Annotated in this window: 56 protein-coding genes (1 of these 56 only partly in view); 26 read left to right on the top strand and 30 right to left on the bottom strand. The window is 63.2% G+C overall.

Annotated features, from left to right (window positions below):
• Both ACIQC5_RS15195 and ACIQC5_RS15200 read left to right on the top strand, forming a co-directional pair.
• On the top strand, positions 1-768 hold a 768-nt coding region (locus ACIQC5_RS15195; protein ID WP_400283898.1), incomplete at its 5' end, for a cation:dicarboxylate symporter family transporter.
• 4 nt (positions 769-772) lie between these two features.
• The gene (locus ACIQC5_RS15200; protein WP_400283900.1) at positions 773-1,279 is read left to right on the top strand and encodes a universal stress protein; all 507 of its coding nucleotides are present in this window, start codon (positions 773-775) and stop codon (positions 1,277-1,279) included.
• A gap of 177 nt (positions 1,280-1,456) precedes the next feature.
• Here the strand turns inward: ACIQC5_RS15200 and ACIQC5_RS15205 are convergent, their stop codons facing one another.
• The 5 genes from ACIQC5_RS15205 to ACIQC5_RS15225 form a co-directional block, all read right to left on the bottom strand.
• Positions 1,457-2,131 carry a metal-dependent transcriptional regulator gene (locus tag ACIQC5_RS15205; RefSeq protein ID WP_400283903.1) on the bottom strand — a complete coding sequence of 225 codons (675 nt, stop codon included), beginning with the start codon at positions 2,129-2,131 and terminating at the stop codon, positions 1,457-1,459.
• 127 nt (positions 2,132-2,258) lie between these two features.
• Positions 2,259-3,650, bottom strand: a complete 1,392-nt coding sequence (locus tag ACIQC5_RS15210; RefSeq protein WP_400283904.1) for a GntP family permease — start codon at positions 3,648-3,650, stop codon at positions 2,259-2,261.
• Between the two features lie 17 nt (positions 3,651-3,667).
• Entirely contained in the window at positions 3,668-4,309 is a 642-nt protein-coding gene (locus ACIQC5_RS15215) for a bifunctional 4-hydroxy-2-oxoglutarate aldolase/2-dehydro-3-deoxy-phosphogluconate aldolase (RefSeq protein ID WP_400283907.1), read from the bottom strand.
• A gap of 7 nt (positions 4,310-4,316) precedes the next feature.
• Positions 4,317-5,957 (bottom strand): amidohydrolase family protein, encoded by a 1,641-nt coding sequence (locus tag ACIQC5_RS15220; protein ID WP_400283910.1) that lies wholly within the window; start codon positions 5,955-5,957, stop codon positions 4,317-4,319.
• A gap of 8 nt (positions 5,958-5,965) precedes the next feature.
• The gene (locus ACIQC5_RS15225) at positions 5,966-7,276 is read right to left on the bottom strand and encodes an amino acid deaminase (RefSeq protein ID WP_400283912.1); all 1,311 of its coding nucleotides are present in this window, start codon (positions 7,274-7,276) and stop codon (positions 5,966-5,968) included.
• A 245-nt stretch (positions 7,277-7,521) separates the two neighbouring features.
• On the opposite strand from ACIQC5_RS15225, the gene ACIQC5_RS15230 reads away from it, so the two are divergent.
• From ACIQC5_RS15230 to ACIQC5_RS15240, 3 genes are read left to right on the top strand one after another with little or no spacing between them, the layout of a single operon-like run.
• The gene (locus tag ACIQC5_RS15230; protein WP_400283915.1) at positions 7,522-8,529 is read left to right on the top strand and encodes a sugar kinase; all 1,008 of its coding nucleotides are present in this window, start codon (positions 7,522-7,524) and stop codon (positions 8,527-8,529) included.
• Positions 8,489-9,295 carry an IclR family transcriptional regulator gene (locus tag ACIQC5_RS15235; protein ID WP_400283918.1) on the top strand — a complete coding sequence of 269 codons (807 nt, stop codon included), beginning with the start codon at positions 8,489-8,491 and terminating at the stop codon, positions 9,293-9,295. The genes ACIQC5_RS15230 and ACIQC5_RS15235 overlap by 41 nt, the downstream gene beginning before the upstream one ends.
• Entirely contained in the window at positions 9,292-9,696 is a 405-nt protein-coding gene (locus ACIQC5_RS15240; protein WP_159707956.1) for a RidA family protein, read from the top strand. Before ACIQC5_RS15235 ends, ACIQC5_RS15240 begins: the two co-directional genes overlap by 4 nt.
• 439 nt (positions 9,697-10,135) lie before the next feature.
• On the opposite strand, the gene ACIQC5_RS15245 is transcribed toward ACIQC5_RS15240, so the two are convergent.
• Together ACIQC5_RS15245 and ACIQC5_RS15250 are read right to left on the bottom strand one after the other, a co-directional pair.
• On the bottom strand, positions 10,136-11,029 hold the full coding sequence (locus ACIQC5_RS15245; RefSeq protein WP_400283921.1) for an AEC family transporter: 894 nt from the start codon (positions 11,027-11,029) through the stop codon (positions 10,136-10,138).
• A gap of 197 nt (positions 11,030-11,226) precedes the next feature.
• A complete protein-coding gene (locus ACIQC5_RS15250) occupies positions 11,227-12,531 on the bottom strand; it encodes an LssY C-terminal domain-containing protein (RefSeq protein WP_400283924.1) in 1,305 nt (434 codons plus the stop codon).
• Positions 12,532-12,719: 188 nt separating this feature from the next.
• Between ACIQC5_RS15250 and ACIQC5_RS15255 the strand changes: the two genes are divergently transcribed.
• The 4 genes from ACIQC5_RS15255 to treS all read left to right on the top strand — a co-directional run bounded on the left by ACIQC5_RS15255 (position 12,720) and on the right by treS (position 19,009).
• The gene (locus tag ACIQC5_RS15255; RefSeq protein ID WP_400283926.1) at positions 12,720-13,322 is read left to right on the top strand and encodes a PadR family transcriptional regulator; all 603 of its coding nucleotides are present in this window, start codon (positions 12,720-12,722) and stop codon (positions 13,320-13,322) included.
• Positions 13,319-15,085: a sulfatase gene (locus ACIQC5_RS15260; protein ID WP_400283929.1), complete on the top strand. Its 1,767-nt coding sequence runs from the start codon at positions 13,319-13,321 to the stop codon at positions 15,083-15,085. The genes ACIQC5_RS15255 and ACIQC5_RS15260 overlap by 4 nt, the downstream gene beginning before the upstream one ends.
• Positions 15,086-15,143: 58 nt before the next feature.
• Positions 15,144-16,502, top strand: a complete 1,359-nt coding sequence (locus ACIQC5_RS15265) for an MFS transporter (protein ID WP_400283932.1) — start codon at positions 15,144-15,146, stop codon at positions 16,500-16,502.
• Between the two features lie 344 nt (positions 16,503-16,846).
• Positions 16,847-19,009, top strand: coding sequence for a maltose alpha-D-glucosyltransferase (treS, locus tag ACIQC5_RS15270; RefSeq protein ID WP_400284506.1), 2,163 nt, complete (start codon positions 16,847-16,849; stop codon positions 19,007-19,009).
• A gap of 149 nt (positions 19,010-19,158) precedes the next feature.
• Here treS and ACIQC5_RS15275 read toward each other — a convergent pair whose 3' ends face one another.
• Positions 19,159-20,169 carry a phosphotransferase enzyme family protein gene (locus ACIQC5_RS15275; RefSeq protein ID WP_400283935.1) on the bottom strand — a complete coding sequence of 337 codons (1,011 nt, stop codon included), beginning with the start codon at positions 20,167-20,169 and terminating at the stop codon, positions 19,159-19,161.
• Positions 20,170-20,324: 155 nt separating this feature from the next.
• Here ACIQC5_RS15275 and ACIQC5_RS15280 point away from each other — a divergent pair, with 155 nt between their 5' ends.
• Positions 20,325-21,641, top strand: a complete 1,317-nt coding sequence (locus ACIQC5_RS15280; RefSeq protein WP_400283938.1) for an aspartate aminotransferase family protein — start codon at positions 20,325-20,327, stop codon at positions 21,639-21,641.
• Between the two features lie 7 nt (positions 21,642-21,648).
• On the opposite strand, the gene ACIQC5_RS15285 is transcribed toward ACIQC5_RS15280, so the two are convergent.
• Positions 21,649-22,263 (bottom strand): TetR/AcrR family transcriptional regulator, encoded by a 615-nt coding sequence (locus ACIQC5_RS15285; RefSeq protein ID WP_400283941.1) that lies wholly within the window; start codon positions 22,261-22,263, stop codon positions 21,649-21,651.
• 182 nt (positions 22,264-22,445) lie between these two features.
• Complete coding sequence (locus ACIQC5_RS15290) at positions 22,446-23,789, bottom strand: aspartate aminotransferase family protein (RefSeq protein WP_400283944.1); 1,344 nt, start codon at positions 23,787-23,789, stop codon at positions 22,446-22,448.
• 128 nt (positions 23,790-23,917) lie between these two features.
• On the opposite strand from ACIQC5_RS15290, the gene ACIQC5_RS15295 reads away from it, so the two are divergent.
• Positions 23,918-25,531, top strand: coding sequence for a PucR family transcriptional regulator (locus tag ACIQC5_RS15295; RefSeq protein WP_400283947.1), 1,614 nt, complete (start codon positions 23,918-23,920; stop codon positions 25,529-25,531).
• Between the two features lie 162 nt (positions 25,532-25,693).
• Here the strand turns inward: ACIQC5_RS15295 and ACIQC5_RS15300 are convergent, their stop codons facing one another.
• Together ACIQC5_RS15300 and ACIQC5_RS15305 are read right to left on the bottom strand one after the other, a co-directional pair.
• The gene (locus ACIQC5_RS15300) at positions 25,694-27,199 is read right to left on the bottom strand and encodes a CoA-acylating methylmalonate-semialdehyde dehydrogenase (protein ID WP_400283950.1); all 1,506 of its coding nucleotides are present in this window, start codon (positions 27,197-27,199) and stop codon (positions 25,694-25,696) included.
• A gap of 215 nt (positions 27,200-27,414) precedes the next feature.
• Complete coding sequence (locus ACIQC5_RS15305) at positions 27,415-27,888, bottom strand: SgcJ/EcaC family oxidoreductase (RefSeq protein WP_400283953.1); 474 nt, start codon at positions 27,886-27,888, stop codon at positions 27,415-27,417.
• A 4-nt stretch (positions 27,889-27,892) separates the two neighbouring features.
• Between ACIQC5_RS15305 and ACIQC5_RS15310 the strand changes: the two genes are divergently transcribed.
• Entirely contained in the window at positions 27,893-28,027 is a 135-nt protein-coding gene (locus tag ACIQC5_RS15310; RefSeq protein WP_400283956.1) for a hypothetical protein, read from the top strand.
• Positions 28,028-28,110: 83 nt separating this feature from the next.
• Entirely contained in the window at positions 28,111-28,548 is a 438-nt protein-coding gene (locus ACIQC5_RS15315) for a VOC family protein (RefSeq protein ID WP_400283958.1), read from the top strand.
• On the opposite strand, the gene ACIQC5_RS15320 is transcribed toward ACIQC5_RS15315, so the two are convergent.
• The 7 genes from ACIQC5_RS15320 to ACIQC5_RS15350 are packed head-to-tail and all read right to left on the bottom strand — an operon-like array spanning position 28,545 to position 35,266.
• The gene (locus tag ACIQC5_RS15320; RefSeq protein WP_400283961.1) at positions 28,545-29,201 is read right to left on the bottom strand and encodes an alpha/beta fold hydrolase; all 657 of its coding nucleotides are present in this window, start codon (positions 29,199-29,201) and stop codon (positions 28,545-28,547) included. The two genes, ACIQC5_RS15315 and ACIQC5_RS15320, sit on opposite strands and share 4 nt — an antisense overlap.
• A gap of 19 nt (positions 29,202-29,220) precedes the next feature.
• Positions 29,221-29,616 carry a rhodanese-like domain-containing protein gene (locus tag ACIQC5_RS15325; protein WP_400283963.1) on the bottom strand — a complete coding sequence of 132 codons (396 nt, stop codon included), beginning with the start codon at positions 29,614-29,616 and terminating at the stop codon, positions 29,221-29,223.
• Positions 29,613-30,428: an IclR family transcriptional regulator gene (locus ACIQC5_RS15330; RefSeq protein WP_400283966.1), complete on the bottom strand. Its 816-nt coding sequence runs from the start codon at positions 30,426-30,428 to the stop codon at positions 29,613-29,615. Before ACIQC5_RS15330 ends, ACIQC5_RS15325 begins: the two co-directional genes overlap by 4 nt.
• The gene (locus ACIQC5_RS15335; protein WP_400283968.1) at positions 30,429-32,051 is read right to left on the bottom strand and encodes a beta-N-acetylhexosaminidase; all 1,623 of its coding nucleotides are present in this window, start codon (positions 32,049-32,051) and stop codon (positions 30,429-30,431) included.
• Complete coding sequence (locus tag ACIQC5_RS15340) at positions 32,048-32,959, bottom strand: carbohydrate ABC transporter permease (protein ID WP_400283970.1); 912 nt, start codon at positions 32,957-32,959, stop codon at positions 32,048-32,050. Before ACIQC5_RS15340 ends, ACIQC5_RS15335 begins: the two co-directional genes overlap by 4 nt.
• Positions 32,956-33,939, bottom strand: a complete 984-nt coding sequence (locus ACIQC5_RS15345; RefSeq protein WP_400283973.1) for a carbohydrate ABC transporter permease — start codon at positions 33,937-33,939, stop codon at positions 32,956-32,958. Before ACIQC5_RS15345 ends, ACIQC5_RS15340 begins: the two co-directional genes overlap by 4 nt.
• Positions 33,940-33,973: 34 nt before the next feature.
• Positions 33,974-35,266: an extracellular solute-binding protein gene (locus ACIQC5_RS15350; RefSeq protein WP_400283976.1), complete on the bottom strand. Its 1,293-nt coding sequence runs from the start codon at positions 35,264-35,266 to the stop codon at positions 33,974-33,976.
• A 304-nt stretch (positions 35,267-35,570) separates the two neighbouring features.
• Between ACIQC5_RS15350 and ACIQC5_RS15355 the strand changes: the two genes are divergently transcribed.
• The 3 genes from ACIQC5_RS15355 to ACIQC5_RS15365 are packed head-to-tail and all read left to right on the top strand — an operon-like array spanning position 35,571 to position 38,732.
• The gene (locus ACIQC5_RS15355) at positions 35,571-35,942 is read left to right on the top strand and encodes a metal-sensitive transcriptional regulator (RefSeq protein ID WP_400283978.1); all 372 of its coding nucleotides are present in this window, start codon (positions 35,571-35,573) and stop codon (positions 35,940-35,942) included.
• Between the two features lie 49 nt (positions 35,943-35,991).
• Complete coding sequence (locus ACIQC5_RS15360; protein WP_400283981.1) at positions 35,992-36,225, top strand: heavy-metal-associated domain-containing protein; 234 nt, start codon at positions 35,992-35,994, stop codon at positions 36,223-36,225.
• A gap of 8 nt (positions 36,226-36,233) precedes the next feature.
• Positions 36,234-38,732 (top strand): heavy metal translocating P-type ATPase, encoded by a 2,499-nt coding sequence (locus tag ACIQC5_RS15365; RefSeq protein WP_400283983.1) that lies wholly within the window; start codon positions 36,234-36,236, stop codon positions 38,730-38,732.
• Between the two features lie 84 nt (positions 38,733-38,816).
• Here ACIQC5_RS15365 and ACIQC5_RS15370 read toward each other — a convergent pair whose 3' ends face one another.
• On the bottom strand, positions 38,817-39,089 hold the full coding sequence (locus tag ACIQC5_RS15370; RefSeq protein ID WP_400283986.1) for a DUF2277 domain-containing protein: 273 nt from the start codon (positions 39,087-39,089) through the stop codon (positions 38,817-38,819).
• A gap of 158 nt (positions 39,090-39,247) precedes the next feature.
• Here ACIQC5_RS15370 and ACIQC5_RS15375 point away from each other — a divergent pair, with 158 nt between their 5' ends.
• Entirely contained in the window at positions 39,248-39,511 is a 264-nt protein-coding gene (locus ACIQC5_RS15375) for a WXG100 family type VII secretion target (protein WP_018779397.1), read from the top strand.
• A 68-nt stretch (positions 39,512-39,579) separates the two neighbouring features.
• Here the strand turns inward: ACIQC5_RS15375 and ACIQC5_RS15380 are convergent, their stop codons facing one another.
• Complete coding sequence (locus ACIQC5_RS15380; RefSeq protein ID WP_400283988.1) at positions 39,580-40,629, bottom strand: EamA family transporter; 1,050 nt, start codon at positions 40,627-40,629, stop codon at positions 39,580-39,582.
• A 71-nt stretch (positions 40,630-40,700) separates the two neighbouring features.
• On the opposite strand from ACIQC5_RS15380, the gene ACIQC5_RS15385 reads away from it, so the two are divergent.
• Entirely contained in the window at positions 40,701-41,249 is a 549-nt protein-coding gene (locus ACIQC5_RS15385) for a CGNR zinc finger domain-containing protein (protein ID WP_400283991.1), read from the top strand.
• A 109-nt stretch (positions 41,250-41,358) separates the two neighbouring features.
• Here ACIQC5_RS15385 and ACIQC5_RS15390 read toward each other — a convergent pair whose 3' ends face one another.
• The 4 genes from ACIQC5_RS15390 to ACIQC5_RS15405 all read right to left on the bottom strand — a co-directional run bounded on the left by ACIQC5_RS15390 (position 41,359) and on the right by ACIQC5_RS15405 (position 44,293).
• Positions 41,359-41,808, bottom strand: coding sequence for a hypothetical protein (locus tag ACIQC5_RS15390; RefSeq protein ID WP_400283994.1), 450 nt, complete (start codon positions 41,806-41,808; stop codon positions 41,359-41,361).
• Between the two features lie 117 nt (positions 41,809-41,925).
• Entirely contained in the window at positions 41,926-42,282 is a 357-nt protein-coding gene (locus ACIQC5_RS15395; RefSeq protein ID WP_400283996.1) for a hypothetical protein, read from the bottom strand.
• 76 nt (positions 42,283-42,358) lie between these two features.
• Positions 42,359-42,943 (bottom strand): hypothetical protein, encoded by a 585-nt coding sequence (locus ACIQC5_RS15400; protein WP_400283998.1) that lies wholly within the window; start codon positions 42,941-42,943, stop codon positions 42,359-42,361.
• Between the two features lie 9 nt (positions 42,944-42,952).
• Positions 42,953-44,293, bottom strand: a complete 1,341-nt coding sequence (locus ACIQC5_RS15405) for an MATE family efflux transporter (RefSeq protein WP_400284000.1) — start codon at positions 44,291-44,293, stop codon at positions 42,953-42,955.
• Between the two features lie 42 nt (positions 44,294-44,335).
• Here ACIQC5_RS15405 and ACIQC5_RS15410 point away from each other — a divergent pair, with 42 nt between their 5' ends.
• Positions 44,336-44,920, top strand: a complete 585-nt coding sequence (locus ACIQC5_RS15410) for an antibiotic biosynthesis monooxygenase (protein ID WP_400284003.1) — start codon at positions 44,336-44,338, stop codon at positions 44,918-44,920.
• Positions 44,921-44,960: 40 nt separating this feature from the next.
• A complete protein-coding gene (locus ACIQC5_RS15415) occupies positions 44,961-45,395 on the top strand; it encodes a DoxX family protein (protein WP_400284006.1) in 435 nt (144 codons plus the stop codon).
• Between the two features lie 150 nt (positions 45,396-45,545).
• On the opposite strand, the gene aztD is transcribed toward ACIQC5_RS15415, so the two are convergent.
• Positions 45,546-46,847, bottom strand: a complete 1,302-nt coding sequence (aztD, locus tag ACIQC5_RS15420) for a zinc metallochaperone AztD (protein ID WP_400284009.1) — start codon at positions 46,845-46,847, stop codon at positions 45,546-45,548.
• A gap of 194 nt (positions 46,848-47,041) precedes the next feature.
• Between aztD and ACIQC5_RS15425 the strand changes: the two genes are divergently transcribed.
• Positions 47,042-48,016: an acyl-CoA thioesterase gene (locus ACIQC5_RS15425; RefSeq protein ID WP_400284012.1), complete on the top strand. Its 975-nt coding sequence runs from the start codon at positions 47,042-47,044 to the stop codon at positions 48,014-48,016.
• Between the two features lie 94 nt (positions 48,017-48,110).
• Here the strand turns inward: ACIQC5_RS15425 and ACIQC5_RS15430 are convergent, their stop codons facing one another.
• The 4 genes from ACIQC5_RS15430 to ACIQC5_RS15445 form a co-directional block, all read right to left on the bottom strand.
• Positions 48,111-48,767 carry a GntR family transcriptional regulator gene (locus ACIQC5_RS15430; protein WP_400284015.1) on the bottom strand — a complete coding sequence of 219 codons (657 nt, stop codon included), beginning with the start codon at positions 48,765-48,767 and terminating at the stop codon, positions 48,111-48,113.
• Between the two features lie 121 nt (positions 48,768-48,888).
• Positions 48,889-49,914 carry a transketolase family protein gene (locus ACIQC5_RS15435; RefSeq protein WP_400284018.1) on the bottom strand — a complete coding sequence of 342 codons (1,026 nt, stop codon included), beginning with the start codon at positions 49,912-49,914 and terminating at the stop codon, positions 48,889-48,891.
• Positions 49,911-50,804 (bottom strand): transketolase, encoded by an 894-nt coding sequence (locus ACIQC5_RS15440; protein WP_400284020.1) that lies wholly within the window; start codon positions 50,802-50,804, stop codon positions 49,911-49,913. Before ACIQC5_RS15440 ends, ACIQC5_RS15435 begins: the two co-directional genes overlap by 4 nt.
• A 57-nt stretch (positions 50,805-50,861) precedes the next feature.
• Positions 50,862-52,199, bottom strand: coding sequence for an MFS transporter (locus ACIQC5_RS15445; protein WP_400284023.1), 1,338 nt, complete (start codon positions 52,197-52,199; stop codon positions 50,862-50,864).
• Between the two features lie 204 nt (positions 52,200-52,403).
• Here ACIQC5_RS15445 and ACIQC5_RS15450 point away from each other — a divergent pair, with 204 nt between their 5' ends.
• The 5 genes in view from ACIQC5_RS15450 to ACIQC5_RS15470 are tightly spaced (at most 45 nt apart) and all read left to right on the top strand, a layout consistent with a single transcriptional unit that may run on beyond the window.
• Entirely contained in the window at positions 52,404-53,246 is an 843-nt protein-coding gene (locus ACIQC5_RS15450; RefSeq protein WP_400284026.1) for a sugar phosphate isomerase/epimerase family protein, read from the top strand.
• A 32-nt stretch (positions 53,247-53,278) separates the two neighbouring features.
• Positions 53,279-54,052 (top strand): SDR family NAD(P)-dependent oxidoreductase, encoded by a 774-nt coding sequence (locus tag ACIQC5_RS15455; protein ID WP_400284029.1) that lies wholly within the window; start codon positions 53,279-53,281, stop codon positions 54,050-54,052.
• A 33-nt stretch (positions 54,053-54,085) separates the two neighbouring features.
• The gene (locus ACIQC5_RS15460) at positions 54,086-55,837 is read left to right on the top strand and encodes a dihydroxyacetone kinase family protein (RefSeq protein WP_400284032.1); all 1,752 of its coding nucleotides are present in this window, start codon (positions 54,086-54,088) and stop codon (positions 55,835-55,837) included.
• A gap of 9 nt (positions 55,838-55,846) precedes the next feature.
• Entirely contained in the window at positions 55,847-56,305 is a 459-nt protein-coding gene (locus ACIQC5_RS15465) for a ribose-5-phosphate isomerase (protein WP_400284035.1), read from the top strand.
• Between the two features lie 45 nt (positions 56,306-56,350).
• Positions 56,351-56,604, top strand: the beginning of a protein-coding gene (locus ACIQC5_RS15470) for a hypothetical protein (RefSeq protein ID WP_400284038.1). 565 nt of this gene lie beyond the right edge of the window; 254 of the gene's 819 nt are visible here — the first part of the coding sequence; its start codon is at positions 56,351-56,353; the stop codon falls past the right edge of the window.

Consider the following 56,604-nt stretch of genomic DNA (forward strand, 5'->3'; position numbering starts at 1 on the left):
CTAAGCACCTACGCCCTGCTGATCGCCGCCTGCTACGGCTCCGCCCTGATCTTCATCGGCCTGCTCTTCATCGTGGCCTGGGCCTACCCCCGGGTGCCGCTGTGGCAGTTCATCAAGTACTCCCGCGAAGAATTCCTCCTCGCCCTCGGCACCGCCTCCACCGAATCGGTCCTGCCCCGGATCATGACCAAACTGACCAACGCCGGATGCTCCCGGGCCACCACCGGCCTGGTGGTCCCCACCGGATACTCCTTCAATCTCGACGGCGCCGCACTCTACCTCTCCATCTCGCTGCTCTTCCTCGCCCAGGCCTTCGGACACAACCTTGACCTCGGCCAACAACTGGCCGCACTCGGCATCCTCATGCTGACCTCCAAGGGCATGGCCGGCGTCCCCGGCTCAGCATTCCTGGCACTCTCCGCCACCGCCGGCGCACTGGGCATCTTCCCCGTAGCAGGCGTGGCCCTGCTCCTCGGAGCAGACCGGCTCATGGACTCCATGCGCGTGGTAGTCAACCTGCTCGGCAACTGCGTTGCCACCTTCGTGGTCTCCAAATGGGAAGGCCAGTTCGACCGCGACACCATGCTCGCAGCATTCCGCGGCGACTCGCCGTCGGACAGCGAAGCCGCGGCAACCGAAACCCCAACAACCAAGTCCCCGAAATCCGAAGCCCCCTCCGAACGCGACCTGGTGCCCACCCCGCCCATCCAGGGGACGGGAGAAGCACCCAAACGGCCTGTTCAACGGCACTCCCCAGCGCAACAATAAGGGTATGGCTGCGGAAAGTTTCAGCGGACGAATTCCATTGGTTGTTGGCGTATTGCCAGACCAGCATGTGGAGGTCCTCCAGACCGCCCGAACCCTGGCTGAACAGCTCGGCGTGCCTTTGGTCTGCGCTTACGTCGACGAGGCCAGCTACTTGGTGGAGTGGGATCCTTCGCGCGAGACACACCGGATGTCGCTGCATCCCGAAAAGGACGACGCCGATGTCCAGGCCATTCGCGGCGACCTCGGCAAAGTCATCGCCGCAGCCATGGACGGCGGCAAGGCGGACTGGACCCTGCGGTTATTGGCGGGCGATCCCGCCCGCGCCCTGGGCCGGCTGGCCTCCGATATCAACGCGTCCATGATCATCGTTGGCACGCCGGAACCGGGCTTGGGACACCGCATCTCGGAGGTCTTGAACGGCTCGGTGGCGGCGTGGTTGAGCCACCATCAGCGCAGGCCAGTGCTGATTGTTCCCCAGAAAAAGCACCAGGAAAGCGCCGCGAGAAACTAAAGCGAAAGTACTTATTCGAGGTGGTGGCAATGCCGTGCAACGGCACGTAGAGTAATTACTGCAGGAAGCCGAAAGGCCCCTGCTCAAAGGCCGCTCCGGAGTGCGTATCCCCCAATAACGCACTCTGGAGCTCTTTGTTTAAGCGGTGGGTCACCGACCCGGCAACCCGCGGCGGACTTAGCCCGCCACAACCCAAATCGACGCCGCCGCCACAGACCCGAGATCGACGTCGTGCTCACTGCCCTCAGCCCGAACGGTGGTGGCGTCGGCGTAGGGCCGCTGTCCTCGAACGGTCAGCCGAACGTCGGGCGCGAGGCCAAGTTCGGTGAAGTAGCGGAGCATCTGGGGGTCATCGTCCGAGATTCGCGTGATGACCACCCGGCTGTCGGGCCTGGCTTCGGAGAGCAGGAAACCTTCCGGCGGGTGCGGCTCGCCGTGAGCGCTGGGAATGGGATCGCCGTGGGGGTCGCGGGTGGGATGACCCAGGTGCTGGTCGATCCTGGCAATCAGCGAATCCGAGACCGCGTGTTCCAGGATCTCGGCTTCGTCGTGGACCTCGTCCCAGCCGTAGCCGAGCACATCCACCAGGAACGTTTCCAGCAGCCGGTGCCTGCGTACCATGGCCACCGCGTGCGCCCGCCCCTCGGCAGTGAGTTCGATGCTGCCATACGGCGCGTGCGTCACAAGTCCTTGCGACGCGAGCTTCTTGATGCCGTCCGACACCGTGGACCGTCGCACACCAAGTTTCTCCGCCATCCCGCTGACAGTGATAGGCGTGGAGGACCACTCGGTGGCATTCCACATGAGCTTCAAATAGTCCTGGGCTGTGTGGCTAAGATCCGAGACTGGCATATCACCGATGATATCGGCCGGGTGTTCGTGGTGGCTAACAGCAAAGTTCGCGGCTCCCGACAAAAGTAGTTGGCACGTCACACCCATGTTCCCCGCAAACATGGGTGTGACGTGCCAACCCGGCGTACTACCTGACGAACGTGTACAGCAGCGCTGCCATACCGAAGCCCACAACCGAAAGCACCGTTTCCAGCACGGTCCAGGTCTTCAGGGTGTCCTTGACGGACATGTTGAAGTACTTGGAGATGATCCAGAATCCGCCATCGTTGACGTGGCTGGCAATGATGGAACCGGAGGAAATGGCCACCACAATCAGTGCGAGCTGCGGCTGGGTGTAGCCCGAGGCAAGGCTGGGTGCCAGGATGCCCCCGGTGGTCACGATTGCAACGGTCGCCGAGCCCTGGGCGATCCGCATACCGGCGCTGATCACGAAGGCGGAGAGGATGATCGGCAAGCCGGCCTGGGACAGCGAATCCGCTACGGCCTTGCCAACACCGGTGGCGGAAAGGACCGCGCCGAAGAACGCGCCCGCACCAACAACCAGCAGGATCATGCCCACGGGACGCAGCGAGGAGCCCGTGATTTCGCTGAGCTCGGCAGAGGTCATGCCGCGGCGGATGCCCAGGAGCCACATGGCGAGCAGCACGGCGACGGTCAACGCGATGGCGGGGTTACCGAAGAATTGGAGGATGTCGCGGAAAACGCCCGGAGGAGCGAAGATGTTGCCGAAGGTGCCGCCGAGGATGAGGATCATGGGCAAGCCGATAGCGAGCAGGACCAGCCCGATGGACGGCTCGTGGCCCTTGGCTTCCTCGGCTTCGGGGACAATCCGGTCCTCGGGAACATTGACCATGACGCGCTTGCCGATCCAGGTGCCCCACAAAATACCGGAGGCGAACCAGGCCGGGACGCCGCAGATGAGGCCCATGAGAATGATCCAGCCAAGGTCCACGTGGAACAGGCCGGCGGCAGCAACGGGTCCGGGGTGCGGCGGAAGGAAGGCGTGCGTCACGGAAAGGCCGGCCAGCAGCGGAAGTGCGTACAGGGCCAGGGACTTGCCGCCACGAATGGCCGCGACGTAGACCAACGGCGCCAGGACGAAGATGCCGATGTCGAAGAACACCGGGATACCCAGCACGAAGCCGGTGATACCCATGGCGAGTGGTGTGCCCTTTTCGCCGAAGATCTTCACGAGTCTTCCGAGCAGCACCTCCGCGCCGCCGGATCGCTCGAGAATGGCGCCAAGGACGGTACCGAGGCCGATGATCACGGTGATGTGGCCAAGAATGCCCGCGAAGCCCTTCTCTATGAGGGCGTCGCTGCTCTTGGTGGCGGAGCCCACCAAGGCCTCCACCGAGATCCCACCTACGAGGGCCACGATCACACCGGTTCCTACCAGCGCGATGAACGGCTCAAGCTTGACCTTGATGATCAGGAACAGCAGGAGGGCAATGCCCGCGCCCGCCAGGAGGAGCAAGCCGGCGGTATCGTGCCGCAGCCAGTCAAGAAATTCATTCATGGACGTATCTTTCTCGGTTAGTCCTGCTTGAGGGTGCTGGTGAAGGCGGCAGCACGCGCCGCAATGTCTGCCCAGTCGCCGGCAGCAACTGCTGCGGGCGGGACCACGCTGGTGCCGCAGCAGACTGCGGCAGCACCGGCGTCGAGGTAGCTCTTGGCGTTGGAGGCGTCGATGCCTCCGGAAGGCAGCAGGCGGATGCCCGGGTATGGGCCCTGCAGGTCCTTCAAATAGGCCGGGCCGAGCTGCCGGGCGGGGAAAATCTTGACGGCGGCGGAGCCCAGGTCCAGGGCCTGCGCCACCTCGGTGGGCGTCATGGCGCCGAGGCTGAACGGGATGCCCGCGGCGAGCGCGACGGCGGCAACCTCGGGCCTGAGGCCCGGCGTCACCAGGAACCGCGCACCGGCGTCGATCGCTGCGCGGGCCTGGTCAGCGGTCAGGACCGTGCCGATTCCGACAGCGGCACCATGCTCCGCTGCGGTTTCCGCCGCGCGCTTGACGTGCTTGAGCACATCCGGTGTGGTGAACGTCAGCTCGACGCTGCGGATGCCGCCGTCGGCCAATGCCCGGCAGAGATCCGCGGCGTCCGTGATGGACGGAGCGCGGACAACGGCAAGGGTTCGGTCGGCTTCCAACTGCTGGAGGAATTGTTCGGGAGTCATGGGTGGATTACTTTCCTTCTCGGGTGAGGCCGTCGCTGCTGCGACGCAGGGCACGGCCGGCGCGCGCGCCGGTGGGTTTGCCGCCGTCGATCGCCGCCGTTCCGTTGACGAAGACGTAGTGAATGCCGCTGGCGGCTTGGCGGGGATTCTCAAAAGTGGCTTCGTCGCGGATGGTTTCCGGGTCGAAGAGCACGACGTCGGCCGCGTAGCCCTCGCGGACCAGTCCCCTGTTGTGGAGCTTGAGTCGTGCGGCCGGACGGCCACTGAGGTGATGGACCGTTTCCTCAAGGCTCAAGAGGCCGAGGTCGCGCGAGTAGTGGCCGAGGTAGCGCGGGAACGTGCCCCAGGCGCGGGGGTGTGGCTTGGCACCTACCAGGAGTCCGTCGCTGCCGCCGGTGTGCGTGCGGTGTTTCATGATGGCCTGGACGTTTTCCTCGTGGCCGACGTGTTGCAGGATGCCGGTGCCGAGACGGTCTTCGGTGAGGATGTGGGCGAACACATCGAACGGCTCTTGGCTGGCCTCGGCGGCGATGTCCTCGATGGTCTTGCCCACATATCCTGCGAGCGCCGGGTTTTGGACGCCACTGATTTCCAAGGTGTCCCACTCGGCAACCACCCCGTGGCAACCGTCGGATCCGTAGATCTCCACGGCTTCCCGGATGCGTGCGCGGGTTTCGGGGTCTTTGAGGCGGGCAAGGGTCGTTTCCGTGCCGCCGGAGGATGCCCAGCTGGGGAGGATCGCCGAGAGGGTGGTGGCTCCCGGGAGGTACGGGTACGTGTCCAAGGTGATGTCCACGCCGTCATCAAGCGCGCTATCGATCAACTCCAGGAGTTCCCCGGCGCGGCCCTTGTTCTCCGCGAAGTTCATGGTTGCGTGGGAGAGGTGAAGGGCGCAGCCTGTGTCCCGGCTCAGACCGATCATCTCCGCGTACGCACCCAGCGCGCCCTTGCCATAGGAGCGGTGGTGCGGCGCATAAAAGCCACCCAGTTCGCCTACGGTCCGGCAGAGTGCGGCGAGTTCCTTGGTCTGCGCGTACATGCCCGGCGTGTAGGTCAAGCCGGAGGACATTCCCACGGCGCCTTCCTCCATCGCAGTGCGGATCACGTCCTGCATCTGCTGCTGTTGTTCAGGCGTGGGGTCCCCCTCGGCGAAGCCCATCACCATGGCCCGGACGGTTCCTTGGGGAACGAGGTACGCGGCGTTGGTTGCGATGCGGCCACCGTCTTCCGGCGCGTCCAACCGGTCGAGGTACTCCCCCACGGTCCGCCAGTTCCAGTCGAAATCGGCCGGATTGTCGTTCCAGCCCGCGATCTTCTCGCGGACGCCGGCGAGCGTGGCGTCGTCCACCGGCGCATATGACAGTCCGTCCTGGCCCAGCAGTTCCGTGGTGACGCCTTGGCTCAGCTTGGCGTAGTGCTCCCTATTAACAAGCAGTTGCAGGTCCGAATGCGCGTGCATGTCGATGAAGCCTGGACTCAGGACCAAGCCAGTGGCGTCGATCGTGCGGTCGGCCCCGGCTTCCGCTGCGGTGAGGGTTCCGGCGTCGACGACGGCGGCAATCACCGAACCGTCCAGCAGGACGTCCGCGGGGCGGCGGTCCGCTCCGGTTCCGTCCACCAGGGTGGCGTTGTTGATGAGGGTCTTCATGGTGGGTCCTAGAAGAAGGTATGGATGAGGTCGACGACGGTCTGGTCTGTAGCGGGGCCGCTGTTGGCGAGCACCGGGATGACGGACCACTTGTCGAAAGCTGTGCACGGGTGGGACAGGCCCAGCCGGATGACGTCGCCGGGGCGAACGGTGGTGGTGCTGGCGTCGTAGGTCATGAAGGAATGCTGATCGTTGACCGAGGTGATTTCGGCGCCAACCAAAGGCTCCATGGCTCCGCCGAGAACCGGTCCGATGAACTGCGGCTCGGGCAGGCCTTCGTCGAACGGGAGGTCCCGTTTGCCGGCGTCGAGGATGGCCAGGCCGGGCTCGGTCTGCGAGACAACCCGAGCCCAGCCGTGCATTCCGGCCGTGAAGGGCTGGTCACCGTCGCGGGAGAACGGCGAGATTCCGCGGTAGAAACCGTCGTCGTGGATGATATAGGCGCCGCTGCGGATCATGAGGTCAACGGCGGGGCCTCCTGTTTCAGTGCCGGTGCTGATGCATGGCGAGAGGACTGTCACCACGTCGTCGAAGTACGCACTTCCGCCGGCCGTGATGATCACCTGGCTGGAACCGTACAAGCCTGCGGCGAGCAACTGTTCGTGGAGCAGCCGCATCTGGGCGAGGTAGCCACGGACGGCGGCCAATCCGGCGTCGTCCGCTGTGTGCGCGAGTGAGCCTTCGTACCCGCTGACGCCCACCAGCCGCAGGTGCGTTGAATCCGAGATGACGCGGGCCAATTCCATCGCAGCCTCCACGCCGCGAGCCCCGGTCCGGCCACCATGCGCACCGAGTTCAACCAAGACGTCCAGCACGGCATCGCTGCCGGCCAGGGTGTTGTTGATGACGTCCACGGTTCCCACGGAATCAACCCAGGAAAGGATTTTGGTCCCCGCGGGCTGGTCGGCTACCCACTGAATCGCGTGCGGATCCGTGAGGCTGTTGGCGAGCTGCAGGTTCCGGACGCCGAACTCGCGGGCCACGCGAAGCTGAGCGAAATTGGCCAGCGTGATGCCCCAGGCGCCGCGGTTGAGCTGCTCGGTCCAGAGCTGGGGAGACATGGTGGTCTTGCCATGGGGTGCCAGCAGCACGCCGTGTTCCTTGCACCATGCGGCCAGGCGATCGGCGTTGGCCTGAAGCGCCGCTGCGTCAAGGGTCAGGAGCGGGGTCTGGAGGTCCGCGAGGGAGTGCTTCGCGGCGACGAACTCTGCGTGGGTGGTGCCGTTGGCGGTGGCCGGGATGGCCTTGTGCCGCCAGTCGAGCCGACGGTCTGCGAGGCCGGCCACGGCGGTTGCCGAAATGGCTTCGGAAGTGTTCACGCGGTGATTCCCTTCGCGGTGCTGCGTTCTTGAAGCTGCGTTGTGGGGTTGTGGTGTGTGAGGTTTTCGCTGTGTTGCGTATTTTGCAACGCTGGTTGCAAACCTGCTGGGGATATGTCTAACATGGTGGCGGATCGGGAGTCAAGGCCGCGGGATACCCGCAGAGCCCTCCGATCCGCCGCGGAACACTCCGTATCGCGGCATCCGAGTGCCGCTGAAAAGCGCAAGACCGAGTGCGGGAGAACATGCTTTCAGCTGTATGTGTTGGCGAAACGATGGCCATGCTTACCCCTGCCCAAGCCGTCCCCCTGCACTTGGCCACCGAACTCCACTTCGGGATCGGCGGTGCGGAGTCGAACGTCGCCATGGGCCTCGCCGCGATGGGCCTGGACACCCACTGGGTCAGCCGGGTTGGCCGGGACGGTTTTGGTACGCGGATCCTCCAGGACCTGCACGATCACGGCGTTGGTGTCTCGGGCGTCGAGGTTGACGACTCACTTCCCACGGGCCTTTACGTGAAGGTCCCCGCACAGGAAACAGACCCCGACGGCGGCAGCTCAGTTTTGTACTACCGGCAAGGATCCGCGGCGTCGGCCATGGGACGCGAGACGCTTTCCAACCCCGCGGTGTCGACCTTGCTGGAAAACGCGGCCCTCATCCATTTGAGCGGGATCACCGCGGCGCTCTCCCCCGAGTGCCTGTCACTCTTGGAAGCCATCCTCAGCGCACCTCGCAACGGCCGGATCATCAGCTTCGACGTCAATTGGCGTGAAGCCCTCTGGGCAGGCCAAGACCGCTCGGTCCTGCAGCGCCTGGCGAACCTGGCCGACGTCGTGCTTGTTGGAAAAGACGAGGCCGAGCACGCCTTCGGAACCACCGACGAAGCAGAACTCCGCCGGATGATGCCGGACCCCGGCGTGCTGGTCATCAAGAACGAGGCGATCAGCGCGATCTCTTTGGACCGGAGCGGCAGCCGGGAAGAGGTGCCCGCACTGTCCGTCGCCGTCGTCGAACCTGTTGGCGCAGGTGACTCATTCGCCGCCGGTTACCTCAGCGGCATGCTGTTCGGACTCGGCCAAAAGGAGAGCCTCCGGCGTGGGCATGTTGCAGCTGCATGCACGCTGACCGTCCACGGCGACCGCGGCCCGCTGCCCGAGGCCACCGCGTTGTCCGCCATCCTCGATTCTTCGGATGACGACTGGGCTGCTATCCATGTTGAAGACGGACATTTCAACACCAGAACCGGAGCGTGACACCTTGAGCCAGAGCCTCATGCGGGCCATCGACCTGCTTGCCGAACTTGCCGCGAAGCCAGCCACCTTGGACGAGCTCTCGTCCAAGGCGTCCGTGCACAAAACCACCGTGATGCGGCTCCTGCACGCCATGGAGGAGAAGCGCTTTGTGGTGCGCGACGACGATCAGCGGTTCATGCTCGGCTCCAAACTGTTCGAGCTGTCCTCCCTCGCGCTCGAACAGCGGGACATCCGCAAAGTCGCCCACCCGCACCTTGCCGAACTGAACGGTCGCACCGGGCACACGGTGCACCTCGCCGCATTTGAAGGCAATGAGGTGGTGTACATCGACAAGTTCGAGTCGCACCACCCCGTCCGCATGTATTCGCGCATCGGCCTGACTGCATCACTGCACTCAGCCGCTGTGTCGAAAGTCCTCCTCGCCGATATGCCGCGCAGCCGGCAGGAAAAGATCGCGGCGGGGCTGGACTACATCAAAGTTACCGAGAACACCCTGACCTCACCGGAGGCCCTGCTGGCCGAACTGGAGCAGGTCAGGATCCAGGGCTGGGCCCACGACAACGCCGAGCACGAAGCGTTCGTGCACTGCATCGCGGCCCCCATCCGCGATGCCAGCGGCGCCGTTGTTGCCGCAGCCTCTTGTTCGGTACCGGTAGTAATGCTCAGCTATGAAGGATTGCTGGGGCTGCTGCCCGACCTCAAAGCCAGCACCGAGGCCATCTCCAACGACCTCGGCTGGATCAGCCACGAAAGGAACTCAGCATGAGTGAAAAGACCGTAGTACTGACCGAAAACGCCCCCGCCCCGGCGCACGTATTCTCCCAGGGCATCAAGAAGGGCGGCATGTTCCAGGTGTCCGGCCAAGGCCCCATGGATCCCGCCACCAACCAGTACATCGGCGACGGCGACGTCCGCGTCCAGACCCGTCGCACGCTGGAGAACGTCAAGGCCATCCTCGAAGCCGGCGGCTCCTCCGTTGAAGACGTCCTCATGTTCCGCGTCTACCTCACCACCCGCGACGACTTCGCCGCCATGAACGAGGTCTACGGCGAATTCATCCGCGAGAACGTGCCCAGCGGTTTGCTGCCGAGCCGCACCACCGTTTTTGTTGATCTCCCGCACGAGGTCATGCTCGTTGAGATCGACGCCCTGGCCGTTACGGCGTAGCTCCCACCCCCTCTCACATCCCGACGGTTTTCGGGCGTCCCTCTCTCACATCCTGCTGCTTTCTGAGCGACGCTATCTCACATCCCGACGGTTTTCGGGCGGCCCTCTCTCACGTCCTGACGGTTTTCGACGGACGCTATCTCACATCCCGACGTGAACGTTCGACGTGAGGTCTCCTCATATTTGCTCTTCACCCCCGGACTTCACGGCCGACGCCATCACGCCCGGGGCCGAGGACGCCGTTCGGTGACGCTGGAGGCGTGGGGATGTGAGGGAGGGTTCCCCAAAACCGGTCGGGACGTGAAAGAGGGACGGGAGTACGTGGACGCTATCTCACGTCCTGCTGCTTTCTGAGGGACGCTATCTCACATCCCGACGTGAAGGTTCGACGGCGGCACTCGGGTGAGTGCCGCCGTCGAACCTTAAAGGGTGGCTGGCTTTAGCCGAACAGCCAGGCGGCACCCAGCAGCAGCGGGACCGCCAGGATGCTGGTGAATACGGCGGTCGATTGGGCGATGCCTTGGCCCGCGCCGTAGCGGACTGCGTAAAGGACCACGTTTTGGCCGGTCGGGAGGATCGCGCAGGCCGTGACCACGAAGGTGCTGAACGGGTCCAGATGGAAGACGAACGCGGCAAGAACCCACGCGAGCAAGGGCTGAACTGCCGACTTAAGAATGACGGCGATGGTGGTGGGCACACGGTCATCGATGCCGGGGCGGACCGACAACCCGTGGAGGGACATGCCAAAGATGATCAACATCAGCGGGACCGCCAATTGTGCCACCAAGGCCAGCGGATCCAGGATGATGCGCGGCACCTCAATCCCTGCGGCGCTGACAAGGACCCCAAGAATAGCCGCCACGGTGACCGGGTTGCGGAAGGGAATGGAGAGCACGCGCCAAACGGACACGTGCTTCCCGGCAGGATCCGTGAGGTCAAGAATCGTCAGGGCAATGGGGGTCACTATGGCCAGCTGGAACAGCATGATGGGAGTGACGAATGTGGCGCTTCCCAGGATGTAGAGTGATAGCGGAACGCCCAGGTTGGTGGAATTCACGATGCCAACGGACAGTGCACCGATGGTTGTGCGTCGAACGCCCCATCGGCCCAACAAGCCCGCAACGGTGAAAACGAGCATCACCGCGACAGCTGTCACCACGGAGATGAGGCCAGTGGCGCTCAGGACATCGGAAATATGCCGGGACGCAATGGCGGAGAACATGAGGCAAGGCAGTCCAACCATGAACGTCAGGGTGGAAAGGACCTTGCTCCCCTCGGGGCCCAGTGCCTTGGTTCGTCCGAGGATGTACCCGATGAGGAGCACTACGCTCACAACAAAGAAACCCTGAAGGACTCCGTCCAAACCGCTTCCTCAATCCATTGCTGCTGCCGGGATGCCTGCAACAGCAAGCTTGTGAAAACGTATTCAGCCTATAGGGGCGCGCGGCCTCGTGACCTCCTTTGGATTCCCGGAGACTCCGACACGCCGCAAAACCCGGCGCACCGGGCTGCGCCGGGGTTCAAACAGGGTCAGGAAGCAACGCGCCGGTTCGCGACGGATGGAGGCAACGCCGGAACCCGCTGCCGCTTGGCGTAGACCCTGGATCTCTGGCTGGACAGGGCCAACAGCACCAGGATGTCCGTGGCGAGTCCAGCCAATCCGGCTTCCAGGGTGATACTCGTGGTGCCGGTGGTGGCGTCGATTGCCTGGACCAGGATGGACACGGAGCTCAGGCCCATCGCGATGACGCGGGCACCGTTGCTGCCAAGGAAGATCCGCCAGGCAAGGAAAACTTCACCCATGCCAAAAATCAAAACGACGGTGGCCACAAAGGCGACTGCCGCCGTCGTGGTTTGCGGGTCTACTGAACCGTCGTCGAAGGTGATGTCGGCAAATTCGCCGGACGATGTCAGCAAGGTGATTGCCAGACCAAGCGCCGCCATGGCTCGTGCGACAACCAGCGCTGCGCCCATGATGGTTGGGGCGGGCCTCCTGTCACGGCTGTCAGTCCGCCGAGGCAACTGGCCCGAGGGAACGGCAACGCTGCGGGCGTCCACAACGGGTAGGTCGCCATCCGTGGAGATCGAATCCCCGCCGCCGTTGCGCGTGTGGTATCCGGTGGAGAAATCCTTGATGACCTGCACGGAGACTGCGGATTCGGCCTCCGCCACTGTCCGCACGATGTGATCCCGTTCGACGTCGGTGTTCTGCTCGATCTTGTGCGTGATCTGGAGCGTAAAGAGGGAGAACCCGACGCTGCGATCGTAGGTGCCGGCCGCGAGCCAATCCACTTTGTGGCCACCTGGCAGCATCCAACCGTCCGGGCAGCGCCAGAAACGGACATGGTGGCGTTTGCCGGGATTGCTGTCCACCTCCTGCTGGTAGGCGAAGTCCTGCTGCCTGTCGAACAGGTACAGCGGGCTGACCGGCGCTTCCGGATAACTCCGGCGGAAGATCGTGGAACTGATGATGCGGCGACTACTCGCGAAGGTGACGTCATCGGCGAGTGTCCAGCGGGCAGACCTCATGATCGCGTGCAGCTGCTCCTCGTCACCGAGCAAAGCGACGTTCACAGGATCGCCGAGAAGCCCATCGCTGGTGCGGGCCCGCCCGATGAAGTAACCGGGAACATAAATGGTGGTCAAAATCCGGTGCAGCCGGGGCAGCAGCAAGTAAGCAAGGAATGCCCAGAACACGAACGAGAACCACACTTGGCCCCATCCCAAGTGGAAACTCTCCCCCACCAGCAGGAACGCGAGCCACACTGCTGCCGCTCCGCCCAGGACAAAGAAAGCATGGTCCAGCCGACTGTCCCTGTTCGGCGCTTTGTACATTCGGAACTCCCCCCGTGAGCGCATGCTCCTTAAGCTTCGTCGCCCGGAGGCCCTGTGTACACAGCGCCAAGCGGAGCGCCCAAAAAAGGATTCCACTTGTTCCATTGACGGACCATTCCACTTGTGTCATTCTTTTTTCAAGAAAGGCGTGACTCGCATCACGCAAGACGCCACAAATGGAGAAAGCAATGAAACTCGAACACCTACTTCTCGGAGTGCTGCTGGAGCACCCCAGCACCGGATACGACCTGAAGAAGTATCTGGACACGCATGGCCGGTTCCTTCGGTCCAATACGCAGATGAGCCAGGTCTACAGGTCTCTGGGAACCATGGAAAACCAAGGCTGGGTTACCCACAGTGTGGACCCCCGGCCCGGCGCCCAGGACGCCAAGACTTACCGGGTCACTGACGAGGGAGCCACCGTTTTCCTCGACTGGCTGACCGGCCCCTACCACCCGGCCAGCCGCTTCCAAGAGCCTGAGTTCGGTGCACGGTTGTCCTTTTCCGGGTTCATGAGCGCCGAGCAGCTCCTCCGCATCCTCGACGTCGAAATCCAGACCCGCCAGGACGAAATCGCCCGCTACCGACACCGTGACCGCAAGGAACAATGGGCCCCCACCATCGCCTTCGACACCGAGCTGGCCGAGTCCGTGGGAGAACGTCTGCACGTGATGGGCGCCAGCGCCATTGACGCCCACGTTGCCGGACTGATTGATCTACGCAAGGACCTCCTGGACGGGCACCTGTCCTCCCGCTCACTCACCGCAATGCCGTCGGAGTTGCGACCATGAAAGCCATCATTCTCATGTTCGACAGCCTGAACAGGCACATGCTCTCCCCATACGCCGCAGACACTTTCGTGGACGCCCCAAACTTCGCCCGCCTGGCTGCCAGGACGGCTACGTTCGACAACTTCTATGCCGGCTCCATGCCCTGTATGCCTGCACGCCGCGAAATGCACACGGGCCGCCACAACTTCCTGCACCGCAGTTGGGGCCCGTTGGAACCGTTCGACGATTCGATGCCGGAAATGCTGGGGAAAGCCGGCGTCCACACCCACTTGGTCTCTGACCACCCGCACTACTGGGAAGACGGCGGAGCCACCTACCACCCCCGATACACCACCTGGGAGTTTTTCCGCGGCCAGGAAGGCGATCCGTGGAAGGGCGTGGTTAACCCTGCCGGCGGGAGCCAAGACTGGCGTGCGGGCATGAAGCGTCAGGACATCATCAACCGCAGTTATATGCCCACCGAAGCTGAGCACTCCCAGACCAAAACGGTCGACGCCGGTCTGCACTTTGTGGACACCAACCACGAGGCGGACCAATGGATGCTGCAGATTGAGCTGTTCGATCCGCACGAGCCCTTCTTCACGCACAGCGCCTACAAGGCCATGTATGACCACGAATACGACGGACCCGAATTCGATTGGCCGGGCTATCAGAAGGTCACCGAACCAGCGGACACAGTTGAGCACGCGCGCTACGAATACGCGGCATTGGTTTCCATGTGCGATAAGTCGCTGGGGCGGGTCCTGGACGCCATGGACCAGTACAACTTGTGGGAGGACACCCTCCTGCTGGTCAACACCGACCATGGATTCCTGCTGGGCGAACACGGCTGGTGGGCCAAGTCCGTCCAGCCGTGGTTCAACGAGCTCGTGCACCTCCCCATGTTCCTGTGGGACCCGCGCACCGGCGGCAAGGACACCCGGCGTGGAGCACTCGCCCAGACAATCGACATTGCTCCCACCATGCTGCGGTTCTTCGGCGTTGAACCGACGCCGGACATGCAAGGCCAAGACCTCGCAACCGTGCTCCAGGATGACGCAGAAGTACGTGAGGCCGCACTCTTCGGCATTCACGGTGGCCACGTCAACGTCACTGACGGCCGCTACGTCTACATGCGTGCCGCCGTCGATCCCTCCAATGCGCCGCTGGAGGACTACACACTGATGCCCACCCACATGAGGTCTCGATTCTCCACCGCGGAACTCGCAGGATGGGAGCCGGCGGAGCCGTTCAGCTTCACCAAGGGACTGCGAACCCTTCAGCTACAAACGTCCTCAATGATGAACTCGTGGGTCCACGGAACGTTGCTGTTTGATCTGGAAACGGACCCAGACCAGACGAACCCCATCATCGACGACGAGCTGGAGCTGCGGCTACTAAGAATGCTGGCGAAGCTCATGCATGCCAACGATGCACCACAAAGCCAGTTCCAGCGGCTCGGTATTCCCTTCGATTCCGAGCCCGGTGCCCAACACCTGCTCGCCGCCCAGCAAGCAGACAGAGCAAGACTCGCCCTGGTTCCGTTACCTCCGCTGGATAGCTTTCCCGACGGCGGTGCAGCACTGACCGTTCCCGTCGTCGAACTGCTCCAAGACATTCGGGGGCGCGAGACCGTTGAGAAACACCTGCCCGACCTCATCAGCACTGAGTTGGTTAACATCCCCGCCCAGCTCAGCCTCTACCAGCTCGCAGCCGTCATCCCGGTTCCCTCGAGCGCCCTCGAATCCATCGCCGGGGAACTGGCCGTCATCCGCACGGCGTGACATCACCCCAGTGACATCTCCCCAACCCCGCCTGACAATGTAGACAGGACACAAGCCCATGACCACCCAACCCAGCCCTGCCCTCGCCACCGCAACTCCCGCAGAAGGAGCGGCCCAAGCCAGCAAAGTTCCGCACCGTTGGCGGAACCTCGCGGTCCTCACCGGCGTCACGGTGGTGGATAACACGGAGGCCGGCCTCAGTGCCACGCTGTTTCCGACCATTGCGGCAGCCCTGAAACTGCAGAGCAGCCACCTCGGCCTGTTGGCCGCACTCGGCAAGATCATCGCGGTCCCGGCTGGTCCGGCGTGGGCCTGGCTGGCCGGGAGGATCGGCCGCCGGAAGGCCCTGATCGCCACCACGTTGGCAGGCGGCGTCTTCGGAATCGCCGCCGGTTTCTCGCAGGACTTCGTCCAGCTGCTGATCCTCAATACGCTGATGTCCGCGTCGATCATCGGCGGAAGCCCGATCGCGAACGCCATCATCGCCGACTCTTTCGATGACAGTCAGCGAGGCAAGGCCGCGGGCTACTTCTACGGCTTCATGAGCCTCATCAGTTCCTTCATTGCCCCACTCATCGCGTTGTTCACGGGAATCACGGACGGCTGGCGGTTCGGCATGTGGACCATCGGCGCCATCTGCATCCTGGCCGGGCTGATGGTGGCCCTGCTCCTGAAAGACCCTGGCGTGGGCGCATCCGAGAAGCAGCTCGCAGACCTCGCAGGCCGCGAGCGCCTCGCCCCGAAGGTCACCGTCCGCTCGGTCGCCTCTCTGTTCCGGATTCCAAGCTTCTCCGTCATGATGCTTTCGCGGCTGCTCTCGGGACATCTCCTCATCACCATTTTCGGCATCCAGTTCCTGGTGGTGGAACGCGGCTTCACCAACGCCGTAGCGGCAATAGTCCTGGTTCCGTTCGGTCTGGGCTACTTCGGCGGAACCGTCGGCGGCGGCTGGCTCATTGCCCTTTTGGACCGGATCCTGCCTGACCGCGGACGGATCGCGTACCTCCAGGGAGCCCAGGTCCTGTTCGCGGCAGTAGCCTTCGTGGCCACCCAGTTCGACTACGACAACATCGGCATTTACGGCATTTTCTGGGCACTGATCGGCTTCGCCCAGGGAGCCAATCCGCCCGCCAACCGGCCCATCATCGCAGCAGTCGTCCTGCCGGAACTCCGCGGCCAGGCGTTTGCGATCTTCCTGACGGTGTTCGAGACCATCGGCTGGGCCGCTTTCTCGCTCGGGGCCGGCGCCCTGGCCTCCACTTTGGGAATCCAGGCAGTCTTCCTCTGGACGCTGGTCGTCCTGATGCTGGTCAACGCCGCGGTTCTCACAGTTCTCTACTTCGTCTACCCGCGGGACGTGGCCCGTGTCCGAGACACGCTCGAGCAGCGCCGGCACGACGCCCTGTTGCAGGGCTGACCCAGCAAGCGCAAAGGGTTCGACGGCGGCACTCACCGGAGTGCCGCCGTCGAACCCTTTCTTGTGGTTCCGGACGGACCACGCGTCAGTCAGAGGTCGACAAACGGTGTGGTGGGGTGCTTAGCATGAAGGCGTCCGGTAAGCCGGAGCATGTGACCTCTTGAACGACCCCTCGGAAGGTCGCCGCCGACGGCGGCGACCACGTAAAGGAGAAGACTGTGCTGGAGCCAAAAGTCAGCGGGAACGCGCCAGGGGACAACGGCCTCACCGGAGATCCTGCGGGGCCGGACGGATCGGAGAACGGCGCAGGACCCACAGACAACGCAGCATCCGAGGCAGCGGAAATCACCTTTGACGAGCAGTTCTACCCGGCCCGGCCGAAAGCCCTGCGTCCCATAGCCCGCAGGCGGCAATTCTTCGCAGCCCGCCCTTCTTTGGAATTCGACGGTCGCAACCCGACGTATGTGGACTGGCTTCGGAATCAGTCGATGTTGGGCGATGCGAACGTGATGGCCCGGCAGCTTTCGGGTCAGGCCAGTATGTGGCAGAACGCCTACGCCAGGCCGAATCCCAGGGCAGCGGTAGAGCGCGCACCCGTCTGGTTTACGGCATACCCGCTGTCCTTCATCACCAAGGACGGCCAATCATTCCTCTCGGCGCTGGGCGATCCGGAACTGTGGGAGGCATTCCGGGAAATTGGAATCCGCGGCCTCCACACAGGTCCGGTCAAACTGGCTGGCGGCATCAGCGGTTGGTCGCAGACACCCAGCGTGGACGGGCACTTTGACCGCATCAGCATGGCGATCGATCCTGCATTCGGCACCGAGGAAGAATTTCGCCGGATGTGCGAAGTCGCCGCGGAACACGACGGTACTGTCATCGACGACATCGTCCCCGGGCATACGGGCAAAGGTGCCGACTTCCGGCTTGCCGAAATGAACTTCCGCGACTACCCGGGCATCTATCACATGGTGGATATCCCCGAGGAAGACTGGCACCTGCTGCCCGATGTTCCCGAGGGCGAGGACTCCGTGAACATCAGCCCTGACACCGAACAGGCCCTGCAGCGGGCCGGCTACATCATCGGCCGATTGCAGCGCGTGATTTTCTACGAGCCCGGGGTCAAGGAGACCAACTGGAGCGCGACCAGGCCGATCGCAGACACCACTGGAAAGATTCGCCGATGGGTCTATCTCCACTACTTCAAGGCCGGGCAACCATCCATTAACTGGCTGGATCCTACGTTCGCAGGGATGCGCCTGGTGGTTGGCGACGCGCTGCACTCCTTGTTGGACCTCGGCACCGGCGCCTTGCGGCTGGATGCCAACGGGTTCCTCGGCGTCGAGAAGAGCGCGGAGGAACAGCCGGGCTGGTCCGAAGGCCACCCCCTGTCCGAGGCAGCCAACCAGTTGATTGGCTCCATGATCCGGAAGGTGGGCGGCTTCTCCTTCCAGGAACTCAACCTCACCATTGATGACATCAAGGCACAGTCCGAGTCGGGCCCGGACCTGTCCTACGACTTCGTCACCAGGCCCGCCTACCATTACGCACTGGTGGCCGGTGATACCGAGTTCCTGCGCCTGACCCTCCGACTGGCCATGGAGATCGGCGTGGATCAGGCATCCCTGGTTCACGCCCTCCAGAACCACGACGAGTTGACCTACGAACTGCTGCACTTTGCCGCCGGCCACAGGGACGATGTCTTCGAGCTCGGCGGCGAGGAGCTGACGGGCGCGGAAGTTGCCGAGAAGGTTCAGAACACCTTACGGGAACGCCTGACTGGCGAGAATGGACCATATAACGCGGTCTTCACCACCAACGGCATTGCCTGCACCACGGTCAGCTTCATCATGGCCGCGCTGGGCATTCAGGATCCTGCGACTTTGACTGCCGAGCAGGAATCGCAGGTCCGCGACGCACACATCCTCTTGTCCATGTACAACGCCCTGCAGCCCGGCGTCTTCGCCCTCTCCGGGTGGGACCTCACCGGCGTCAAGGCTCTTGACCGGTCGACAGTCCAGGAACTCACGGCCCAGGGCGATACCCGCTGGATCAATCGCGGCGCCCACGACCTCATGGGCACCAGCCCCGACGCGAAGACCTCCTTGGCCGGCATGCCGCGGGCCGGCAGTCTCTACGGACCGCTGCCCGAGCAGCTCCAGGACCCGGACTCGTTCGCCCGGCGCCTGCAGTCCATTCTCAGGGTCAGGGAGTCCGCTGGGATCGCCACGAGCACCCTGCTGGATGTGCCCGATGTTTCCAACCGCGGGCTGCTGGTCATGGTCAACCAACTTGGCAGCGGCGAGCTCGAGGTCACAGTGCTGAACTTCTCCGACCAGGACATCGCGGGCAGCGTCCAGTCCGCCCACCTGGTGCCCGGCGCCAGCGTCCACGACCTCTTCAGTGGCGACAACGTGGGTCAGGTGGACGATTTGGGCAGCTTCTTCCTCGAACTCGGCGCGTATCAGGGGACGGCGCTGGTTCTGAGGGAAGCCGGGACGGAATAAGCGCTCGACGGCGGCACCCGGGTGAGTGCCGCCGTCGAGCGCTTCACGTCAATGAGCCGCGGGACGGGGGAGAGCCTCGCCCAAGTACTGATCCTCACTCACATCCCGGCCCGATTCCCGAAACCCTCACTCACATCCCGGCCAGGCGATCACGGACGAGACGAGGAATGCTCCACAGAGACGTAATTTCTAGCCAGGGTGAGTACCACCGGAACCACGTTCTGGGCAATGAAAGTAGCTTCGGCGTCGCCCTTTCGGTCCGCTGCCCAGCCAAGGTAGGTCAACCCCCGCGCCAGCAGCATCGTGTCCCATGCGTCCAGGAAGCCTTCCCCCGGGTTCCGCACGGAAGTATAGCCATCGATCAACGCTTGGCGGTATGCCCAATACTGCGGGTGCGGCAAGTAGAAGAAGAGGATGGTGGCCAGGTCAAAGAGGTGCCATCCCTCGCCGAAGTCGTCGAAATCTATGAGGATAAGCCGCCCATCCTGCACAAGGATGTTCTCGGGTGTGAGGTCGGCATGGATGATTCCGTAGTTTTCCGCCGAGGTGTCCATCGAAACCAAGGCACGCCGGAGCTGCGCCATGGCCGTCAGAAGCAGGTGTTTGTCCCCTTCTGCCAGTTCCTCCAAGGCCAGGGGATCACCCCAAAGGGCGTCGTCGCCAAGCAGCCCGGCAGCATTCCACGCACCCCGCTGAAAACCGGGCAGGTGCCCAATGCCGGCAGTCATGGTGTGCAGCGCACCAACCAGCTCGCCCAGTGCACGGAAGGTCTCCGGCGTCAGGTTGCTGGTTCCATCGAGCCCCTCCCCAATATCGCCCAGAGGGTGTGTCCCCTGCAGCCATCGCTCCACATCCAGCTGAAAGTTGGTGCCATCCTCAGCGGTGACCGTGCACATCAGGGCGCCCGTGAGCGTTGGAACAACCTCAGGTACGTTCAGTCCCTGCCGGGCCAGGGCATGCAGGTAGTCAAGCTCGGTCCGGATTTCCGCGTCATTGCGGTACCCGGCCCGATGCAGCCTTACGGCGAAATCGCCTGATTCCGAATTGACTCGGAAGACATAGTTTTCCCGGTACTTGACCAGCTCAATGGTGGCGGATTCCTCGATGCCATACAGCTCCAAGGCGCCCCGGACAGTCCGGACCACAGCGTCTAGTTTCATGCCTGCATCTTCCTGTTTCTTCAAGCTTCAGCTCATGTGACTGATGTCATATCCAAGCTAAACCCTGTACTCCGAGTTTTGCAACTGGATTCACTGTTCAGTTTTTGGATTGCGTGTGGCACTCTTGGAATTAGACGCATTCGAAAGGACCCGCAATGACCTCGGAAACCAGCACCACCACGCCAGCCGCCACCGCGCAGGCAAGCCAGGACCTGCTGACGCGCCGCTACGCCACCTTGGGTAGCCACTCACCGCTCTTCTACGACAAGCCCTTGGAGCTGGTCTCCGGAACGGGAGTTTGGCTGACGGATTCAGACGGCAAAACGTACTTGGACGGCTATAACAACGTTCCGCACGTAGGGCACGCCAATCCCATGGTGGCCGACGCGATCAATGCTCAACTGCGCCAGATCAACCTCCACACGCGTTACCTGAACAGCCGCGTGGTGGAGTACGCCGAAGCATTGCTGGCCACATTCTCCGGCGAGCTGCAACGCTTGTTCCTGACCAACAGCGGCTCCGAGGCCAACGAGCTCGCCCTGCGGATCGCCCGCCAACACACGGGGAACACCGGAGTCCTCGTCTCGGACTTCAGCTACCACGGCAACACCACCAGCCTGGCTGAGCTGACAACCGGTTTGAAGGTCCGCGAACCCTTCGGACAACATGTCCGTGCGTTGCGGATCCCCGATGCCACAGAGACGGATGACCACGAACGGCTGCTCAGGGAGGCCCTCATGGACGTCGACGCAGCCATCGCCTCGCTGCAGGAAAGCGGACACGGAGTCTCGGCCTTCCTCTACGATCCCCTCTTCTCCACGGAAGGCCTGGTGCAGGTTCCGGACGGTTACATCGAAGGCGTCTCCACCCGCGTCCGCGCGGCGGGCGGCCTTGTCATTGCCGACGAAGTCCAGTCGGGTTTCGGCCGCATAGGATCCCTCATGTGGGGTCACCAGATGTACAGCACGACGCCGGACCTCGTCACCTTGGGCAAGCCGATGGGCAACGGCCACCCCGTGGGAGGCGTGGTGACCTCGGCGGATCTGTTGGACGAATTCGGTCGGCACAACATGTATTTCAATACGTTCGCCGGAAATCCAGTGTCCTCTGCGGCCGGTATGGCCGTCCTGCACTTCATGCAGCAGGAAGACTTGATGGCCCAAGCGGACAGCCTCGGCGGCTACATTGCCGGGCGGCTGGCAACAGTTGCTGCGGGCAGCCCCCACGTTGGCTCAGTTCGAGGACGCGGCCTCTACTTTGGCTTGGACATCGTGGAAGCGGAAGGCAGTGGTCCTGCTCCGCAACTGACAAAAGCCCTGATTGAAAGCATGCGCGAACGCGGCGTGCTGATCAGCCGCATCGGCCGCGACGACAACGTCCTGAAAATGCGTCCGCCACTCGTCTTCACCCGGCAGAACGCGGACATTCTGCTGGAGCAGCTGACGGAATCGCTGGCCGCGCTGAAGGCCTGAAGCGGGCCTACGCGGCCGCCAGCCCCATGAGCAGACGGTCAAACGCGGCCAGGAATTTGGCAGGGTCCATTCCTTCGCGGGCCAATTCGATACCGGCCTCCCGGAGGCACCCGATGAGCAACACCGCGGTCTCGTTCGCATCCACACCGGAATCAATCTCGCCGCGGTCCTGGGCGCGGAGTAATTCGTTGTGAATCGCCGCCAGGCTGGCCGAGGAACCTTCGCCTCGTTCAAGGCGACTCCCAAACAGGGCAGGCCCGGCCACATTGTAGAAGTAGCCAAGCTGGCGGTCCTCGGCCAGGGAAACCATGGCCCGGGCGTACGCCATGACCGTGTCGCGCCAAGTACTGCCGGAGTGGGCAAGCTTTTGGGCCTCGTCTACGAGTTCACGGCCCACCCGCCGGTACGCCTCCTGGAGCAATTCCTCCCGGCCACCTTCGAAATGTGCGTAGACCGTGCCCCGGGACATTCCGGCGTGGGCAGCCAACTTGTCGATTGACGTGGCATCGATGCCTTCCGCCGAGATGATTTCCAAGCCCGCAGTGATCAGGTCGTTCCTTGTCTGCTCCCGCCGACGCTCCCGAAGGTTCATGGAAACAGGCTTCTCGGTCTCGGTCGGCACAGGACCTCCAGGTGGAATGCGATATCGGCTGAGCCTTGATTGTATCGAAAGCACAAATTCTGAACGACGAGTCCAGGTTTTTCATGGCGCCGCAGCATTGAAGGCAGCCGCGCACAAAACGCACGACGGCGACACTCGGGTGAGTGCCGCCGTCGAGCGCTACGCGGTGGTTGGGAACCCGCCTACCGGGCGACAGCCGTGAGCGCCTGGTCGTAGATGGCGAGCGCAGTAGCGACCTCGTCGGGCGTGACCACGGCCGGCGGAACCACGTGGATGCGGTTGTCGGCGATGAACGGCAGCAGTCCCAGTCGGAGCAGTTCGGCTTTGATCCGGCCCATGTATTCGGCGGTGACCGGGATGCGCGAGGCACGGTCCTGGACGAGTTCGAGCGCCCAAAACACACCGCGTCCGCGGACTTCGCCGATCACCTCATGGCGTTCAGCCAAGGCGCGCAGGCCGGGCTCCAAGTGGTCGCGGCCGATCCTTGCGGCGTTGCCCACGATGTCCTCTTCTTCGAACGCCTCAATCGAGGCAACCACGGAAGCGGCGGCAAGCGGGTGGCCGGAGTACGTGAGGCCGCCGGGGAAGACGCGTTCGTCGAAGGTTGCGGCGATCTCGCCGGAGATGATGACGCCGCCCACTGGGACGTAGCCGGAGTTGACGCCTTTGGCGAAAGTGATGAGGTCGGGGGTGACGTCGAAGGCGTCCAACGCAAACCAGTCGCCGGTGCGGCCGAAGCCGGCCATGACTTCATCCAGGATCATCACGATTCCGTACTCGTCGCACAGCGCGCGGACGCCTTGCAAGTAGCTCGCCGTTGGAACCAGGATGCCGGCTGTGCCGGGGACCGTTTCCAGGAGGATCGCGGCTATCGACTGCGGCCCTTCGGCCTGGATGGTGCGCCGCAGGTGATGCAGGGCGCGTTCGGATTCCTGTTCCGGGGTCTGCGCCCAGAACTCGGTGCGGTAGAGGTACGGGCCGAACACGTGGACGTGGCCGCGGGCGTACTCATTGGGGATGCGCCGCCAGTCGCCGGTTGCCACTATGGCCGAGCCGGTGTTCCCGTGGTACGAGCGGTAACGAGAGATCACCTTGTCGCGGCCTGTGTGCAAGCGGGCCATGCGGATCGCGTTCTCGTTGGCGTCTGCGCCGCCGTTAGTGAAGAACACCTTCTCCATGCTTGCCGGCGCGTGCGAGAGGATCCTGGCCGCGGCCAAGCCGCGGACGTGGCTGGCGTGCGATGGCGCCAAAGTGGCCAGTGCCGTGGCTTGCTGCGCAATGGCTGCGATCACCTTGGGGTGCTGGTGACCGATGTTGGTGTTGACCAGTTGGCTGGAGAAATCCAGGTACGTGTTGCCGTCGTGGTCCCAGACCGTGCTGCCGGATCCGCCCGCGATGACCAGCGGATTCAGGGACTTCTGCGCGGACCAGGAATGGAACACATTCGCCCGGTCAAGGGCAACGGCCTCGGCATTGGTGACGGCTGCGCTGTTGGTTGCATCCAGGATTGCGTGGCTGGCGAACATGGCGGTTCCTCTCGGTGGAAGGCTTGGGGAGTCCCTTCATCATCCTTTTTGCACGCACCGCCAGTCGCTATACCTTTGTACAATCGCTGCATCTCCATTCGACGTTTTCACAACCTTAGGGTCCCGGCATGCCACCAAGCCTGAATGTCCTTCTCCGCAGTCGCACCCTCAAACTCCGGCTCGTGGTCCCCGAGCCCGCCTCGCCCCTGCTGGACGAACCCATCGCCTGGGTGCACAGCTCCGACCTGGCGGACCCCACACCCTTCCTCGACGCGGGACAACTGCTGCTCACCGACGGCACACAGTTCCCCGTTGATGCGTCGGCGGGCGAAATGACGACGACGGCGGACGCGGCCTCGGGGGGCCGCTCGGCTCAGGGGTCAAACGACTACGACGCCTACGTCAGGCGCCTAGTGGAGCACGGCATCAAAGGCCTCGGCTTCGCGACCCAGGTGATCCATGGGACGCTGCCGCCGGGCCTGGAAGAAGCATGCCGCAACCACGGGTTGCCGTTGCTGGAAGTCCCGGACCGCACCCCGTTCATCGCGATCATCCGCATGGTGGCGGACTACTTGGCCAAGGAAGAACACGCCCGGGCCGAATGGTCCCTGCAGGCTCAGCGCGCCATTTCCCGCGCAGCCCTTCGCCCCGATGGACTGACGTCGATCCTTGGCGAGCTCGAACGCCAACTCCATAGCTGGGTGGCGCTCTACGATGCCGCGGGAAACTACGTCCGGATGCCCAGGAACCGCCCCATTCCCTCCGATGTCGCAGCCCAGGTGACGTCCCGGGTCCGGGATGCCCTGCACCTCGGCACGCGATCTGCCTCGTACTTGCACATCGAGGGGCAGTCAGTGACGCTGCAGACCCTTGGCCGGAAGGGTGGTCTCCGCGGTGCACTGGTGCTCGGCGCAATCGAACCCTTGGACCCGGCAAGGACCGACATCGTCAACAGCGTGATCGGCCTGGCAAGTCTGGCCCTCGAACAAGCCCGCACGCTGGACACCGCCCGCAGGCACCTCCGCGCCGGCGTCTTCGAGCAATTGCTGGCGGGCAGCATCGACGTCGCGCTTAAAACAGCACGTCAGGTCTGGGGCCAGCTGCCACGGGAGCCGCTGCTGGTTACTGCGTCACGGCAAGAGAACCCGGCTCCGAACCTGTTGGAAGCCTTGGAGCTCTTGGCCGACGACTATCGCGGAGCCGTGTTCTACGCACTTCGGGGCGAGCTGCTGGTTGTGCTCGCCGGTCCTGTCCACCAGGACAAGGTCCTCGAACTGCTCCAACGCCACGGAGCGTCGTGCGGCGTTTCGTCCGGGACCACTATGGACGGGCTGGCCAACGCCTTGGAGGAGGCGACGCGTTCGCTGCGGCGCGCAACGGAACTGGACCGCGCCGTCGTCGAGTTTTCCGAACTGTCCGACGGCGGAATGTTGGGGCTGCTGCGGGCGGAAGAGGCGGGACCCGTGGCCCGTGGAATGCTGCAACCGCTCATGGCGCACGACCTTGCCGAACAGGCCGAACTGTTGGCAACGGTGCGCGAATGGTTCGCCAACAACTGTGTGTGGGACAAGACGGCCCGCCGCCTGGGCGTTCACAGGCACACGCTCCGGAACAGGATCGACGCCGCCGGGAGGATCCTCGGCCTGAACCTCGACGGCATGCGCGACCGGCTGGAATTGTTCGCCGCGGTTCAGTTCCTGGAGGAGGGATCTGGGAGAGCGATCGGGAAAAACGGGCAGTAACTGGGAGAGCATCGGGAAGATCCTCTCCCACATCCCACCGGTTTTTGGGCGATCCTCTCCCACATCCCACCGGTTTTTGGGCGATCCTCTCCCACATCCCACCGAACGGGGACGACAAAAGGGCCTCCGGCAGTCGCGCCGGAGGCCCCCAAAATGTCGGGACTAGTTCTGCGGGAAGCCCAGGTTGATGCCGCCGTGGCTCGGGTCCAGCCAGCGGGAGGTGATGGCCTTCTCGCGGGTGAAGAACTGGAATCCCTGCAGGCCATAAGCCTTGGAGCTGCCGAAGATGGAGTCCTTGAAACCACCGAAGGAGTAGTACGCAACAGGCACGGGAATGGGCACGTTGATGCCTACCATCCCCACCTCGACCTCGGTCTGGAAGCGTCGGGCCGCACCGCCGTCGTTCGTGAAAATGGCAGTGCCGTTGCCGTAGGCGCCGGAGTTGATCAGCTCCAGGCCTTCTTCGTAGCTGCGGACGCGGACCACGGACAGCACCGGGCCGAAGATCTCTTCCTTATAGACGCGCGAGGTGACGGGGACGTCGTCGATCAGCGTGGGGCCAAGCCAGAAGCCGTTCTCGTCGCCGTCAACGGCGATGCCGCGACCGTCGACAACAACCTTGGCGCCGTCCTCAATGGCAACGTCGATGTAGGAGGCAACCTTGTCACGGTGCTGCCCGGTGACCAAGGGACCCATGTCGCAGTTGCGGCGGCCGTCGCCGATCTTCAGCGTAGCCATGCGGGTGGTGATCTTTTCGATCAGCTCATCCGCGACCGGTTCGACGGCGACAACCACGCTGATGGCCATGCAGCGCTCACCGGCGGAACCGAAACCGGCGTTGATAGCGGCGTCGGCAGTCAGTTCGAGATCGGCGTCGGGCAATACCAGCATGTGGTTCTTGGCGCCCCCGAGGGCCTGCACGCGCTTGCCGTTCCGGGCCGCGGTCTCGTAAATGTACTGGGCGATCGGGGTGGAACCTACGAAGGAAATCGCCTTCACGTCCGGGTGCACCAGCAGACCGTCAACGGCTTCCTTGTCGCCATGGAGCACGTTGAAGACGCCATCCGGGAGGCCCGCCTCGGTGAACAGGGCAGCGAGCCAGTTTGCCGCCGTCGGGTCCTTTTCGCTCGGCTTCAGCACAACGGTGTTGCCGGCCGCGATAGCGATAGGGAAGAACCACAGCGGCACCATGGCCGGGAAGTTGAACGGGCTGATGATGCCGACGACGCCCAGGGGCGCCTTGGTGGAGTAAACGTCGACGCCGCTGGAGACGTTCTCTGAATGCTCGCCCTTGATGAGGTGCGGGAAGCCTGTGGCCAGTTCCACAACTTCCAAACCGCGGGTGATTTCACCCAAGGCGTCCGAGACTACCTTGCCGTGCTCGGCGGTGATGATCTGGGCCAGTTCGCCCTTGCGCTCATTCAGCAGCTCACGGAAGCGGAAGATGATCTGCTGGCGCTTGGTGATGGAGAGGTCTCGCCATGCCGGGTATGCCTTGTGCGCTGAGGAGATAGCGGCCTCGATGTCGGCTGCGTCGCCCAGCGCCACGCGCTTGGTTTCGATACCGCGTGCGGGGTCGAACACCGGAGCGGTGCGGTCACCGGAGGAAAGTGCTTCTTCTCCCCCGATCCAGTGGGGCAGCACGGGGAGTTCTTGGTTGACTGACACGCTTCGTCTCGCTTTCAGGTTGTCGGCAGGGGTGCCGGGAGCGGCTTGATAGCCAAGGTAGCCTCCTGATGGCAGGGCAGCGTCCTAACATTTGTCTCGTTTGATGCACCCGAATCGACATATGTATAGATCCCCGCAACGCGACGCACCACTTCGCGCCGTTCGCGCCACGTGTAACTGGTGCGAATGGCGGGTGTGGGTGCACCGACTGGTCGCTAGTTACCTGGGGACGAGGCTGGGCGGGGTTCGTAGGTTTCCGGAACCAGCCCTTCGTCCGTCGCGACGTGCGTTTGCTTGCCAGGGACGATGTCCGTGTTCTGTGCGCTCACCGCAAGCCATCCGCCGTCTTCTTGCCGGACGGTGGTGAAGCTGATGACGCCGCGCCGGCGCCCTGATCTTTTACCGGACGGCGTGATCTGGCCGGTCATGGACCATTTTGCATGCACGACGGCAACGTCGCTCCCCAGCTCGCGGACTTTGACGCGCTCCAGCACCATCTCTGTGTCCGGGAACATGTGGCGGAACCCGTAGGCGTGATTGAACTCGATCTGTCGACGGTTGATCCACCACATCCCCACCACGTTCACGAAGTCGGCATCGTCCACGAAGAGATCCGCCAACGCCACCGCGTCGGCCGCATTCCAGGCAGTCGCGAAGCCCTCGGCAACGCCGCGTGGACTGGATGTCATCGAAATGCCCCCTTCAGCCCTGCATTCGCCCGTTTACGCCGATTCGCCGATCACCGCGTCGCTGGGAATGGTGATCTCCGACGATGTCATCAAAGCCTACGACGGCGGCACTCACCTGACTGTCGACGTCGAGCCCTGAATGCTGGCTGGGCCTCCTGAACTGGCATGCCACAGCCGGTTCGACACTGGAGCTATTCGCTGCGTCTTGGTAGTTTCAAACCCATGCCCATCAAATTAGAGAACGTTGGCATTGCGGTTCGGGACCTCGAAGCGACCATCGCCTTTTTTACCGACCTGGGTCTTACGGTGATAGGCCGGGACACCGTCAGTGGCGACTGGGCCGACACCGCCGTCGGGCTTGACGGCAACCACGCAAAGATTGCGATGCTTCAAACCCCTGACGGCCAGGGTCAACTGGAACTCTTTGAATACATCCACCCTGATGCAATAGAGACTGCCCCGACTCAGCCCAACGACATCGGAATGCACCGCGTGGCCTTCTCGGTTGACGACATCGACGAAGCCCTTGGAATTGCTGCGAAACACGGATGTACACCGTTGCGCGGCGTTGCGACCTACGGTGATGTCTACAAGCTCACGTATCTCCGCGGACCCAGCGGAATCCTTGTCATGCTCGCCCAGGAGCTAAAGAAAAACTAGCGGCTTCCGGCCTCGGCGATCTCATCTGCGAAGTCGTTCAGCGCCGCAGCGACTGCGTCAGGATGGCTCAACGTGGCGTAGTGACCCCCAGGGATTTCCACCGGTTCGATTCCAAGCCGCTGCTGCACTTGGCGCCTCATGAATGACGCTGGGAAGAACTGGTCGTCACGGCACAGAATTGCTCGGGTGGGGACGGCCGGATGCCGACCAGGCCAGGGTCCGGACATCCAGGAACCTTGCTGGTCACGCTCCCGGTCACGTGCCTGGGTTGCCAAATCTTCAGGAACCAGGTTGAAGAATGCCTCTTCTGGAATGGTCTCGCGGTCATGCCCTGTATTGGTCCACCAGTCGCCAAAGGTCTCACCAGGCATCGGAATCATTGCGGACAGGTACACGAGACCGTCCGATTGCAGCGCTTCGCAGACCAAGGGCGCCGTAAATCCTCCCAGCGAGTGGCCCACCACAATGGTGTGCTGAGCGTCGCCGACGGCTGCGGTAACTGCGTGCGCGTAGTCCTCAAGCCCTGCGCTGACATCTTCAATGGGCAAGTCCACAGCGAAGACGTCATGGCCCGATGCCTCAAGTAGTGGCCGGACCAGGTGCCAGTCCCAAGCAGTGGACCCGCCGCCGTGAATCAGTACGAAAACCGCCATCATCCCACCCCTGTTCACCTCACGTGTGTGCCGTCACCAGCGGGTCAGGCTTCTGAGAGCTCATACCGGAGGAAGTTTCCACCGGCAGCCCATTCCGGATCCAGTACTCGATCCCACCCATCATTTCCTTCACGGAATATCCCAGTTCGGCGAAGGCCAACGCCGCGAAAGTGCTGCCATTGCATCCCGGCCCCCAGGAGTACACCACCACCTGTGAACCAGTGGGGATCATGTCAGGGGTCACAGCAGGAATGTGGGCCGTAGGAATATGTACGGCACCGGGAATATGTCCGTGGTCCCATGAGGATTGCCGCCGAGTGTCCACCACAACCAGCGAACCCGGGGCAGCATGGGCAACGTCCATCACGTCGATTTCGAACTGAAGCTTCGCCCGGAAGTATTCCGATGCACTCATGCCAACCTCGCCAGTTTCGCTGAAGCACGTCGCGAGCCCAGCTTGGCGGAAATCCGCAGGCTGGTCTCCGCGGCCATCGGCCCGACTTCGCGGACGCGTTTGGCCGTCATCCGCGAAGAAAGCGAGGATACGGAGAGGGCCGCCACAACGTGATCGTCATGCCCGAAGATCGGGGCGGCGACGCACCGGACTTCCGGCTCATTTTCGCGGTCGTCAATGGAGTATCCACGCCTTCGGATAGCTTCAAAGTCAGCCCTCAGCAAGGCCGGATCCGTGATGGTCTTGTCCGTCAGCGGAGGGAGCTCGGCTGCCAGGATCGGCCCGACGATTTCTTCGGGACTGAACGCGAGCATGGCCTTGCCCACCGCGGTGCAATAGGCCGGCATCGTTGCACCGACGCGGGAAGCCATCCGCACCGTGGCCTCGTCCTCCACCTTGTCCAGATAGACGACGTCGTGCCCGGACAGCACCACCAAGTGGCAGGTGCTTTCTGTGGCCCGCATGAGCGAGCGCAGCTCCGGGTTGGCCACGCTGCGCAGATCCACCCTGTCCAAGTAGGTCTGGCCGAGACGCAGGCAGCCATGCCCCAATCGGAACTTACCGGTTTCATGGTCGCGTTCCAGCAGGTTTTCCTCCAGCAATGGGGCCGCCAACCGTAACAGCGTGCTCTTGTTCAGACCCGTCAGCCGGGCGAGTTCCACCAGGGCCAAGCCGTCCCCGTTGCCGGGTTCCTCTGCCACCACGGACAGCAGCGCCAATGCTTTGCGGAGGGATGCCGATGAGTTGCGGGCATCCTTGCCATCAGTAGTCACTCAGTTCCTAACAAGCTGCTCGGCAGCGTAATCGCGCTTCCAACCTTCAACTCCCGGCCTCTGCTGCCAAGGAGCAGGTCCGGACAAGGGCCGGTATTCCACACCCATGGCCTCCAGGCGGGAAAGGTGCACCTCCCTGAGCCTGGTCAGGAACCCATCGTAGTCCCGCTCCTCGGGACGCGACCAGAACGCCTCCGCCGCAGCGCTCAATCGTGGGAACGCGGCGAAATGCACACGGCGCGGCGTGTCCAGATGTTCGGTCCAGATGTTTGCCTGAGCCCCGAGCAAGCGGCCCGGCAAATCATCCGGCGAGACATCAGGAAGGGGTTCGAACTCATAGACAGCCTGCAGCGTGGTCACGAATCCAACCGGCACGGGCTCGTCGTCACCGTCGGCCTGGCGGTGGTCGAGGTAAAGCTTGTGCTCTGGGCACATCACCACGTCGTACCCATTGCGGAGCGCGTCGATTCCGCCTTCATGCCCGCGCCATGACGCCACGAGCGCACCGTCCGGAAGGCCGCCGTCGCCAATTTCGTCCCACACGGATGTCGCGCGTCCATGACCGGCCAAATGTGAAGCCAGCTGCCCCACGAACCAGCTGTGCAGGCCCGACACGTCCGCCAGTCCCAGCTCGGTGGCCTTGGCCTGTGCCTGTGCGCTGGACTGCCATTGGGCAATCGGCACTTCGTCTCCACCCAGGGATATCCACGGGGAGGGGAAGATCTCCACGACTTCGTCCAGCACGTTCCGGTAGAACTCAAGCGAGGTTTCAGTGACTTCCAGGACGGTCTCGTTGATACCCCAGCGCGTCCACACCTCCACAGGTGCGGAACCGGCCGGCGCAGAAACACCCAGCTCCGGGTACGCTGCAATGGCGGCCTGGCTATGGCCCGGAACATCGATCTCCGGGATGACCATGATGTGCCGCTCGGCAGCGAACGCCACGATCTCACGGAGATCGTCCTGCGTGTAGAAGCCGCCGTGGGGGAGGCCATCGAACACGCCTGCACGCCACGAACCACGCGAAGATTCACGCCGCCACGCACCGGTTTCGGTGAGCTTCGGATAGCGGTTGATCTGGATCCGCCAGCCCTGATCGTCAGTGAGGTGCAGGTGCAGAACGTTGAGCTTGTGGGCTCCCATCACCTCGATAAATCGCAGCAGGTTGTCCTTGGGCATGAAGTGCCGGGCGACGTCCAGCATGGTTCCGCGGTAGCCGAAGCGCGGCTTGTCCTCCACAGACACGAACGGTAAGGCCCACGTGGAAACGGCGGCAACTGGTGCTTGCCGCAGGGCGTCCGGCCCCATCAACTGCAGGAGTGTCTGTGCAGCATAGAACGCACCCGCCGCACCGCCTGCATGAATCACGACGGCGTCACTCACCTCCAAGCGGTAAGCCTCGGCGTCGAGCTCCGGGTCAAGCAGGAGGCGGATGCTGGCCTCACCGGCCGGGGCAGGAAAGAGATCCCATCCGGTCACGGCTCCCAAGGCACGGGCCAGCCAGCGCCGGGAACCACCAAAGGAAGGGTCGGCACCCAAGGTAGTCCCGGCGTCGAGCGTTAAGGAACCCGGACTGGAAGAAAAGGACCACGGCGCCGGCACCAAGTTGTGAAGCGTGCTCATCCTTTCACCGCCCCAGCCAGGCCGGACACCAGCTTGCGCTGCACAGCGATGAAGAAGATCAGCACCGGAATGGTCATGATCACGGACCCTGCCATGATGGCACCCCAATCGTTTTGGTCGGGCTTGAAGAATGTCAGCAACGCCATGGGCAGCGTCTGGTTTTCCTGGGCGGAGATGATGAATGTCTTGGCGAACAGGAAGTCGTTCCACGTGGAAATAAAGGAGAACACGGAGCAAGCCACCACGCCCGGTGCCACCAGCGGGAACAGGATGGAACGGACAAACCGGAAGCTGCTGGCGCCATCCAGGCGGGCGGCTTCTTCGACTTCGAGGGGCACGGCAGCCACGAAGCCACGCAGCATCCAAATAGCGAACGGAATGCTGAATCCGACGTGCACCAGCACCAGCGAACCGAGTTGGTTCAGGCCCACAAGCGGGATGGCCTCACCGGCGTTCCGGAGCAGGAAGAACAGCGGAATCGTCAGAGCTTCAACCGGCACCATCTGCGAAACAAGGATGATGATGAGGAGCTTGGTCCGCATCTTGAAGTTGTAGCGGGTCAGCGCCACGGCTGCCAGGAACGCCAGCATTGTGGAGAGGACAACCACTATCAGGGCAACCATCACGCTGTTCAGGAAGTACTGACCAAAATTGTTGACACCCAGCACGCGCCCGAATGAGTCCAGCGACGGTTCCAGCGTAAACGGCGCCGCGTCACCGGCGTCGAGCGCTGTTTTCGGTTTCAGCGCGGAGAGAACCATCCAGAACAGCGGGAACGCGACAATCAGCGCGATGACGATCGCGGCGGCATCCGCGCCGAAACGGCGCCGGCCGTTCTTGCGGAACTTCTGCGGCGCTTCCGCGCTGGTGGTTCCATTGGAAACGGATGAAACGTCGACGGCGGTCATAGGGCTTCGCCTGTTCTCTTGAGGATCCGGAGGTAGACCAGCGTGATGACCATCAGCAGGGCGGTCATGATCACGCCGAGTGCGGAGCCGAGGCCGTAGAGGCTCGCCGCGAACGCCTGCTGATAGCCGTAAACGTTCAGCACCAGGTTCTGCCCGGCGATGCCGCCGCCGTTGGTCATGATGTAGATCTGCGAGAAGATCTTGAAGTTCCAAATGATCGACTGGATGGTCACCACAATGACGATCGGCCGAAGCATGGGCAGCATGATGCTGCGGGCGATGCGCGGCATGGAAGCACCGTCGATCCTCGCGGCCTCGATGACTTCAGTGGGGATCGCTTGGATGCCGGCGTAGACCGTCACCAGCACGAACGGGAACGAGCACCACACCACTTCACTGGCCACCAGCCCGAAGCCGGACCACTTGTCATACGTCCACGAATAGCCCTGGAACTGGGTGAGGCCGATGCCCACCAGTGTCTTGTTGACCAATCCCAGAGTGGGATCGAACAGGAACAGCCACACGGCGCTGCCGGTGACAGCCGGGGTTGCCCAGGCGCCAAGCGATACGACAAAAAGCATCGAGCGAACCCACGGACGGAGGCGCGTGGCGAGGACCGCCAGGGAACTTCCCACCAGCAGCGTGAACACGACGCACACAGCCGCGAACAGGACGGTGTTGCCCAAAACAGTCCAGAACTGCGGGTCGGCGAACAGCTTCTGGTAATTCTCAAGGCCAGTGAACTTCAACGGCGCCTTGCCGCTGACCTGCGCTTGGCGGTAGTCGTAAAGCGAGACGTTGACCAGTTGGAAGATCGGGTATCCAAGGAGTGCGATCAGGACGATGAACGCCGGCGCCAGATAGAGCCACGGTTCAAGCCGCGCCCGACGGCGGGACTTGCGTGCCGCCGTCGTCGGTCCTTTGCCGGGGGTGCTTGAGTCGCGGGGCGAGTCGGATCGCACGGTGGCGAGCGCGGTCATGATGCGCCTTTGCATGGGTTCTCGGGGATTCGCATTACTTGGACCCGAATGCCTTGTTCATGACGTCGGCGGCTTCCGTGGTTGCCGTATTGACGTCAGCCTTGCCCGTGATCACCTTCTGGTACATGCCGGTAAAGACACCCTGGGCGTCGATGGTGGACCACGTTTCGGTAACCGGGACAAAGTTGGTGCCGGCGCGGAGCGTGTTGATGAATGGCTGAACCTGCTTGTTGTTGTCCGCGACGGACTGCTGGACGTCGCTGAACGTGGGGAGGTTGCCCATGGAGTCGAACATCTTCTGCTGGTACTTCTTGCTGGCCAGGAGCTTCACGAAATCGGCGGCCAGTGTGCGGTGCTCGCTGCTGTTGAAAACGCCCAGGTTGTTGCCGCCGGCGAAGGCGGGGGCGATGGAACCAGCAGTTTTGCCCGGGACGGGAACCACGGCGAACTTGTCCTTGATGGCGCTTGCCGCAACTGCTTTGTAGTTGAAGTCACCGCCAATGGTCATGGCAGATTTGCCCGCGATGAACTGCTGGACACTGGCGTTGCCGCCGAATTCCGCGCAGGTCTGCGCAGGGCAGATGTCGTCCTTCAGGAGGCGCGTATAGGCGGCGACGCCTTCACGGGACTCCGCCGAATCGAGACCTGAGACGAAGTTTTCGCCGTCCTTGGTGGCGATAGCCCCGCCATTGGCCCACAGGTATGGCATGGCGGAGAACTGTGCGGCGCCGCCGACGGAAATGCCGAGCAATTCCGGGTTGGCTGCGCGAACAGCGCGGGCCACAGTTTCAATGTCCGCCAGCGTCTTGGGAACTTCGAGGCCGAGCTGCTGCAGGAGATCTGTGCGGTAGTAGAGGGCGCGGACGCCCACAAACCACGGCACACCGTAGTTCTTCCCATCGATTTCGGTGGTGTCCAGGATCTTTTCATCCAGGTCCTTGGATTCGTCCCAGGCCTTGATGTCCTCGGTGACATCTGCCAGTCCGCCCGATGCCACGTAGCTGGCGAGGTCAGTGTTGCCGAACTCGGCAACGTCCGGCGCGCTGGACGGATCGTTGAACGCGGCCTTGAAACGCTCGGCGCGGCTGTCTACGGGGATGTACTGAACATCGATCTTGGCACCGCTGTGAGCAGCCTCGAATTCGGTGATTGCTTCCTTGACCACTGCCGACTTGGGGTCCTGGTTGACCTCTGAGAAGAGCCACACGCGGACTGTGCCGGTCTGCTCGTCCGAGGCGGAGGCAGCGTTGTTTGAGGTGGGCGGAGCGCAGGCGGTCAGAGCGAGGGCCGCGATCGCTATTGCCGCGGCGGAGCGTGCGAGTTTCAAGTGTCCTCCATGGAGAAAAGTGGATTCCGCGGGACTTCCCCCTCCGCGGGTATGAAACCAAACACTACGAACGGGCTTATGTGGGCGGAAGAACATTTCCCGAAAGGTTTGCAGTGCAAAACAAGAAACCGTATTTTTGGATATTTGGTCTATACCAAGTGGCACTGAGGCGCTTGTCGGCGGCTCCTGCGCGTGACCAGTGGAGTGATGCACGGTCACCGGGCCGGCATTCAGGCTGCCGATCGGGGCCGATACCCCCAGGGGGTACTTGTGCAATACCCCTCTGGGGTATACCTTTGGGGGCATGAGCAAGGTAGATCTGAGTATCAATCACCCGAGCATCGATCTCCCGGTCATCGAAGTCGACCTGGAGCACGCCGCCCCGCATGGTTACAGCAGCAACAAAGACGCCTATCTACGCCGCCTGAAACGTATTGAAGGGCAAGTACGTGGCATTGCCCGCATGGTGGAGGAAGACAAGTACTGCATCGACATCCTCACGCAGGTAGCTGCAGCCACCAAGGCCCTCCACGCGGTAAGCCTGGGACTCGTTGAAGAACACATCGGCCACTGCGTGGTGGGTGCCGCCTCCGAGCCCGATCCCCAAGCCCGCGCCGAGCAGATCGACGCCAAAGTCAAGGAGGCCACCGATGCCATCGGGCGCTTGCTGCGGTAGTAACGCAACCTCTCACCACACCATTCAACTCATCACCAAGGAGCGCGCCATGAGCCAAACCATCCAGACCAACGTCAACGTTTCCGGCATGACCTGCGGCCACTGCATCTCGAGTGTGAGTGAAGAACTTGAGTCCTTGACTGGCGTCGAGGACGTTGCTGTCGACCTCAACCCCGGTGGCATCTCCACAGTGACCATCACCTCAACGCAGGAGCTATCGCCGTCGGATATCGGCGAAGCTGTCGCAGAAGCCGGCTACCTGGTGGTAGCCAACGAAGCCTAGGAGCACTCTTGAGTAACCAGGAGACCTTCAACCAACCCGCAACCCGGGTGATCGAACTGGACATCGAGGGCATGACCTGCGCCTCGTGCGTCAATCGAGTGGAACGAAAACTTGGCAAGCTCGACGGCGTCGAAGCCACCGTTAACCTCCCCCTGGAATCGGCCCACGTGACCGTCCCGGCCGCGGTGACGGACCAACAGATCGTGGATACGGTCAACGCGACGGGCTACAAAGCCAAAGTCCGCCCAGCCGAAGCCCCCCACTCCCGCCCAGCCCACCCCCACGCCACCCATGCTCACGGATCTGAGTTGAGTGGGAGCGGCGAGGCCGGAGGTATGCGGCAGAGCGTGCCAGTCGCCCAAGGAAGCGGCGACGCCGGAGGCATGCGGCAGCATGCGTCCAAGGGAGGAACGACCGAGCATGCAGAGCATGGCGCCGGTGGCGCCGCGCACGCCGCCCACGCCGAGCACACCGGCCACGCCGCGCAAGCCGAGCACACCGGCCACGAAGACCACATGTCCCACGGCCCCGCCGCCTCCACGCTCCGCCCACGCCTGATCGCCGCCGCCATTTTGACAGTGCCGGTCTTTGCGATCTCCATGATCCCCGCTCTGCAATTCGCTAATTGGGGCTGGATAGTGGGTGCGCTGGCGTTGCCGGTGGTGAGTTGGGCTGCGTGGCCGTTCCATAGGGCCGCCGCCATCAATGCCCGCCATTTCGCTTCCACCATGGACACGCTGGTTTCCATCGGTGTCATTGCCGCTTACCTGTACTCGGCGTGGCAATTATTCGCTGATCCGCGCATGACGGAGCACCCGGGCATGGAGAGCATGTCCGGCGGTGGCCTGTATTTTGAGGTCGCAGCGGTTGTCACTACCTTCCTGCTTTTGGGCAGGTACCTGGAGGCCAACGCGAAGGCAAAGGCCGGCAATGCCCTGAAGGCTCTGCTGAACTTGGGCGCCAAGGATGCCACGATTCTGCTGGACGGCGTCGAACAGAAGATTCCTGCCGATCAGCTTCTGGTTGACGATGTCTTTGTGGTCCGTCCCGGTGAGAAGATCGCGACGGACGGCATTGTCACGGATGGCGCATCGGCCGTCGACGCCTCGCTGGTGACCGGGGAATCGGTACCGGTCGAGGTCGGTCCAGGCAGCCCTGTCACGGGGGCTACCATCAACACTTCGGGCCGCTTGCTGGTCCGCGCCACGCGTGTGGGATCTGACACGACGCTCGCACAGATGGGCCGGCTGGTCAGCCAGGCGCAGACCGGCAAGGCCCCTATCGCCCGGCTTGCGGACCGGATCAGCGCCGTCTTCGTGCCCATCGTGCTGGTGATTGCCTTGGTCACTTTCGTCCTGTGGCTGTTCTTCTCGGGCGACCTCAACGCGGCCTTCACGGCCGCTGTAGCCGTCCTCGTGATTGCTTGCCCCTGCGCGCTGGGCCTCGCAACTCCGGTCGGCCTTCTGACCGGTACGGGTCGGGGCGCCCAGCTGGGCATCCTCATCAAGGGCCCACAAGTGCTCGAGGACACGCGCCACGTGGACACCATCCTGTTGGACAAGACCGGCACGGTGACAAGCGGCAAGCTGGCCGTGGATCACACCGCAGCTCTGAATGGCTACTCCCCTGACGCGGTTCTTGCGCTGGCCGGTGCGGTTGAAGCGGCCTCGGAACATCCGATCGCGCATGCGATCGCCGCGGCGGCAGCAAAAGAAGCAACGCACGACGACGGCGCCCTCCCGAGCGTGGACGGATTCAGTTCCGCTCCGGGCGGCGGAGTCCGCGGCACCGTTGAGTTGGACGGCACGGCAAGGACAGTCGTCGTCGGTCGCTCGGGTTGGCTCGAAGAGAACGGCATCACGCTCGACTCAGCGAGCAGGGCAGTCCTCGCCACCGAGGAGAACGGCGGAGCCACCGCGATCTGGGTTGCCGTGGATGGTCAAGCCGCTGGAATCGTCAGCCTGAGTGACACCCTCAAGCCGGGCTCGGCCGCCGCCATCCAACGGCTCAAGGATCTCGGCATCCGTCCTATCCTCCTGACCGGAGACAACGCAGCAGTGGCCGCGCAGGTGGCTGCCGCCGTCGGGATCGCCCCTGACGATGTGTTCGCCGGTGTCCTGCCGGAAGGCAAGGTGGAGGCCGTGCGGAAACTGCAGGCTTCCGGCGCGACGGTTGCCATGGCGGGCGATGGCGTGAACGACGCAGCGGCGCTGGCTCAGTCGGACCTGGGCATCGCGATGGGATCCGGCACGGACGTCGCTATCGAGGCGTCGGACCTGACCGTCATGGGCAGCGACCTGGGGCAGTTGGTCCAGGCCATCGAGCTGTCGCGGAAGACCCTGTCCACCATCAAAACGAACCTGTTCTGGGCCTTCTTCTACAACGCGATCGGGATCCCGGTGGCAGCCCTTGGCTTGCTCAATCCGATGATCGCCGGTGCAGCGATGGCAGCCAGTTCGGTGCTGGTAGTGGCGAACTCCCTGCGGCTGCGGTCCTTCGGCAAGTAGCCAAACCAACAGCGTATCGACTGGCGCCCTATGTCCTCTCAGAAGGGCGCCAGCCGAGAGTCAGTTTCCACGCTGGGGCCTGGGCTAAGCAGTCCCGAATCGGACAGCTGCCCGGGCCCTCGCCTTGGCTGCTTCCTCTTCGCGGTTCTTGGCAGGGGCGTGGCTGACTAAAGAATCCAACAGGTGTTGGGTGATGTGGGCGATCTCGTGGACAGCCTCCGCGAAGGCTTCCTCGTTGTCCTTGGATGGCTTGGAAGACCCGCTGATCTTGCGCACGTACTGCAGTGCTGCGGCCTCCACTTCGGCGCTCGTCGCATGCGGTTCGAAGTTATGCAGGGTCCTGATGTTTCGGCACATATCCCCATGCTAACCATGGGCAGCGCTGCATGGGGAGGGGTGCCCATCGACGGTCTTTCGCTTCCCGGGATAGGTTTTAGCTATTGGATCTTCCGGATGAGCCGGAGGCCGCTGGGGATGCCGAAGAGCTCGGGTCCGAACAATTGAAGGAGAATCTCATGGCTATTTGGGGTGCAGATGTTGATCAGCTTCGTCAGCTCGGTAACAAGCTGAAGGCTGGTGCAGAGCACATCGAACAGCAGCGCTCACAGCTGAAGGGTGCTCTTGACGGCACCGACTGGAAGGGCCCGGACGCTGACAAGTTCCGCGGCGAGTGGGACAGCCAGCACGCTTCGAACCTGAAGAAGGTTGCCGACGCACTTCGCGAAGCCGGCGATCGCGCTCAGAAGAACGCTGAGCAGCAGCAGCAGGCTTCCAACTAAGACAGTTGGAAAAGGCCCGGACGCAAGTCCGGGCCTTTCTGCGTTTAACGCCTGGCTTTGAAAGTGGCTTAGCCTTGCGGCGCCTTGGCGACCGGCCCCGAGGAGACCGGTTCGACGTCGTTCGCGTGGTCCAATACCCTGGCCGCGGCAGCCTCAGTCGCAGTGCGGCGGGCGGTCCGGCGATCGCCGCGCAGCTCATCGATGCGGACCAGGACGACGCCGCCAACAATCAGGACGCCGCCCATCAGCTGGATGGGGCCGGGCAGTTCACCCAGCAGCAACCATGCCCAGATGACGGCGAATAGCACCTCAGTCAGGGAAACGAAGGACGCCACCTTGGAACCCAAGCTTCGCGCGGCCATGATGCCGGAAACGTAGGCCAGAACGGTAGCAACAATCACCAGACCCGCTACGGACACCCACCATGGAGTAGTCCATGGGCCCAGCTTGGTGTTCGCCGTGCTGAAGGTCATTGGCAGCAGTCCCACAGCACCGACCAGCCACATGACGATCGCGCCCACCACCAGGCCACCGGACGCGAGAACCAGGGGCGGGAGCGTCTCGTTTTCCTTGGCCGTGATGAAGAAGTAAATCACCAGGCACACGGCGGCAGCCATGCCCCAGAGAACGCCGATGAAGTCCACCTTCACGGCGCCGGTCAGATCGAGCACCAGGACCAGTCCGCCCAGGGAAAGCAACGCACCCACGGACGTGAGCGCTCGGGGCCGGCGACGGCTGGCGATCCACAGCCAGAGCACAATCATCACGGGCGCCAAATACTCAAGGAGCAATGCGACGCCCACGGACAACCGGGCCACGGCGTTGAAGTAGAACAGCTGGCAGCCGGCGACGCCAATGAGGCCGAAGAGCAGGATTGTGAGCCAATTGTCCTTGAGTTGGTGCCAGCGGCCGCGAAGAACCACGACGGCGGGAATCGCCAGGATCAGTGCGGCACCTGTCAACCGCACGGCAACGGCAGCACCGGGTGACCATCCGGTTTCCAGCATCGACTTGGCGAACGAGCCGGACGTGCCGAAAACTGCGGAGGAAATCAGAGCGATGCCGAGTCCCGATGCCAGGAAACCTTTTGCATCAGCCTTCGTCGTTGGAGCTGACACAGCAGCCTCCTGTCAGGAGTAAAGTGGGCTTATGGTCCTGACAGTACTCCCGAAACATGTAAGGAGTCAAAGTGCTTTTTGCGCCTGACACCGAGGTTGCCCTCCGCAGCGTCGTCAATCTGATCAATACGGCAGCCAATGGCGAGGATTCCCTGGCCTCGGTTCAGAACCTCGACGCCTTTCTGGAGGCCGAAGAATTCTCCGGTTCGAGGACCCATGACGAAGCTGAATTGCGCAGTATCAAGAGACTCAGGAGCGAGCTCGCCGCACTCTGGACAGCAGATGAGAACACCGCCGCCAAAGGCGTCAACAAGCTTCTTTTGGACGCCAAAGCGCTACCCCAACTCGTCAAGCACGATCACTGGGACTGGCATCTCCACGCGACCACACCGGAAGCACCACTCGCCGACCGCATGGGCACTGAGGCCGCGATGGCCATCATCGACGTCATCCGTAGCAAGGAGATGGACCGGCTCCGCGTGTGTGCGGCAGATGATTGCGACGCCGTGGTGTTGGACCTTAGCCGCAACCGCTCCAAGATGTACTGCGACACGGGAAACTGCGCCAACCGTGCGCACGTCGCGGCCTACCGGGCCCGGAAAGCGGCCGGCGACGACTGACGGTCCTGCATCATTGCGGCATGGGGGAACAGAGCAATGCAGCCGCGGCATCCCACGCGCCTCCGTGCGCCAAGTGGGAACCATTGACGTGGTGGCGCCGCCCGCGGACCTAGTCCCCCTCAGGCCACGTCACACGGTCGCCAGCAGTGAGCGACATCCGCCCCATCTCCACGTCCTGCCCGGGCGCCAGCGAGTACGGCTGAACGAGGGAAAGGGCGAAACCCACGGAGTGTTCCAACGCCAGGTGCACCGCGTCGGACTCCAGCCCACAAATCCTGACATCGGACACCACCACGGCGGCCCGGATGTCGGCTCGAGTTGCAGCCAGAACCTCGTAGCATTCGCCAATAACGTCATTGGATTGTGGCTGCGCGTCAGTTGTCATCGCTTCGGTGGCGATGAGCTGCGGTTGACCGTCCGTAGTAATCGCCGCCGCAAACGGGACAAACTCGCCGTACTTCGCAAGGCATTGTGCCGCGAACGGCAAGGTCATGTTGAGCAAGGCATCAAGATCGTCTTGAGCCGTTTGAGACAGCGAATCACGCCACGAATCCATCATTTCCCCCAAAAATAGACAGCACTGTGCGGCTTAGAATACCGGCAAGCGACTCGTCAGGGAGGTAGCTGGGCGTAAATAAAAAACGCTCCCCCGCCAAGGCGAGGAAACGCTGGAAACTTAGCGGTCGCCGTCGGTCGTTTCAGCGTCCCCGTCGGCCGGATCGGAAGGCGCAGCGTGACCGCCGTGACCGGGCCGCTTGGAGCTGAGGTTGACGCCGGATCCCTGGCCGAGGTGTTCGGCGTTCTCCTTGTAGCTCATGGAGAGCATCGCCGCCACAACCAGGCTCACGATGAACGCGATCCCGGCGCCGGTGAAAGCGAGGTCGAAACGCGGGGTGTGTGCGCTGCCGCCGGAAGCGAAAATAAGGACAGCAACGAAGGCCAGCACGGCCCAGAATGCGGAGAACATGAGGGGTCCCTTGACCGAGGTCCGCATCTTGCGCGGCTCTCCTGGTGTCTGGTCTGCCACGGTCATTCCTCCAATGATGGCGGGCCTGTTCGGCTCCCCGCCGGTCTGCAAAAAGTTCTACAACGAGTAGAACGTCCAGCTACTAGTTTACGGCCTCCGGGGAAGCGCCCGGCGCAGTCGCCTGGGATCCGGGTTGGGTGCCCACCTGGGCGTCGTGGCGCAAGGTCAATCCGGACAGCATCCACAGCACGCCGGTCAGAATGGCTCCGCCGCCGGCCACACCCAGCAGGGCATGGGCTCCAAGTGAAATAAAGAACGGCAATGCGGCGGCCGTGCCCACGGCAATGATTCCGGAAATGATCCAGTCGCGGGCCAGCGAGTCGCGCTTGCGGAGTCCGCGGACGAGTTCAGCAACGCCCAGAACCAGCAGGCCCAGAACCGCGGAGAGCGCGACGCCGGCATCGGACTGGGTGGCCAGCGCACCTATGCCGCCGATCGCCATCACGACAGGAACCGCCACGGGCAGGACCCGCGACATCCAGACGGAAACCGCCGTCGCCAGCAGGTACAAACCCGCGGCCCACGCGAGAATGTGAACCGACGGCGATCCCCAGAAGATCGTCACCAGACCGAACACCAGAGCAACTACTGCCCGGATCAGCACCGGTTTCCAGAGCTCAGCCATGGAGGCAGGGGGTGTCGGGGCAGGAGTCGCGGGGAGAGTCACCCGTCCAGTTTAGTGCGAACCCAGGACCATCCACCGATCCGTGCGTGCGCGCAGCCCCAAAGTAACCCCACGCGCCAGCATGTAGCCCAACGCAAACACGACCCACAGCCATACGAGCCCCGCTGCGCCGTCGGGCCGGGTCCAGTGAACGGCCGCCAGCAGCGGCAAATAGACCGCAAGATTCACGACGCCGGCAATCGCCAGATACCGCGCGTCGCCTGCGCCGATAAGGACGCCGTCCAGGACAAAAACGTAACCGGCCAGCGGTTGCCCGACGGCCAAGACCCACAGGGCGACAGTCAACGCGGAGCGGACGTCGGCGTCGGACGTGAAGAGGTAGCCCGCCCACGGCGCCGCGACGGCCAGGAGGATGCCGGTGACAACGCCGAATCCCAAGCCCCAGCGGACCATGGTGCGGGTCAGTTCACGGACCCGGCCAGCATTCCTGGCACCAAGTTCTTTACCGATCAGCGCCTGCGCAGCGATGGCCAGGGCATCCAGGGCGAAGGCCAGGAAGGAGAAGATGGTCATGGCCAACTGGTGTGCGGCCAGATTCACGGCCCCCTGCGCGGTGACCACAATGACGGTGGCAAGGATCGCAAGCCTGAGGCTGAAAGTCCGGAGCATGAGCCATGAGCCCACCTTGGTCATGGCCCGGATGCCATGCCAGTCGGGCTTCAAGGACACACCATGTTGCCGCGAGTTCCTGCCAACCATCACCAGATACACGGCTGCCATGGCCCACTGAGCGATGCTTGTGCCAATCGCCGAGCCGGCCACGGACAGGTTCAGCCCGTACACAAGGAACCAGTTCAGGCCAATGTTCACGGCGAAACCTGCCGTTGCTACGAGCAGCGGTGTCCGCGTGTCCTGAAGTCCTCGCAGCACGCCGGTGCCCGCGAAGATGAGCAGCATCGCGGCCAGGCCGGGCATGGACCAGCGAAGGTAGTCCACGGCGAATCCGCGGACCTCGCCCGTAGCTCCCATGAACCCCACCAACGGTTCAGCAGCAACAAACCCGATCACGGCGAGCAGTGCGCCGAGCAGCAAAGCGAGCCATACGCCGTCGCGCCCTGCTGCCAACGCCTTGCCCAACTTGCCGTCGCCGATCGCGCGCGCGACGGCCGGCGTCGTCGAATATGCCAAAAAGACCATAAGTCCCACGGCCGTGTGCAAAACGGTGGACGCGAGCCCAACACCGGCCAACTGGGCGACGCCGAGGTGACCGACGATTGCCGAGTCGGCCAGCAGGAATAGTGGCTCCGCGATGAGCGCACCAAAAGCAGGCACGGCCAGGCGGAGAATCTCGCGGGCATTGGAACGGGTGGGCTGCGTTGTGGTTTGAGGCACTAAACAAGGGTAGTCCGCCGGGGGCCGAGTAAATTTGAGCCCGTGTCCACCGAGCATCCCGTCACCGTTTCCGTTGCCCGCACCATCCTTCCCGGCTACACGCGGCAAGCAAATGCGTGGGCGCATGCAGGTCAGGAGCTCGCGCGCGAATGGCCCGGATATCTGGGATCCGGATGGGTTCGCACGTCTGCCGACTCGGACGAGTGGAATATGCTTTACCGCTTCGCCGACGCTGAGTCTCTGCAGGACTGGGAACAGTCCGAGGAGCGTCGCTGGTGGATCGACAGCGCGCGGGAAATGATGGAAACCACCCGCGTGGAGCGTCGCACGGGAATTGAAGGCTGGTTTGCGCAGCCCGGAGACGTCACCGTAGTGGTTCCGGAAACGGTGGTGCCGCCCCGCTGGAAGCAAGCAGTCAGTATCTTCTTGCCGTTCTTCCCGCTCAGCCTGCTGGCCAACTTCCTGCTCCACCCCGTCACGCAGGGTTGGCCGCTGGTGTTCCAAATCCTTGTCACTGTCTGCATTCTCACGCCTCTGATGACGTATATATTCCTGCCAATCACCACGCGCCTGCTGCAACCATGGCTGCAGGCGAAGCCGCGTGGGAAGCGTCACGGAACTTCTTGATTAGTTGACAGTTCAAGTTATTTCGATCAGGGTTGAAGCTATGAACAAGTCCAGCTTGACCACCACAGCCCTGACCATCCTGCGCGTCATTGCAGGATTCCTCTTCGCCGCGCACGGTTGGCAGAAGTTCAACGAATTCACCATCCCCGGCACACAGGCCGCGTTCACTCAGATGGGCGTGCCTGGCGCTTCGGTGATTGCACCCATCGTCGCCACCCTGGAACTCGTGGGCGGCATCGCGCTGATCCTCGGCCTCCTGACCCGCGTCTTCGCAGCCCTCCTGGCCATCGACATGCTGGGCGCCCTGCTCCTCGTTCACGCGCCGGCCGGAATCTTCGTCGGCAACGGCGGGTACGAACTCGTCCTCCTCTTCGCCGGCGCAGCCCTGGCACTCGCCCTCGCCGGAGCAGGCAGGATCTCCGCCGACAACGCGCTCTTCGGCCGTTCCGCCAGCAAGCTCCGCGTCCTCGCGTAAGCGCCCCCAACCCCCGACGTTCTCTCACATCCCACCTGTTCTGGCCGGACGTTCTCTCACTTTCTTTAGAAGAGTGAGAGAACGTCGGCGTTTAAGGGTCACGATGTGAGAGAACGTCGGCGTTTAAGGGTCACGATGTGAGACAGCGCTCTAGCCTTCGACGCCGGTCAACTCGTTCGGGACGTGCTCAAGCTGCACGGACTTCTTCACCTTGCCTGTTTTCAAGTCCACCGCATGAATAGTTTGCGTCGCAGGTTCGGTGACGAACGCCGTCGAGCCTTGAACAAACAGCGTGGGGCGCGGGTCCTGCCAGGTTTCAGACTCCTCCCAAGCTGCAACCACGGGGATGGCCGAGGTTACGGCTCCCGAGAGCGGGTCGATGACGCGCAGGCCGCCGTCAGTTCCGAGGACCAGCGCTTCACCCGAAGGTCCGCGGCCCAGCGAGCGGAACGAGTAGCTGGTTCCAATATCCACAAGCTGGAGGGTTGCGGTTTCAGTGTTGACCAGGGAAATGCGCGTGGGCCGCTCCAGCTCAGCGGCCTTGTCCACTTTGTAGTCGCCAAGGATCACGGGCGACTTCTCCGAGCCCGCCTGGTTACCCATGCGCCCATATGCGTCCGGGCTTGCGACCTTGGTGATGGCTCCGTCCTTGTAGATCAGCATGCCGTTTTCGCAGCCGACCACCACTGCTTCTTCTGCAGCAACTGCTTCACCGTGCACACCAGGGCAGTCTTCGTTGCGAGCGATTTCCTTGCGTTCTTGGCCCTTGCCGGTTTCCAGGACAGCGATGCCGGTTCGGCCCTCGTCGTTGCCCAGGGTGACCAGCAGCTTGCCGTCCTCCAACTCCACTGCGACGCCGTGGTGAGCCTCGGCCGTGGTGTAAACGTCGGTGGCGGGCAGCTTGCCACGGACGGCAGCGTCGCCCAGGGCGCTGGATTCGAAGGTTTCCACTTTGCCGGAGCCGTCACTGAACAGCACAGTCTTGTCAGCGTGCCGAACCACATGCCCGGCCTTGTTTGCCTCAAACGCCAACTCGGTCAGCTTGGGATCGTCGGCATAGTGGTGGCTGTGGTCGCCGTGCGGCTCCGTCCACGCACCAGTGTCGAAAACGCGGAACGCGTCGCCCGTGGACACCAGGACATGCCGGCCGTCACCTGCAGGGTTCAGCCGGTTGAAACCGGACAATTCCGCACTTCCCACCGCCTTCAGCGTGGTCGCGTCGAGAACTGAAATGCCGGCGTCATGCGTGTAAACGAGCCTCGGAGTCGGCGCGCCCGCCTCCTTGGGACCGGACTTTTCGCTACTGGAAGCGGCGGGCGCGGCCGGACCGCCTGGAGAGGCGCAGCCGGTCAAAAGAAGGGCAGAAAGCCCGACGGCGGCAAGCGGTTTAGCGCGGAATCGACGTTTGCGGGTGGTCGGGGCAGGGGGCATGAGGGTTACGTGATGAGGCATGGGTTAAATGATATTGATTCTCATTTATGTATCAAATTGGATGCCTCATGTTTCGTCGTGGGTCGGTCCATTTCGGTGGCTTACTGCGCATTCGATGGTTCGCCCGGCATTGTGCACAGCCCGCCATCGAATCGGCGAGACAGGCAGTCTTCTTAAGACACGTAACAGAAACCCGCCAACAGTAAACTGCGAGCATGAGCGAGACTGCCACCAACTCCGTAACCCTCCGTTTCCTCGCCGCCCCCATGGACGTGGGCCACAGTGGATCCGTCGACGCCGGCACCGTCCTGGAGTGGGTGGACAAGGCTGCTTACGCGGCGGCCGTTGGTTGGGCGAAGTCCTATTGCGTGACGGCCTACGTGGGCAACATCCACTTCGCAGACCCCGTCAACATCGGCGACATGGTGGAGGTGACATCCACCATCGTCTACACCGGCCGCTCCTCCATGCACATCCACACCGTGGTCAGTTCGCGCAATCCCAAGGGCGGGCCGGAGACGATGCACAGCCAGTGCATGGTGATCTTCGTGGCCGTGGGCCCTGACGGCAAGCCGATTCCTGTGCCACAGTTCGAGCCTTCCACGCCGGAGGAGATCGAGCAGCGGGACCACGCACTGGCGCGCATTGCTGTCCGCGAGCAGATCGTCAATGCCATGAACGCCCAGGAATATACCGACGCCGGTACGGCCGAGCGCGTCGTCCTGCGGTTCATGGCGTCCCCCACTGACGTGAACTGGGGCGGCAAGGTCCACGGTGGAATCGTCATGAAATGGATCGATGAGGCGGCATACGTGTGCGCCTCCCGCTACTGCGGCAAGGACACCGTCGCCGTCTTCTCTGGTGGCGTGCGTTTCTACCGGCCGCTGCTGATCGGCCACGTAGTGGAAGTGGAAGCACGCCTCGTCTACACCGGCGGAAAGGGCATGCACATCGCGGTCCACGTCCGCTCCGGCGATCCCAAGTCCCGCGAGATGAACCTGACAACGTACTGCCTCACCGTCATGGTGGCCCGCGACGAAACCGGAACAGCCGTACCGATCCCTACTTGGGTTCCTGTGTCAGAAGAGGACGAGAAGCTGCACGCGCACGCCAGGGAATTGCTGGAGATCCGCGGGCGGGCACCGGGAAACCGGCTGCCGGATCACTTGCTGAAGGCGGCGGGCAACTAGTTCGAGGAGGTAGAGGTTGACGTCGTCACCGCGTTCGCTCAGCTAGACGGGCTGACCAATGCGGTGACCCTACACGCCTACCCACTAATTCGTACTACCCCACCAAATTCTCCGCCGCACCATCCATGTGCGAAATGATGGTTTCCCGCGCCTTGGCGGCATTCCCGGTTTCGATCGCAGCGACAATGTCGTGATGCCGGCCCACGCTCATGTTCCGCGTGGCGCGTTCCAGCCCGGCGAACATGATGGACATGCGAATGGAGCCTTCAAGGGACTCCCAGGAGTGGAGCAGGGTTTCGTTCCCGGACAGGCGGCAAAGGGTGCGGTGGAATTCAAGGTCGGATTCGATCCGCTCCTCCAAAGACGACTTCGCGGCTTTGTCCATATTGTCGACGGCGGCACGCAGCTCGGCGAGGGCTGCCTCCTTGTCGGGCATCTCGCTGAGGGTTCGGGCGGCCAAGGACTCGAGTACTCCGCGGACAGAGAAGATGTCCCGGATTTCCTTGACGTCCAGGTGTCGCACGGAGAGGCGGCCCCGGGCCCCAGCGGAGACCAGGCCTTCCTGTTCCAGCTGCCGCAAGGCCTCGCGGAGCGTGCCGCGGCTGATCTGGAGCATTTCGGACAGTTCGGTTTCCACCAAGTGCCGCCCAGGCTCGAGTTCACCGCTGGTGATCGCACTCCGCAGAGCGGCGAGTGCCTGTTCGCGCAGGCTCTTCTTCTCCAGTCCCAACAGGGAAGCTGTGGCGGCCATGGTGTGTCCTCAAATTCTATGGGCGACTGCTGACAGTCCGGTGTTAACTGTTGATACTACGGGCACGAGTGCGGGACCGGCAGTCACTGCCAGCCCCGCACTCTCAACCAGAACAAGATATTCAGCCGAGCTCCGCAAGCACCTTCGCCACGATCCGGTCAACAGACAGCCCGTACCGCTCGTGCAGCGTCGGCAGCGCCCCGGCGTCGAGGAATTGGTCCGGAAGCGCGATGGGAACCACTCGCTTCCCCAGGCCGGCGGTTACGACGGCGGACGCAACGGTTTCGAACAGGCCGCCAACAACCGTGTGGTTCTCGAGCGTTATGGCAAGCCGGTCAGTGTTCAGCTCGGCCAACACAGTGCGAGAGTCGAACGGCTTGATGGTGGGCGTGTGCACCACAGCCACATCCACGTTGTGCTTAGCAAGCGCATCCGCAGCCTGCAGGGCACGCATGGTCATCAGACCCGAGGATACGAACACGACGTCGTTGCCGCCTCGCAGGACCTTGGCCTTGCCGAGCTCAAACGTGTAGTCGTACTCATCCAGGACGGTGGGCACGTTGCCGCGCAGCAAGCGCAGGTACGTTGGCCCATCCGAGGCCGCCAGCTGCGGAACAGCCTGCTCAATGTCCACGGAGTCGCAGGGATCCACGATGGTCAGGTTGGGCATGCCGCGGAAGATCGCCATGTCCTCGGTGGCCTGGTGGCTCGGTCCGTAGCCCGTGGTCAGGCCGGGAAGCCCACCAACAATGTTGACGTTGAGGTTCGGCTCGGCGATATCCAGGCACAGGAAGTCGTACGCGCGGCGAGCGGCGAACACCGAATACGTAGACGCGAACGGAATCAGCCCCGTCTCGGCCATACCCGCCGCGGCTCCGAAAAGGAGCTGCTCCGCCATGCCCATTTGGAAGAACCGCTCCGGGAAGGCCTTGGCGAAGATATGCATGTCCGTGTACTTACCAAGATCGGCAGTGAGGCCAACAATCCTTGGATTGGCCTCAGCCGCCGCCACGAGCGCGTGCCCAAAGGGGGCTGAGGTGGTCTTCTGGCCCGGATCGGCGAAGGACGCGATCATGGCGGAGGTCTTCAGCTTGGGTTTGGCTGCCGAAGCGGCGGCGGCACCCGCCGCCGTCGTAAGTGTGCTCATGCTGAAGCCGTCCCTTCGTATCCTGCGGTCAGCTGCTCCCGGCAGATCTGCCATTCGTGTTCTTCAATGCGCATGAAGTGCGCCTTTTCGCGGGTTTCCAGCAGCGGTACGCCGCGTCCAACTTTGGTATCGCAGAGGATCACTGATGGCCGCCCGACCGCAGCTGACTGCGAACTGATGTTGTCGAACGCTGCCAGCAGCGCACCGACGTCGTTACCGTCCACCCGCTGCGTGTACCAACCGAACGACTCCCACTTCTCGGTCACCGGTTCGGTGCGGAGCACGGTATCCGTGGCGCCATCGGCCTGGAGGGCGTTGATGTCCACCATGGCGGTCAAATTTCCGAGCTGGTGGTGGTGCGCACCCATGGCGGCCTCCCACGTGGAGCCCTCATCCAACTCACCATCGGAGAGGAAGTTGATCACGCGGGACGCAGAGCCCTGAAGACGCAGGCCCAAAGCCATTCCGACGGCGATCGTCAGGCCATGGCCCAGAGAACCGCCTGAGATCTCCATGCCCGGTGTGTAGGTGGACATACCGGACATCGGGAGGCGGGAATCGTCGGAGCCGTACGTTTCGAGCTCCGCGACAGGCACGATTCCTGCTTCGGCCAACGCCGCGTAGTGGCCGATTGCGTAGTGGCCCGTAGAGAGAAGGAAGCGGTCGCGTCCCTCCCAGTGCGGGTCTTCGGCACGGTATGTCAGCTGGTCGGCGTAGACGGCAGCCAGCATGTCAGCGGCGCCGAGGGCCTGGCCAACGTAACCCTGGCCTTGGACCTCGCCCATGGTCAGGGCGTGGTGGCGGATTCGGTAGGCGGCGGCACGAATGCGCTCTACCCGCTCGGGCGTGGGGGCGGCGGCCGGAGCTGTTTCAACTGATGAGAGAGTCACTGGTTTCCTTCCGGAGCCGGACGCGCACCGAAGAACGCGTCCGACGTCGAGGGTGCTTTAGGCGTTCACCGTCTGGGGAGTTTTGCTGGCGGCTTCTTCGGCGAGGGCTCGCTCGCGCTTGCCCCACGTTTCCTTGGTGATGAGGGCTGCCCAGAGGCCGATCGCTGCGTAGATGCTGAAGAGCAGAGCCGGTCCCACCCAGCCGAAGCTGACGAACAACAGCGTGGTGACGAACGGCGTGAAGCCTGAAACCATCGCCGAGATTTGGTAGGCCAGCGAAGCACCCGATGAGCGGGTCTTGGCCTGGAAGAGTTCCGGGAACCATGCTCCCTGGGCACCGGCGAGGGAGTTCTGGCAGACGGCATAGGCGACCACGATGGTGGCAATGATGAGGATGAACAGTCCGGTGTTGACCAGCAGGAACATCGGGATGCCGAACAGTACTGCGAAGGCGGTGGACCAGATGTAGACGGGCCGGCGACCCACGCGGTCAGTCAGCTTGCCCCAAGCGTAGGTGGCGAAGATGCCGATGCCAGCAGCGATGCAGAGGGCAACCAGTGTCTGTGTCTTGTCCGCCATCTTGGTGCTGTGCAAGTACGAAATCATGTACGTGACGGACACTGCATAACCGGCGGTTTCGGCGATACGGAGGCCGATGCCGCGTACGATGTTGCGCCAGTCGGTCTTGATGACCTCGACGATCGGGGACTTCACGATGTCGCCCTTGGATTTGACGTCCTCGAACACCGGCGACTCGGGAACCTTGGAGCGGATGATGAGGCCCACGGCAACCAGGACGATGCTTGCCAGGAACGGCACGCGCCAGGCCCATTCACTGCCCAGGCCCACGCTGCTGAGGAAGACGAGGTTTGCAAGAAGCAGCCCAACCGGGAAGCCGGCCTGCACGATTCCTGTGAACTGGCCCTTCTTCCGCCATGGCGCGTGCTCGTAGCTCATCAGGATGGCGCCGCCCCATTCCGCGCCGAAGGCCAGGCCCTGGATGATGCGGACGATCACCAGGAGCGCGGGCGCGAGGAGGCCAACCTGCTGGTAGGTGGGCAGAAGGCCGATGGCGAAGGTTGCCAGGCCCATCAGGATGAGCGAAGCCACCAGGACCGGCTTGCGGCCGAGCTTGTCGCCGAGGTGGCCACCTATGATGCCACCCAAGGGACGGGCAGCGAAGCCGACGCCGAGGGTCGCGAAGGAGGCCAGGGTGCCAGTCACCGGGTCGGCGCCCGGGAAGAACGCTGTACCGAAGTACAGTGCCGCGGCGGTGCCGAAACCGATGAAATCGTAGGTTTCGATGACTGCGCCAACGCCAGAACCGACGGCGACGCGCTTTGCTTCCTTGGTTCCATGAACCGGACCACGCATGGTCAGAGCTTCATTGCTCATTTGTGTATTTCCCTTTCGAAGAGTGAGGCGCTTCTTCGGCAACTCCACTGTCGACAGTCAACATAATACGTCAACTGTGACCGAGGACACCAGCAATGTCAACAGTCAACTCCAAAGGTTGACTGTTAACAGTCAACCCAGTTAACGTGGTGTCCATCACTAAGGCCTTCGCTGGCGAGGGCCCCAACTTGAGGATCAACGACGATGTTCCATCACCGACTGGGCTGTTCTTCCATCAGCTTCCGCCACCAGGATTTGGCGACGGCCCTGCAAACCATGGGCGGCCTCGGCTTCGAAGAAATCGACCTTGGCGCGCTGCCCGGCGTTTGCGACCATGTGCCCTACGTACTGGACGCTGAGGCAGTCGAGACGGTTGCCGCCGTCGTCAATAACCCGGGCCTGCGCGTCCGCTCGGTAAACGGCGACGTCGGGGACCTGAACGCAGTGCTCGACGGCGGTGCGCAGGAAGCGCGCGATCGGCACCTGGAGATGCTGCTCGCTTTGGCGGCAAAGACCGGCGCGAAGGCTCTGGTCCTGCCGTGCGGCGCGATCGACCATGACCCAGTGAAGAGCTTGGAAGAGGACATCAACGCTGTGGCAGCTCAACTGATCCACGCGTCTGCTCGCGCCAAAGAGTTCGGCGTCGAGCTGTGGACCGAATCCCTGCACTACTACCGGTTGTGCTGGAACACGGAGCGCGCCCAACTGCTCGCCGATCGCTTGGCGGGCTCCGACGTCGGAATCGTCATGGACTTCAGCCACATCGTCGCCTCCGGAGGCGACCCCGTGGACTTCGTTGGTCGCTTCTCCGCCAGCATCAAACACGTGCACTTACGAGACGCTGTGTCCGCCACGGAAGACGAGCCGGGGAACATCAACCTCAGCATCGGCAATGGCAAGGCCGACTTCGCTGCCGGACTCGCAGCCCTGCGGGAAGTTGGCTACACCGGCCACTTCTCCCTGGAGCTCGAAACCCGGGACGTCACCCATGATGAACGCCCGGCAGCCGCAGCCAAAGCTGCCAGTTACATCACAGACCTCATCTGAACTTTTCCAACAACCACCCTTCAAGGAGCACCATGACCACTATCCAGCGCACCGCCGTCCTCACCGGAGCTACCTCAGATCGCGGCATCGGCCTGACCACCGCCCGCCGCTACGCCAACCAAGGCTGGGGCATCGTCATTCTGGACCTCGACGGAGAGAAGTCCGCCAAGGTTGCCGCGGAGATCGCCAACGAATTCAACGTCCCCGCGTTCGGCTACGAAATCGACGTGGCCAACGAAGCCTCAGTCACCGCGGCCCAGTCAGCCGTAGCCGCGGAAGTTGCCGCCGGGAACCTCCCGCCAGTGGGCGCCCTGGCCAACATCGCCGGCATCACCTCCCCCGTTCCGTTCCTGGAAACCACCCTTGAGCTGTGGCACAAGGTCATGGACGTCAACGCCACCGGCACGTACCTGGTCACCAAGGCATTCCTGCCGGACATGATCGCCAACGGCTGGGGCCGCATCGTCAACATGTCCTCGGTCTCGGCCCAGCGCGGCGGCGGCGTGTTCGGCAAGGTTCCCTACTCCGCGGCCAAGGCCGCCATCCTCGGCTTCACCAAGGCACTTGCCCGTGAAATCGGCGAAACCGGCGTGACCGTCAACGCCATCACTCCCGGCGCCGTGGACACCAACATCCGCGTCGGCAGCACCCAGGAACAGGAAGACGCCATCAACGCCGGCATCCCCCTGGGCCGCAACGCCACCACCGAGGAAGTTGCCGCCGTCATCACGTTCCTCTCCTCCGAGGACTCCGCTTACCTGACCGGCACCACCGTCGACATCAACGGCGGCAGCCACATCCACTAATTCGAGCTGCTCGAAGGAAACCCAGGACCCACCATGACCAGAATCTTCAACGATCCCGCCGACTTCGCTGACGAAGCTCTCGCCGGCTTCTGTGACGCCCACTCGGACCTCGTCCGCCAGGTAGAGGGCGGCGCGGTCCGCCGCGGCCGCCCGGCAGCACCGAAGGTCGCCGTCATCACCGGCGGCGGCTCCGGACACTACCCGGCCTTCGCAGGCATCATCGGACCGGGCTTCGCTGACGGCGCCGTGGTGGGCAACATCTTCACTTCGCCCTCCACCCAGCAGGCCTACTCCGTGGCCAAGGCTGCCAACTCAGGCGCCGGCGTCGTCTTCACATACGGCAACTACGCCGGGGATGTCATGAACTTCGGCATGGCCAGCGAACGCTTGAACGCCGAGGGCATCCCGGCGGAAAACGTGTTGGTCACGGACGACATCGCCAGTGCCTCTCCCGAGGAAATCGAGAAGCGGCGCGGTATTGCCGGGGACTTCGTGGTCTTCAAGGTCATGGGTGCGGCTGCGGAATCCGGCTTGGACCTCGCGGACGTGGTTCGCGTGGGACGCAAGGCCAACAGCCTTACCAGGACCATCGGCACGGCATTCGGTGGATGCACGTTCCCGGGCGCCGACCAGCCATTGTTCCGTCTTCCGGAGGGACAGATGGGCCTTGGCCTTGGTATCCACGGCGAGCCTGGACTGTTCGATACCGAGCTGCCGTCCGCCGTCGAGCTTGGCCAGGAGCTGGTGAAGCGCGTCCTGGCAGAAACGCCCGCGTCCGGTTCCACGCGGCTGGCCGTGATCCTCAATGGATTGGGTTCAACGAAGCATGAGGAACTGTTCGTTCTCTGGCGCACCGTTGCTCCGCTGTTGCGCGACGCCGGCTACACGCTGGTCATGCCCGAGGTCGGCGAACTGGTGACCAGCTTGGACATGGCCGGTGCGTCGCTGACCTTGACGTGGCTTGACGACGAACTTGAGGAGTACTGGACCGCTCCTGCGCTGACCCCGGCATATCGCCGCGGTGCCGTTGGATTCGGCGCAGCCAGTGCCGACGAAGGCGACGCCGACCTTTCTTCCGTCGATGCTGCCGACTATTCCTCCACAGCAGAATCGCGCGAATATGCGGCACAATGCCTTTCCGCTCTGGACGCTACCGCCGCCCTGTTGCGGGACTCCGAAACAAAACTGGGCGATATGGACGCAATCGCTGGCGACGGCGACCACGGCCGCGGCATGGTCCGCGGATCCGCGGCGGCTCTCGCAGCGGCATCTGTTGCTTATGCACGTGGAGCCGGTGCTGGTTCCTTGCTCATTGCCGCCGGCGACGCCTGGGCTGATAAGGCCGGCGGTACGTCGGGCGTTCTGTGGGGCGCCGGACTGCGCGCCTTTGGCGAGCGGCTGGGAGACGCAGAATCCCCGACGCCGGTGGTCCTCGCCGAATCTGTTCGCGCCTTCGCGGACCGCATCACAGGCCTTGGCAAGGCAGATCTTGGCGACAAGACCATGGTGGATGCTCTACTGCCGTTCGTTTCGTCGTTCGCTGCGTCCGTTGCTGCCGGATCCATGGTCGAGGAGGCATGGGCTTCCGCGGCTGACGTCTCTTCCAAGGCAGCTGCGGCCACAGCCGAACTCCGTCCGTTGAAGGGCCGCGCCCGGCCCTTGGCGGAGAAGAGCATCGGCACGCCGGATCCCGGGGCGACGTCGCTCGCCATGGTGTTTGCCGCCGTCGGGCCGCATTTCACCGCAGTTCCCGCCACAGCAAGCAACTTCGCGGCAACCAACTAGGAGAATCCCATGCGCATTATTGTGGGCGCCGACGAAGCCGGCGTTGATTACAAAGACCGCATTCTGGCCGATCTTGAGGCTGACTCCCGGGTCACAGAGGTCATCGACATCGGAGTGAACCGTGCGGACGAGGACTTTACCCGGCCGTATCCATACGTAGGCATCGCGGCCGGTGAAATGATCCGGGACGGCAAAGCCGATCGGGCAATCCTCTTCTGCGGCACGGGCATTGGCGTAGCCATTGCCGCCAACAAAGTTCCGGGCATCCGGGCTACCGCTGCGCACGATTCCTTCTCCGTGGAACGATCAATCCTGTCCAACGACTGCCAGATCCTCACCATGGGCCAGAGGGTCGTTGGTGTGGAACTGGCTCGTCGCCTGGCCAGGGAGTGGATCGGCTACGCCTTCGATCCTTCGTCCAACTCGGCAGCTAAAGTGAAGGTGCTGAGCGACTTCGAGGGCTGCTGAGCAGACCTTCGGGGTCCGGCTGTGCCGCGCTAGACTGGATCGATCATGATCGGTGCCCATTCCCGTCGTTTGGCATGGATCGTCGTGGTGGCGACCCTACTCGCGGGCTGCACTCCGGTGGTCGACGTCCGCCAAGGAACTACCGCTCCACCGATCCCGGTTTCCTCGGCACCGCCGGTTGCAGTTGAAGCTGCGCCCGCCCCGGAATCGACTCCGGTTCCAACGCCAGCCCCCGTTCCCACACCAACGCCGGCGCCGGCGCGCCAAGCGTTCGCGTTCACCCTCTATCAGGACGGGGA

Source organism: Paenarthrobacter sp. NPDC092416 (assembly GCF_044755025.1).
Taxonomy (GTDB): domain Bacteria; phylum Actinomycetota; class Actinomycetes; order Actinomycetales; family Micrococcaceae; genus Arthrobacter.

Coding starts and splice junctions, on each gene's coding strand:
- ACIQC5_RS15260 (WP_400283929.1), top strand. CDS start 13,319: ATGAAAGCCATCATTCTCATGTTCGACAGCCTGAACAGGCACATGCTC.
- ACIQC5_RS15290 (WP_400283944.1), bottom strand. CDS start 23,789: ATGTTCGCCAGCCACGCAATCCTGGATGCAACCAACAGCGCAGCCGTC.
- ACIQC5_RS15235 (WP_400283918.1), top strand. CDS start 8,489: ATGTTGAAGACGGACATTTCAACACCAGAACCGGAGCGTGACACCTTG.
- ACIQC5_RS15340 (WP_400283970.1), bottom strand. CDS start 32,959: ATGACCGCCGTCGACGTTTCATCCGTTTCCAATGGAACCACCAGCGCG.
- ACIQC5_RS15210 (WP_400283904.1), bottom strand. CDS start 3,650: ATGAATGAATTTCTTGACTGGCTGCGGCACGATACCGCCGGCTTGCTC.
- ACIQC5_RS15425 (WP_400284012.1), top strand. CDS start 47,042: ATGAGCGAGACTGCCACCAACTCCGTAACCCTCCGTTTCCTCGCCGCC.
- ACIQC5_RS15310 (WP_400283956.1), top strand. CDS start 27,893: ATGCCCCCTTCAGCCCTGCATTCGCCCGTTTACGCCGATTCGCCGATC.
- ACIQC5_RS15250 (WP_400283924.1), bottom strand. CDS start 12,531: ATGTACAAAGCGCCGAACAGGGACAGTCGGCTGGACCATGCTTTCTTT.
- ACIQC5_RS15465 (WP_400284035.1), top strand. CDS start 55,847: ATGCGCATTATTGTGGGCGCCGACGAAGCCGGCGTTGATTACAAAGAC.
- ACIQC5_RS15450 (WP_400284026.1), top strand. CDS start 52,404: ATGTTCCATCACCGACTGGGCTGTTCTTCCATCAGCTTCCGCCACCAG.
- ACIQC5_RS15305 (WP_400283953.1), bottom strand. CDS start 27,888: ATGACATCCAGTCCACGCGGCGTTGCCGAGGGCTTCGCGACTGCCTGG.
- ACIQC5_RS15230 (WP_400283915.1), top strand. CDS start 7,522: ATGCTTTCAGCTGTATGTGTTGGCGAAACGATGGCCATGCTTACCCCT.
- ACIQC5_RS15315 (WP_400283958.1), top strand. CDS start 28,111: ATGCCCATCAAATTAGAGAACGTTGGCATTGCGGTTCGGGACCTCGAA.
- ACIQC5_RS15265 (WP_400283932.1), top strand. CDS start 15,144: ATGACCACCCAACCCAGCCCTGCCCTCGCCACCGCAACTCCCGCAGAA.
- aztD (WP_400284009.1), bottom strand. CDS start 46,847: ATGCCTCATCACGTAACCCTCATGCCCCCTGCCCCGACCACCCGCAAA.
- ACIQC5_RS15460 (WP_400284032.1), top strand. CDS start 54,086: ATGACCAGAATCTTCAACGATCCCGCCGACTTCGCTGACGAAGCTCTC.
- ACIQC5_RS15200 (WP_400283900.1), top strand. CDS start 773: ATGGCTGCGGAAAGTTTCAGCGGACGAATTCCATTGGTTGTTGGCGTA.
- ACIQC5_RS15445 (WP_400284023.1), bottom strand. CDS start 52,199: ATGAGCAATGAAGCTCTGACCATGCGTGGTCCGGTTCATGGAACCAAG.
- ACIQC5_RS15370 (WP_400283986.1), bottom strand. CDS start 39,089: ATGTGCCGAAACATCAGGACCCTGCATAACTTCGAACCGCATGCGACG.
- ACIQC5_RS15430 (WP_400284015.1), bottom strand. CDS start 48,767: ATGGCCGCCACAGCTTCCCTGTTGGGACTGGAGAAGAAGAGCCTGCGC.
- ACIQC5_RS15455 (WP_400284029.1), top strand. CDS start 53,279: ATGACCACTATCCAGCGCACCGCCGTCCTCACCGGAGCTACCTCAGAT.
- ACIQC5_RS15435 (WP_400284018.1), bottom strand. CDS start 49,914: ATGAGCACACTTACGACGGCGGCGGGTGCCGCCGCCGCTTCGGCAGCC.
- ACIQC5_RS15390 (WP_400283994.1), bottom strand. CDS start 41,808: ATGATGGATTCGTGGCGTGATTCGCTGTCTCAAACGGCTCAAGACGAT.
- ACIQC5_RS15320 (WP_400283961.1), bottom strand. CDS start 29,201: ATGGCGGTTTTCGTACTGATTCACGGCGGCGGGTCCACTGCTTGGGAC.
- ACIQC5_RS15220 (WP_400283910.1), bottom strand. CDS start 5,957: ATGAAGACCCTCATCAACAACGCCACCCTGGTGGACGGAACCGGAGCG.
- ACIQC5_RS15325 (WP_400283963.1), bottom strand. CDS start 29,616: ATGAGTGCATCGGAATACTTCCGGGCGAAGCTTCAGTTCGAAATCGAC.
- ACIQC5_RS15355 (WP_400283978.1), top strand. CDS start 35,571: ATGAGCAAGGTAGATCTGAGTATCAATCACCCGAGCATCGATCTCCCG.
- ACIQC5_RS15275 (WP_400283935.1), bottom strand. CDS start 20,169: ATGAAACTAGACGCTGTGGTCCGGACTGTCCGGGGCGCCTTGGAGCTG.
- ACIQC5_RS15415 (WP_400284006.1), top strand. CDS start 44,961: ATGAACAAGTCCAGCTTGACCACCACAGCCCTGACCATCCTGCGCGTC.
- ACIQC5_RS15375 (WP_018779397.1), top strand. CDS start 39,248: ATGGCTATTTGGGGTGCAGATGTTGATCAGCTTCGTCAGCTCGGTAAC.
- ACIQC5_RS15360 (WP_400283981.1), top strand. CDS start 35,992: ATGAGCCAAACCATCCAGACCAACGTCAACGTTTCCGGCATGACCTGC.
- ACIQC5_RS15240 (WP_159707956.1), top strand. CDS start 9,292: ATGAGTGAAAAGACCGTAGTACTGACCGAAAACGCCCCCGCCCCGGCG.
- ACIQC5_RS15395 (WP_400283996.1), bottom strand. CDS start 42,282: ATGACCGTGGCAGACCAGACACCAGGAGAGCCGCGCAAGATGCGGACC.
- ACIQC5_RS15295 (WP_400283947.1), top strand. CDS start 23,918: ATGCCACCAAGCCTGAATGTCCTTCTCCGCAGTCGCACCCTCAAACTC.
- ACIQC5_RS15255 (WP_400283926.1), top strand. CDS start 12,720: ATGAAACTCGAACACCTACTTCTCGGAGTGCTGCTGGAGCACCCCAGC.
- ACIQC5_RS15345 (WP_400283973.1), bottom strand. CDS start 33,939: ATGACCGCGCTCGCCACCGTGCGATCCGACTCGCCCCGCGACTCAAGC.
- ACIQC5_RS15335 (WP_400283968.1), bottom strand. CDS start 32,051: ATGAGCACGCTTCACAACTTGGTGCCGGCGCCGTGGTCCTTTTCTTCC.
- ACIQC5_RS15205 (WP_400283903.1), bottom strand. CDS start 2,131: ATGCCAGTCTCGGATCTTAGCCACACAGCCCAGGACTATTTGAAGCTC.
- ACIQC5_RS15215 (WP_400283907.1), bottom strand. CDS start 4,309: ATGACTCCCGAACAATTCCTCCAGCAGTTGGAAGCCGACCGAACCCTT.
- ACIQC5_RS15280 (WP_400283938.1), top strand. CDS start 20,325: ATGACCTCGGAAACCAGCACCACCACGCCAGCCGCCACCGCGCAGGCA.